This window comes from Gemmiger gallinarum, from assembly GCF_014982805.1.
In the GTDB taxonomy this organism is placed as follows: domain Bacteria; phylum Bacillota; class Clostridia; order Oscillospirales; family Ruminococcaceae; genus Gemmiger; species Gemmiger gallinarum.
Map to the genome: position 1 here is coordinate 457,414 of NZ_JADCKC010000003.1, position 57,671 is coordinate 515,084.

Sequence of the window (57,671 nt, forward strand, 5' to 3'; positions counted from 1 at the left end):
AAGCCCTCCGGCGTATTGGTCAGCAGCTGCAGATTGACCCCGTCCTCCGAATCGCTGGGCAATGCCAGGACCAGGTCCTCGGTCTCGGCGGAGCCGGTCATGTCGGCCACGATCATCTGGGTGTACTGCTGGCTGATGACCGTCTGCAGCGTTTCGCCGTCGTAGAGATAGACTACCAGGTACTTGTCCCCCTGGGCGCTGCCGTACCCCACCAGGATCTGCCGGGACTCGGCGTCCCGCAGATGGGCGTAGGTGACGGCCTCCACCTCTCCGGACAGGCCCTCCATGGTCTGGGTGACCTGCCAGCTGTCATCCCCGGTGGATTCCAGCACCGCCAGCCAGACATTGGTGCTCTCGTCGGAGGTGTAGAGCACGGCGGCCTCGCCGTCTCCGTCGCCGTCCCAGTCGCCGAAAAGAAACGGGGAGAGAAATTCTCCGCTGGCGGGATAGCGCAGGGTGGCGCTGACTCCCAGATAGCTGTTGAGTGCATTCTGCACCGCGGCGGTCTGGCCCGACAGCTGAGGCGCCCGCAGCAATGTTTCAATATCGGAGGAGAGGGGTGCCACCGAACAGCCCGCCAGCATGGCGGCCGCCAGCAGCGCAGCCGAGAGTTTTGTGCCCCGCATGGGCGGCCCTCCTTCCCCGGGTAAAATTTGATATGAGAGCACCGGGAGCGTTTCCCCGGTTCCGCCCTGCCGCAGCCCCCGGCGAAACCGGGATTTTCTGCCCCCGGGCGGGGCTTGAGGCGGCATGGCATATCAGGATTAGTATACCACACTCATGGCAGTGCCGCAATGCCGAGGAGCATGGTCAGACAGCCTGCCGCAGCCCCCGCGGCACCTGCTGCGCCGCCCCGCAAAGCCTGGGGCAGCAGCTGGGCCAGGGACACCCACAGCATGACCCCCGCCACCATCACCACGGTACCGTTGACCAGTCCCGGCGTCAGTACCTCCCGCAGAAGCAGCCAGGCAAGAATTGCCCCCAGAGGTTCGGCCAGTCCGGAGGCAAAGGCTGCCCCGGCGGCCCGTCCCCGCCTGCCGGTGGCGTAGGCCAGAGGAGCCGCCAGAGCAAGACCTTCCGGGATATTGTGCAGCGCCACAGCCAGGGCGGTGCGGGCGCCCAAAGCAGGGTCGGAGGCCCCTGCAAACAGAGTCAGCACCCCCTCGGGCAGATTGTGCAGCACCAGCGCCGCCCCTGTGGCCAGAGCCGCCCGCAGCACCGCCGCCCGGGAGGCATCCCCGCTGCACCGGGCGGCCAGGTCGGCCTCGTCGGGCAGTGCACCGGACAAAAACGCCGCCGCACAGATTCCCGCCAGCAGAATGGATGCCACCGCCGCCCCGCAGGCCAGAGGCGGCAGATAGGCCGAGTAAAAAGCAATGGCCTGGGGTGCCAGATCGGCCAGGCTGACCGTGAGCATGATGCCCCCCGCAAACCCCATGCTGACGGCCAGCAGCCGGGGCGTGGGGCGCAGCAAAACAGCCAGGATTCCTCCCAGCCCGGTGGACTGTCCGGCCAGCAGCGTCATGACAAACGGTGAAGTCAGCATCGCAATCCCTCCCGCCCATAGGTATGCGGGACGGCGGGCGGTTATGGCCGGAGCTGTATTTCTCCGGGCCTTTCTTCCTCCGGGAGGGCTTGGGGCAGCAAAAAGGCCCTTCCCTGCGGGAGGGAAGGGTCGGGGTCTCATTTCTGCCCGGAGGCAGAGGTTTCAGCAGCGGGGGCAGGGCTTTTGCCGGTAGCCAGGGTGGAGCCCACAATGGCGGCAAACATGAGCAGGCAGCCGGTGAGCTCGACGGGGGTAAGTTTCTGTCCCAGCAGAGCCCAGCCCGCCAGCGCGCCGAAGACGCTTTCCAGGCACATGGCCAGGCTGGCGATGGTGGGGTCCAGACCCCGCTGGCCGATGATCTGCAGGGTATAGCCCACACCGCTGGAGAGGATGCCGCAGTACAGGATGGACAGCCCGGCGCCCCGGATCTGCTGCCAGTCGGGGTGCTCGACCAGGAACATGAAGATGGTGGACAGCACCGAGGTGGTCAGAAACTGATAGAAACTGAGCAGAACACCGTCCACCTTGGGGCTGTAATGTCCCACCAGCAGGATCTGTACCGCAAACAACAGGGCGCACAGAAGCAGCTTGAGCTCACTCACCGAGAGGGAGAGGGTATCGTGTCCTGCCATGCAGAGCAGATACAGACCCGCCACGCTGGCTGCCACGCAGATCCAGATGCGCCGGTCAGGGCGTCGGCCCAGAAAGACGCCGCAGACCGGCACCAGCACCACATACAGGGCAGTGAGAAAGCTGGCCTTTGCCGTGGAGACTTCTCCCACAGCCATCTGCTGGGCAGCCGACGCGGCAAACAGAAAAATGCCGCAGAAGATGCCGCCCCGCAGGGCGACGGCGTGGGGCGCCGGGGTCACGGCGGGACGGACATGGCGTGCAGCGGCCAGACGGCGGCGCACCGCCAGCAGCACCACCAGGAAAAGGCAGGCCAGCCAGCTGCGGCAGGCCAGGAAGGCATACGCTTCCACATAGCCGCTGCCCACCGACTGTGCCGCAAAGGCCATGCCCCAGACCAGCGCTCCCAGCACGAGCAGCGCGGTGTTTCGCACCTGTCTCACATTCATCTGTTGTTCTCCTCTCTGTTTTCCCGCCCGGGCAGGCCCGGGCACAAAAAAGCGCCGGCCTCCGGGTGGATGCCCTGTCCGGGCATTCCCCCGCCAAAGCCGGCGGCCACAGTTGTTCCGTTTCCGGGATCAGGTATCGTCGTCCTCTGTCTGGACCAGCGCATCGTCGGTCAGGCCGGAGATGGTCATGCCTCCTGTAACGCGGGCAACGGTCGAGTCAAAGCTGACTCTCGCCTTGTACTTTTTGCCCGGCGTCAGACCGCCGATATCATAGGTGTAGCAGGTCTCGTCGGAAGAGATGGTAAAGTAGATGGTGCTGCCCGCCACATAGCTGGTGGTTGTCCCGTCTTCAGACAATTCCCACAAAGCGACCTTGTAGGCAGTGTAGCTGGTAGTGGCATCGATGGAGCCATAGGAGGTCACCGTCACCGTATCACCGGCAGGGGTGAAAAAGTCGGTGCTGTAGTACTGCATGTCTTTAAACGAGAGATACAGCGTGCCGTCCTGCAGCAGAGCGTTGGTGCCGCTGGCGTCAAATCCTTCCGGGTAGGTGATGGACCCGCCCTCAGTGGCCATGGTTTCGGTGGCTTCATCCTCCTCCTCGTCCGCGGTGGTAAAGCCCAGTGCCTGAACCATACCGATGACCATATCCTGTGCGACTTTTTTGGGGCTGCAGGCCGTCAGGGCAAGAGCCATGACCGCCGCCATTCCAAGCGCCAGTACACGATGATGCAATTTCATATGGAAAAACCTCCAGGGTATCGTTGTTTGCACAGCGGCCGGCGCCAGGCGCCGGTTGTCTGTTCCATTATACCCCATTTGCTCCCCGTCCACAAGCGAAAGTTTTGTAAATCCCGGCGGGCTCCCGCCATGCAAAAAACGCCCCGTCTCCCTTCCAAAGGCGGGAGGCAGGGCGCATGGGTACGGATACCTTACAGCGCAGCGTCGGAGTTTTTGCGCAGGTCCTCCAGCGTAATGCTGTCGGCATAGCGGTTGATGACCTCATTGAGGCCCGCCCAGAATCCCAGTGTCCGGCACTGGCCGCGGCGGGGGCATTCCTCCGCGTCGGAGGCCAGGCAGGGAATGGAGGTCAGCTCCCCCTCAATGGCACGCAGGATCTCCCCTGCCGTATACTCCGACGCCGGGCGCGCCAGACGATAGCCGCCCTGGCTGCCCCGTCCGCTCACCACCAGCCCCGCCCGGGACAGCGGCGTGATAATCTGCTCCAGATATTTCAGGCTGATGTCCTGATGCTCGCTGACAGTCTTGAGGGGTACAAACTCATCCAGGCTGTGGCTGGCCAGCTCCAGCATGAGCCGCAGGGCATAACGGTCCTTGGTCGAAAACTTCATGCAGTAACAACTCCTGTATTGCGGACAAACCGGCATTTGCAGCCGCAGCAGTACGGCGCAGTTTTTTTAATATCATGTCCTGATTGATCGTGTATATATCATAGCAAGATTCTATGGGTTGTGCAAGAGTATCCGTTTAATTTGAACACCGCGTCAAAAATCAACGGTGCCGCATGAATTTTGCGGGGTAAAATTTTCCCAAAAACGGATATTTTAAGACAAATCGCATGTTTTTTGCAAAAAGGCGGTTGACAGACGCGGCGGGGGTTGCTATACTCTAAACCGTGAAAACCGCTCGCTTTGAGCGTCAGGGAAGGAGATGCCGTCGATGTACCGTCGTGATGCCATGATGATGTGCATGTACAGTATGCCGCGGCAGCCTGTGCTTGCTTCCCTGTGTGCCTTTTCGGGTGTATGACGGGAAATTCAAGGGGCAGGACGCCGCAGGCGTCCTGCCCCTTTTCTTTTTGTCCGCATCCGCCGCGTCGGTTTTTGCAAACGATCGAGAGAGGAGGTTTCTGCATGAAAACCGGTCCCGCCTGCAAACAGCCCGGCATCCGAATGTGCCCTGCCGATCTTTTTTCCGCCACCCGATTCTTTTGCAGAAACATACCAAACAGGAGGATTTCATCATGAAAAAGTTTATTTCCGCCGCGCTGGCCGCTGTGCTGGCCCTCAGCCTGGCCGCCTGCGGTCAGGGCAGTTCTTCGTCCGCCGCCAGCAACTCCGCTGCCGATGCATCCCAGAGCAGCCAGGCAGCCGCATCCGATGAGACCGCCGCCGACTTCACCGGCGACGGCTTTGACGAGAGCATCGACTATGCCTCTCTGGACGGCACCACCATCAAGGTGGCCGCCTCCCCCACGCCCCACGCCGAGATTCTGGCCGTGGCCGGGGACATTCTGGCCCAGGCTGGCATCAAGCTGGAAGTCGTCGAGTTCACCGACTACGTCCAGCCCAACATGGTCACCGAGAGCGGCGAGGTGGACGCCAACTACTTCCAGCATCAGGACTATCTGAACAACTTCAATGAGGAAAACGGCACTCATCTGGTCTCGGTGGCTGAGATCCACTACGAGCCTCTGGGACTGTACCCGGGCAAGACCAAGAGCATTGACGAGCTGGCCGACGGCGCCAAGATCTCGGTGCCCAACGACACCAGCAACGAGGCCCGCGCCCTGCAGCTGCTGGCCGCCCAGGGCCTGATCGAGCTGGACCCTGACGCCGGTCTGACCGCCACCAAGAACGACATCACCTCCAACCCCAAGAACCTGGAGATCGTGGAGATGGAGGCTGCTCAGCTGCCCCGCACTCTGGCCGATGTGGACATGGCCGTCATCAACGGCAACTACGCCACCCAGGCAGGCTTCTCCTCCGCCAAGGACGCCCTGGCCGCCGAGAGCGCCGACTCCGAGGCCGCCCAGATCTACCCCAACGTCCTGGTGGTCAAGGAAGGCCGTGAGAACGACCCCGCCATCCTGGCTCTGGCTGCCGCCCTCAAGAGCGAGGCCGTCCGCAGCTTCATCGACGAGACCTACGGCGGTGCGGTGGTCCCCCTGTTCTGAGCGCCTTTCCCATCGCCCCATACCTTATATAATTGACCGGCCCTGTCCGGCACCCCAGGAGGTCCTTTGCAGATGATCGAGATACAAAACCTGACCAAGCGCTTTACCACCCAGAGCGGCACCGTCGTTGCTCTGGAGGACATTTCGCTGACCATCCGGGATGGCGACATCTTCGGCATCATCGGCATGTCCGGCGCGGGCAAATCCACGCTGGTGCGCTGCATCAACATGCTGGAGCGCCCCGACGAGGGTTTGGTGGCCGTCAACGGCCGCGAGATGCAGACTCTCTCCCCCGCCGAGCTCCGTTCCGCCCGGCGTGAGATCGCCATGATCTTCCAGCAGTTCAACCTGCTGATGCAGCGAAACTGCCTGAAAAACGTCTGCTTTCCCCTGGAGCTGGCCGGCCGTCCCAAGGCCGAGGCGGAGGCCCGCGCCCGCCAGCTGCTGGAGCTGGTAGGCCTGCCCGACAAGGCGGAAGCCTACCCGGCCCAGCTTTCGGGCGGACAGAAACAGCGCATTGCCATTGCCCGTGCCCTGGCCACCGATCCCAAGGTGCTTCTGTGCGACGAAGCCACCAGCGCCCTGGACCCCAACACTACCCACTCCATCCTGCAGCTCATCAAGCAGATCAACCGGGAGCTGGGCATCACCGTGGTGGTCATCACCCACCAGATGAGCGTGGTGGAGGAAATCTGCAACCGCGTGGCCATCCTGGACGGCGGCCATGTGGTGGAGCAGGGGGACGTGGGCCAGATCTTCTCCAACCCGCGCACCGCAGCCGCCCGCAAGCTGGTTTTCCCCGCGGGTGCGGCGCAGAGCGAGCTGGTCCCCGGCCGCCGGATGGTCCGGGTGGCCTTCAATGGCACCCAGACCACTGACAAGCCTCTGGTGGCCAGCCTGGCCATCGAGTGCAACGCCCTGGTGTCCATCATCGCGGCGGACACCCGCATCGTCAACGGCCAGACGCTGGGCAGCATGCTGCTGGCCCTGCCCGAGGACCAGGCCGCCGCACAGCGGGCCATCGACTACATTTCCAACTATCCCGGCCTGAGCTTTGAGGAGGTGAAGCAGGTATGAGCGCCTTTTTTGCATCGGATGAATGGCTGACCCTGGTGGACAATCTGCCCAACCTGCCCTTTGCCACCTGGGAGACTTTTTACGCCACTGTACTCTCCACCCTGCTGGCCATGGTCATCGGCCTGCCTTTGGGCGTATTGCTGGTGGTGGGCGAGAAGGACGGCATCCTGCCTCTGCCCCGCTGGCTTATGGCGGTCATCAACACCGTCATCAACCTGCTGCGCAGCGTGCCCTTCCTCATCCTCATGATCGCGGCCATCCCTTTGTCCCGGCTCATCATGGGCACCTCCATCGGCACCCTGGCCTCCATTGTCCCTCTGGTGGTGGCTTCCTTCCCCTTCGTGGCACGTCTGGTGGAAACCAGCCTGCGGGAGGTGGACGGCGGCGTCATTGAGGCCGCCCAGAGCATGGGCGCCACCCCCTTCCAGATCATCTCCCGGGTCATGGTGCCCGAAAGCCTGCCCAGCCTCGTGGCCAACGTCACCATCGCACTGACCACCATTCTGGGTTACTCCGCCATGGCCGGCATCATCGGCGGCGGCGGTCTGGGCCAGATCGCCATCAACTACGGCTACTACAAGTACAAGTACCTCATTATGGTGGTGGCTACCGTACTGCTGGTCATCCTGGTACAGGTTTTCCAGTCGGTGGGCACCTGGCTTTCCGTCCGCTGTGACAAGCGCCTGCGGCGGTAAGCGCCCTTTTTCAAAAGCAAGCCTGTACGGCGGGAACTCGCTCTGAATCAGAGCGGGTCCCCGCCGTACTTTTTTGTCTGAGCTCTTCCGCCATGGGCATTTTCGGCATTTTTGATAATTGCTTTCCAAAGTAAAAATTTGTTCAAGGTTTCTTGCCAAATTCTTCAAATTCCTTTTATAAGTTTTCCATAAGCGTCATATATACTGTAGGCATAGTCAAACAAGACTTACGGCACCAAGCGCCAATGCCGATACATCTACTGGTACTTCCGCCATGCGAGGGCAACAGCCCGGCGGAGGCCAGACAACCAACAATGCCGAAAGGCTTTTTATATAGATCGCATTTCCCCCCAAGCAAGCCCCGAAAGGAGGAGCCGGCTGCGTCATCCGATCCGGCCGCACTCCTCCTTTCGGCAGCATCGTTTTTTCTTTGCCTTCCTTTTTTGGTTTTTGCTTTTCCCATCTGTTCCCATCCAAAGCGAAACGGCAGCCCTCCGTTGCAGAGGGCTGCCGTTTTGTTTTTATTTTTGTATTGCGGCGTATTGCGGCCTTACCGGCCGGAATGCTGCTTCATATGGGCGCGCAGGCAATCCATGGTTTCCTCGCTGACCACATGTTCAATGCGGCAGGCATCCTGGGCCGCGATGTTCTCATCCACCCCCAGCATGGTCAGCACACTGGTGAGCAGCTGATGGCGGTCATAGACATGCTCCGCCACACTGCGGCCCTCCTCGGTGAGGGTGAGCGCGCCGTCGCGGGGGTCCATCCGGATCATACCGGCGGTGCGCAGCAGGCTGATGGCCCGGCTGACGCTGGGCTTGGTCACTCCCAGCCGCTCGGCCACATCGACGCTGCGCACGTATGCCTTCTCCTGGCTGAGGATCAGAATGGTTTCAAGATAGTCTTCGCGGGACTCGGTAGAGCGCATGGGCAAAAGGCCTCCTTCCGGCAGCGGCAGTCTCCGTCATCCGCTGCAAAAAGCGCATCCGGCAGACACCACATTCTGCGGGCTGCTGTTGATTTAGAATATTGTATACTTTTTTGGTGGTTCTGTAAAGCCCGCGCCTTGCTTCTTCCCGCTGGAAAAATACAAAACCACCGCAATCCTGACACGATACTCCATTGCGCAGACAGCCCCCAGCCGTTATGATTAAGCTAGAGATATTTCGTGATTTCTTCCTGCCCGCACGGGCAGGCTACCCAAGGAGGCAGGCTTATGCAATTTTCCGAATCCATGCTGGCCGATCCCAGAGTTTTTGCCCTGGGATGTCTGCCGGCCCATTCCTCCCACCGGTTCTGCTTCGGCAGCGGTGAAAGCTGCGAGCTGTCCCTGAACGGCACCTGGGGCTTTCGCTGGGCGCCCCGCCCCGACGCCGACTTCACCCCCTGGACCACCATCCGGGTCCCCGGCCACATCCAGCTGCAGGGCGGGCCCTCCTATCCCTTCGGCACGCCCCAGTACGTCAACAAGCAGTACCCCTGGGACGGCCACGAGCACATCCATCCGGGGCAGATCCCCCAGCGGTGGAACCCCACCGGCGAGTACCGCCGCACCTTTGTTCTGCCCGAGGGCTGGCAGCGCTGCCGCATCCGCTTTGAGGGCGCCGACAGTGCCCTGGCCCTGTGGTGCAACGGCAGCTTTGCGGGCTATTCCGAGAGCAGCTTCGACACCGCCGAGTTCGACCTGACCGAACTGGTCCACGGCGGGGAGAACGAACTGGTGGCCCGGGTCTACCGGTTCTCCTCCGGCAGCTGGATCGAGGATCAGGACTTCTGGCGGATGAGCGGTCTGTTCCGCCCCGTCACCCTCTTCACCACCCCCGACGCCCATCTGGCGGACATCCGGGTGCAAACAACCCTGGGCGCCGACGGCAGCGCCGCCGTGCAGGCCGACTGCCGCCTGGAGAACGCCCAAAATGCCTCCGCCCTGCGCCTGACGCTGGACGGCCGCACCTGGCAGCTGCCTGCCGGGGAGACGGTCTGCGTCAAGGCCGCCATCGCATCCCCCCGGCTGTGGAGTGCCGAGGCCCCCAACCTCTATCCCCTGTGTGTGGAACTGCTGGACGCCGACGGCGGCGTCATCGAGCGCAGTGATCTGGACATCGGCGTGCGGGAGTTCGGCATTCATGGCGGCGTCATGACCCTCAACGGCAGGCGCATCGTCTTCAAGGGGGTGGACCGCCACGAGTGGAGCGCCGAACACGGCCGGGCCGTCACCTATGAGGAGACCGAGTGGGACATCCTCAACCTCAAGCGGCACAACGTCAACGCCATCCGCACCAGCCACTATCCCAACCGCACCTTCCTCTACGACCTCTGCGACCGGTACGGCCTGTACGTCATCGACGAGGTCAATCTGGAGACCCACGGCAGCTGGGAAAAGCGCAACATCATCCAGCCTGACGAATACACCCTGCCCAACGGCCGCCCCGAATGGCGGGATGCCGTTTTAGCCCGGGCCGAGGCCATGTACCAGCGGGACAAAAACCACGCCTGCGTGCTGATCTGGAGCTGCGGCAACGAGAGCTTCGGCGGTGAGACCCTCAAGGCCATGCACGATTATCTCCATGCCGTGGACCCCGGCCGTGTGGTCCACTACGAGGGCGTGGCCCATGACCGCCGCTTCAACGATACCAGCGACATAGAAAGCCAGATGTATCCCTCTGCCGCCGCAGTCCGGGAATTTCTGGCGGAACACCGGGACAAGCCCATGATCCTGTGCGAGTACGGCCATTCCATGGGCAACTCCTGCGGCGCCCTGGAGGAATACACCGAGCTTGCCTGGCAGGAACCCCTGTATCAGGGCGGATTTTTGTGGGAATACATGGACCACGCCCTGTGGAAGCAGCTGCCGGACGGCCGCCGGGTGCTGGTCTACGGCGGAGACTTCGGGGAAGCCCCTCATGACGGAGAGTTCTGCGTGGATGGTCTGGTCACCGGCGACCGCCGCAACAGTGCCAAGATGCAGGCGGTGCGGGGCGTCTATCAGGACTTTGCCATGGAGGTGGACAAGGATGGCATCCGGCTGCACAACCGGACCCTCTTCACCAACCTGGACCGGTATGATCTCACCATTGCCCTGACCTGCAACGGCGAGGTCCGCCGCACCGTGACGCTGCATCAATCTCTGGCCCCCGGGGAGCGCTGCCCCCTCCCCCTGCCCTTTGCCCTGCCTGAGGCCGACGGCCTGTGGACGGTGGATGCGGCGGTCAGCCTGCGGGAGGATACCTCCTGGGCAAAGGCCGGGTTCGTGATCGCCCGGGGCCAGGGCATCTTCGACCGCCGGGCCGCGGCGGACAGTGTGCCTGCCGACGAAGCCCTCTTTGCCGACTGCGACTTCAACTACGGCGTGACCGACGGGGATTTCGGATTCATGATCAACCGCAATTCCGGCCGCCTGATTTCCCTGCGCCGGGGCGGCGTGGAGCTGCTGGCCGGACCTGCGGAGCTGAACTTCTGGCGGGCCCCCACCTGCAACGACGACGGCGCCGCCATGCCCTTCCATTTTGCCAAATGGGCCCAGGCGGGCCGCTATGCCCAGGCCGACAAAGTGGAGCGGGTGCGGGGCGGCATCCGGGTGCATTACCTTCTGGCCACCGAGGCTCGGGAGGGTGTGGAGGCATTGTGGAAGTTCGACAATGCCGGCCGCTGCACCGTCACCCTGACCTGGGAGGGAGATACGGTGGAGGTGCCGGAGTTCGGCCTGCTGCTGCCCCTGAACGTCGGGCTGGACCGGGTGTCCATTCTGGGACTGGGCCCTGAGGAAACCATGCCCGACCGGGAACGGGGTGCACTGTTCGGCCGGTGGGACTACCCCGTGGGCAAGGACGAGGACATCTACATGGTCCCCCAGGAAAACGGCGCCCGCACCGGTGTGGTGGAGGCTTCGGTCTCGGGGGACGGCATGCCTGCCCTGCGGCTGTCCACCCCGGGCAGCATGGTATTCTCCGCCGGGCACTGGACGCCCAATGAGCTGGAAAACGCCCGCCACTTCTGGCAGCTGCCGCCCGTCACCCGCACCATCGTGCGCTGTGCGGCAGGCGTCCGCGGCGCAGGCGGCGACGACAGCTGGGGCGCCCTGCCGCTGGCACCCTACCGCTATACCCTGCACCGGGGCGACAGCTTTACCCTGACGCTCTGGGTGGAATAAGCCATATACGCCACGAGGCGGGAGGAAATTTCCTCCCGCCTCGCTTTTTAGGGGACACACTTGCCCCCGCACACAACAAAAGCGCCCCGGAGCAGACAAGGCCCCGGGGCGTTCCCGACGGCGGTCACACCGCAGCCGGTATCATAATATACCATTACTGACGAATGGCGCGAACGACACGATTCAGATCGCTGTCGTTTTCGCAGACAATATTCACAGGGCTGCTGTAATCCAGGCTCATCATGCCCAGAATGCTCTTTGCGTCTGCGATGCTTCCCCGCATGTCATGCACGCCGACATCGTTTTCGCACTTGGCGGCGGCAGACACGATCCCCTGGACTTCGGAGAAGCTGGAAACCTTGACTTGTCTCACCATAATTCATTCCTCCATGATATAAGGGCAAGGGGACGGACAACCGTTTGTTGTCTTCCTGTCTTGCAATGTTATTATAGCACAAAACTTTTCCTTGATGATATTAACCAAAAAATCTTCAACAAATTCGTCACCATAACCAAAACCCATTTTTTCCCTCTGACAGGATTTGGATTAGAAGCACAAAATTATTTAAGTATTTTTTGCCATTTTCTCCTTTTTCGGTATTATTAGATTCATTTTATTGTATTATTAGTATTTAAATTTCCGTTTTGCAGCTTCAAGCCAACATTTTATCTAGCTCGGCAGGGTGCACAATGCACGATCCGGCACGCCGGGCCAGCGCACCCCGCACAGGGCGTCAGATTTGTAAAAATGTTGTATGCCGATGCAGGACAGTATTGTGATTCAATTCACGAATTATCGGTCTTGGCACCAAAAAGGCATATTCGCCGGTAAAGTTTGTGTCAACTCCGGGGACATTTTGTGCGGTGTTTTTTTACGGTGATTTGACTGTGGCATGGTTTCGCCGGGCAAAGTGTGAAACTATAATGAACTTGCTGCGAAACGGTACCCCGCCCTCCCGCAGCAAAGCAAACAAACCGAATCTGCTAAAAATCAAGGAGAGAGGATCTACATGAAAGACCTTACCAAACGTGCTGCTGCTCTGCTGGGCGCAGCCTCCCTGACCTTCAGCCTTGCGGCCTGCAGCACGCCCGCAAGCGAGGCTCCCGCCAGCAACAGCACTTCCACTGTCGCCCCCGCCGCTCCCACTGCCGAAACCGCTTCCACCGGCACTCCCAAGTACATTTTCCTGTTCATCGGCGACGGCATGAGCTATCCCCAGATTCAGAGCACCAACTACTATCTGTCCGCCCTGGAAAACGGCACCAGCATGGGCGGCGACGGCGCCGTCCTGCAGCATGAGGATGCCCTGAGCTTCCTGGATTTCCCTGTGGTGGGCAGCGCCCAGACCTATGACAGCACCTCCTTCTGCCCCGACTCCGCCTCCACCGCCACCTCCATCTCCACCGGTCACAAGACCTACAGCGGCACCATCAACATGGACGAGACCGGCACCGTCGCCTACGAGACCATCAGCGAAAAGCTGAAGGACCAGCTGGGCTACAAGATCGGCGTCATCTCCAGCGTCAACATCAACCACGCCACCCCCGCGGCCTTCTACTGCCATCAGGTCAGCCGCAACAACTACTATGACATCGGTCTGGAAATGATCGACAGCGGCTTCGATTACTTCGCAGGCGGCGCCCTGCTCCAGCCTACCGGCAAGGACGAGGACCAGACCGACCTGTACACCCTGGCCCAGCAGGCCGGCTACACCGTGGTCAAGACCCAGGCGGAGGCCGAGGCCGTCACCGCCGACACCGGCAAGGCCATCCTCATTGACGAGCACCTGGCCGACGGCGATGCCATGGCCTACGAGGTCGACCGCACCGACGACATGTGGAGCCTGGCCGACTACGTGGAGAAAGGCATTGAATGCCTGGACAACGACACCGGCTTCTTCATGATGGTGGAGGGCGGCAAGATCGACTGGGCCTGCCACGCCAACGACGCCGCTTCCACCCTGCACGACACCCAGGCCCTGTCCGATGCTGTCCAGAAGGCCATTGACTTCTACAACGAGCATCCCGACGAGACGCTGATCCTGGTCACCGGCGACCACGAGACCGGCGGCATGACCATCGGCTACGCGGGCACCAACTACGACACCTTCCTGCAGAATCTGGCCAACCAGAAGATCAGCTACGCCAAGTTCGACAGCGATTACGTGGCCTCCTACAAGGAGAACAACACCAGCTTTGACGAGGTTCTGGACGACGTGGCCGACCTGTTCGGCCTGGTGACCGAGGAAGCCTCCGGCCAGCAGGGCGAGAGCGGCGTCACCGTGGACAACGCCGACAGCCATCCCACCGGCGTCACCTCCGGCAGCCTGGTCATGACCGACTACGAGCTGGGCCTGCTTAAGGATGCCTACGACCTGACCATGACCAAGACCGACGACACCGAGCTGACCCAGGCCGAGTACGTTCTGTACGGCAGCTATGAGCCCCTGAGCGTCACCATCACCCACATTCTCAACAACAAGTCGGGCATCGACTTCACCAGCTACAGCCACACCGGCCTGCCCGTCGCCGTCTTTGCCATGGGCGAGGGCCAGGACCTGTTTGCCGGCTACTACGACAACACCAACATCTACAACAATCTGGCCCAGCTGACCGGCGTGGCCTGATGGTTTGCGCAGGGCTCCTTTGAGCCTGCACGGTTTCTTCTGCCCGTCTCCGCTTCGGCGTTCCTTCCGCCCGGCGGAGACCTTTTATTGTTCTTATTGTTCCGCCGCGGCCGGCAGCCGCCATCGCCATTGAATAAGGAGAGTACATACAACCTATGCGTGCAAAAATCCTGGGCTTTTTCAAACGGATCTGGGGCGAGCAGCCCTCCGCCTGGCGGGTGCTGGTGCCCGGCCTGATCCTGACCGTGATTCTGATGCTCCTCCCCACCGGCTACGAGGGTGCGCAGATCTATCAGGGCACCGACAAGGTCCGCGCCACCGTGCTGGAAACCGACAACAGCACCATCATCAGCACCGGCCTGATCCAGAACGGCGAGCAGCGCTGCACCCTGCGCATTGAGGAAGGCCGGTTTGCCGGCCAGACAGCCCAGGCCGTCAACCTGCTCACCGGCAGCCTGGAACAGGACAAGATCTTTGCCCCCGGGGACAGCGCCCTGGTGGTGGTCAGCCATGCCGACGGCGCCATCACCTCGGTCACCATGATCGACCACTACCGCATCAGCTGGGAGCTTCTGCTGGCTGCCGTCTTTACCCTGTTCCTCATCCTCTTCGCCGGACCCGGCGGCCTGCGGGCCATCCTCTCCTTCGTCATTACGGTGCTGGCCATCTGGAAGATCATGGTCCCCGCCACCCTGCGCGGCGCCAATCCCATTCTGGTGGGCCTGCTGCTGGTGGCCCTGCTCACCGTGGTCATCATCGTCTTTGTCTACGGCTTTGACCGCCGCAGTCTCACCGCCATTCTGGGCAGCATGCTGGGCGTCTGCACCGCCTGCGTGCTGGGTGTCGCCTTCACCAGCGTGCTGCACATCCACGGCGCCGTCATGGCCAACAGCGAGTCGCTGCTCTACGCGGGATACCAGGACCTCAACCTCACCCGCATCTTTATGGCCAGCATCTTCATCGGGGCCTCCGGCGCCATGATGGACCTGTCGGTGGACATCACCAGCGGCATCTGCGAGGTAGTGCGCAAAAAGCCCGGCGTCCGTCCCTGGGAGGCGGTAGGCAGCGGCATCCGCATTGGTCAGGCCGCCATGGGCACCATGACCACCACCCTGCTGCTGGCCTACTCCGGTGGATACCTGGCCCAGCTCATGGTCTTTATGGCCCAGGGCACACCGCTGGTCAACATCTTCAACTACAAGTATGTGGCCAGTGAGCTGCTCCAGACGCTGGTGGGCAGCTTTGCCCTTGTCACCGTGGCCCCCTTCACGGCTGTGGTAGGCGGCTTCCTGCTGACCCGCCGGGGCGCTGTGCCCGCAGACGCGGGCGCGGCAGCCCGCCCCGAGGATGCCGCCGCGCCGCAGTCCTCCGACGACCCAGCCGCTTCCGCCTCCGTCTGACGGTGTTCTGCCGGTTTCGGACAAATCATACAAAAACGCCCTGCCGGGCTGCAGCAGTCTGCTGTCCGGCAGGGCGTTTTTGACGGTTTCTCCCGGTGGCGGCCGGGTCAGGAGGCCGGAGGCAGCTCAGTCACCGCCCGCAGCACCGCCTTGCGGTGGAGCCGCCGCACCCAGCGGTATTCCAGGTGCATCTGCTCCGAGATCTCGGTGAGGGTCTGCCCCAGCAGATACCGGCGGCGCAGAAGTTCCCGCTGGGTGGGATCGAACACGGTGGAGATGGACCACTGCACCTCCGACCGGATGCGATGGGTGTCTGCGGCAGCCGCCGCACACCGGGTCTCCGCCCGCATCAGACGCTCCGCCGCCCGGCCGGTCCGGTCACTGTGTCCCGAAGCCCGGGGCATTCCGTCCACCGCCGGGGCATGGCAGAGCACCATCCCCCTGGCCTGCTCCAGATCCATGGCCAGCAGCTGCTGGCGCCGCAGCGCCTTGCGGTAACGGCTCAGCCACTGAATCTTTTCCTCCGTCTGTTCTCTCTGTGTTCTGTCCATGGCAGCCCTCCTGCTCCTCTTTTTCCTCGTCCAGCACCTGCGCAAAACAGCGTGGCCAAAGGCAATAACCGGTTCCCTCGCACCGCCACCGACAGCGCGAACATCTCTCACTCCCTGCCCTCATGTGCGCCCCTCCTGTCGGGATGCTCCGCCCTGCACCGCCAGGGGTTCTTCCCATATTTCCAGCGTCAGGGTCAGCCGCCCGGCCAGGCAGAGGTCTCCCTCCCGGCCGCCGCAGCTCTCCCGCAGCGCCTCCGCCAGAAGCGGCTGCAGCTCCCGGCCGCCGATCTCAAAGGTCCCGTACCGGTCGGCACGTACACACCCCGCTCCCCTCATCCGTATCCGCTTGTGCATTGCAGTGTCCCTCCCAAAAACTCTCGATTTCCTCGCCGTACAGGGCCGCAAAAGCCCGCCGAGCTCCCGCATCCCGCAAAATTTCCTCCAAAGTCTCGGCCGGGTCGGGCCGGTTTCGCCCCCGGCTGTACCATCGCACTCCCTTGTCTCTTTCCAGGGCAGCAGCCCTCCCTTCCCGCCTTTTCCAGCGGTTGTGCCAATCAGTCCCATTTATCGTCCTCTCCTGAAGATATAATAAGGATTACAGCTTTCCTTTTGCCGGATGGCGCCCGCGGCGGTGCACTCGTCCGCTGTGCTGTCCGGCTCCCCCGCGGCAGTTTTTTCATAAAATTTGCCGCAGGGACGGGTTTTGTCTTGACTTTTACGCATTTACGTAATATAGTAAACGCAAGACCTGTAAATTACGCGATCACGTTACGATGTTCAGTATAATATGTCTTTGCGTATTTTTCAATAACAAATTTCGCTTTCGTGTAATTTCAGCAAATCCCACAGGGAAAGGGTGTTTTTTGTTGTGAACCTTTATCAGCGCATCGAGGCCCTGTGCAACGCCCGGGGCATCACCATCACCGACCTATGCCGTGAGAGCGGAGTCAGCCGCAGTTCGCTGTCCGACCTGAAGACGGGACGCAAACAGTCGCTGGCAGCGCAGTCGCTGGCAAAGATTGCGGGGTATTTTGGGGTCAGCGTGGACAGTCTGCTGGGCTGCGAAAGCTCGGATGAGATGGGCTTTGACGATTTCACCTATGCGCTCTTCCACGAGACAAAGGAGCTGACCCAGGAGAATAAGGAGAAGCTGCTGGAGATGGCACGGTTTTTCCGGGATCAGCAGCAGAAAGGGAAATAAGGGTATGCAGCTTTGCGAGGTATATGACGACGCCCGGCGTGCGGGCGCCAGGATCTATGCCTATGACATCGGGTTTGCCGACGCCGTCACCGTGGAGGTGAACGGCGCCTACGGTATATTTGTGGATTTCTCCCGGGGGAAGGACTGGCGGCGGCTGAGCTGGCAGCTGGCCCACGAGATCGGTCACTGTGCCACCGGGTGCACACACAAGGTTTCCAGCCGCCACGATCTGATTGCCCGGCACGAGTACAAGGCCGACCGCTGGGCGATCACCCGCTACCTGAGCGTGGAAGCCCTGCGTCGGGCCATGGCCGCCGGCTACACCGAACCCTGGCAGCTGGCGGAATACTTTGACCTGCCGCAGAAAGCCGTGGAGCAGGCGCTGTATTACTGGACCCAGTGCCGGGGTGTCGACTTCAACACCGGCAGAAGCCGGGACCTGTAAGAGAAAATGTGAAATTCAATGGTTGGCAAGCCGGCGCAAACCTGATATAATAAAGAGTAGCTTTGGCGAAACTCCGGTTTTGCCCATGCGGGCCATTAGCTCAGTTGGTCAGAGCTGGCGGCTCATAACCTGTTAGTTTAACCAAAATTTTCTTCCAAAACAACGATTTAACGTCATTTATTTTCACTGTTACTTCTAAAAATGCCGTTTTGGCTACGGATTGGCTACGAGATGGTGTTTTAGGAGTTCTTCAATATAGTTATGTGGGCCAGTAGCTCAGCTGGTCAGAGCTGTCGGCTCATAACCGATTGGTCGCGGGTTCAATCCCTGCCTGGCCCACCAAAAAGAACGTGCCTACGTCAATTTTTAATGACAGGGCACGTTCTTTCTTTAGGTTCCGTACAGTTCACGGCTCAACTGATTACGGATGGATTCTTGCCGCTTTTTGTACTGCTGGGTGTAGATCATCAGGGTTGTACTGGGCTGGGCATGGCCTGCTTCTGCTGCCACCGTAGCGACACCAATATCAGGATTTGACATCAGGATGCTGACAAAGGTATGCCGGAACATATGCGGATGAAGGTGGCGGATACCGGCCTTGTCGCCGATTCTTTTGACGATGGAGGCATAGCTGTCCGGGCTTAGCGGCCAACCATGATCGTCGGAGATCACGAAATTGTTTCCTGCCAGCGCCCTGAGCGAATCTGGGTACTTGCACCGCTTTTTTTCGATGGAGGTTTGCCAGCTGGCTCCCATCAGCTTTCTCTGGCATTTCCAGAAATCATAGTATTTCTTCATGGCTTCCATGAATTCGGGTGCCACATCAATGTACCGGTCATTGGATTCTTTGGTGGTCGTCAGCTGATAGCCATATGTATCAAAGACCAAAAGCGATTTGTAAACATGGACCGTACATTGTTTGAAATCCAGGTCCTCCCATGTCAGGCCAGCCAGTTCTCCGCGCCGCATACCGGTATTGAGGAGAGCCAAAACGATAGCCTGCTCTGTCATATTGCAATTCGGGAGGTAATTCAGCAGCGTTTTGACCTCGTCCTCATGAAGGCAGTCCACGAAGCGGGGACGCGATCTTTTTTCAGGAAGGGCGAAAGCTGGCTGAACGGTGCCGTAATGGTCAGAAGCAAACTGTAAAACCTGTCGTGCAAAAAGAGCATATTCCCGCAGTGTTTTCCCTGCCAATGCTGTTTCTGTCGATTCAAACCGAAACGCCTGATCGACACCGACACCGAGCGCTTTGGAAATTTCCTCAGCCGAATGGCGTGTCACGTTTTTGCCCCGGAAAGCCTCTGCCATGGTATAGGCAGTCACATCACAATCAACTGTGAGTTTATTAAAAGACTTCCTCTTGAAAGCCTTTGCTTCGGGGCGCAGAAATGCTTTCTCTTGAACTTTCGTTCCATCTTCTTCGATCTCGTCAATCAGCTTTTTGTAGTCAACCTTTGTGATTTGAGAAACAGGCTTTTCAGCAAACCACGGAGCAACACTGACAATCCGTTTAAGATAGTTTTCCTTGTTCCGGGTGGTATTCGCCTTGTTTTTGCGGCTGTCAAAATTACCGCGAAGGCGAGCCGAAGGGGCCAGGCGAGCCTTGGTGTCCGAGATGTATTCCTCTGCTACCTCTGCAAAGCTCTTGTTTGCGTCACTGTCTTCCTGATCCACCTTTTCCTGTTCGCTTTTTTCAAATTCAACGGCGGCGGCCATAGCGGCAGCAGTGCGTGATTTCAATGTGCGTAGTTTCTGGGGATCAAAATCGAAGCGCGAATAGCGACGTTCCAGATTCCCGTTCACCATTACATTGGCGGTGATTTTGAAATACTTGGGTTTGTTCTGCGGGGTCATCAATTTTACGGATGCCATCTGTAAAAGACAAGTTATGGGCTAAATCATCCACTGGCACACTAGTAACAGAAATATGCAAAATATACTCTGTCTGAGTTTCGGTATCTTCACTTTCCTCAGATCCATCCCCGCTGTCTGCGGGAACTTCCACTTCCTCCACCTCGCTTTCGATGCGGTGCATCATCCAGAAGGTGCCGATAAGCAAGTCAGCCTTTTCGCGGTCAATGACAATGACATCATCGTCCCCGTTCAGGTTCTGGTTGACCGCAAAGACAGCCAGCACCTCCGGCCAGTAGCTGGCCCAGGTGTGGCCGTCCTCGTATTCATAATGAAATTCCACGTTGCTGCACTCCGGGTGGTTCGCCACCAGATCACTGATGGTTTCACCAAATTCGGTGTTGGCTTCCAGCACAATCTCTTCGATGGGAATGCTGTTGGGATCGCCGCTTTCATCGGCAAAAAGGATGCCCATCGGGCTACCCAAAATAGCGGCAGCTGCACCGATCACCAGTGCGAGTATCAAAACCACGCCACCGGCTCCAACCAGATATATCAAGGCATTCACAACGGCGCTGGCTGCATGGGCCAGCAGTTGTTTCAGCTTCCCCAGTAGATAGTTGGCCAATCGTTGTAGCTGTTCTCTCACCGGTTTGCTGGAAGTGCGGGGCAGCTTGGGTGTGGGCATCGAGTGGGTTGCCGCACGGCGTGCTTCTGTTTCAGCCAGTTTTTTTCGTACCGACTTGACCAGAATCACCCGTTTGCGCAGAACCTGCTTGCGGTCTGGCAAGGACGGTTTACCCTTTGGAACCGGATTCGGTACCTTTTGCGATGCCTTTACTTTGATAGCTTGCTGCTGGATTGCTTTACGACGAAACCGCGTTTTTCTTGTAGCCTGTGTTTCCGTTGGAACAGCGGTGTTGTGGGGTGGCGTCGGTGAAGATGTTTCGCCGGTGGATGCTTTAGCGGCCTGCCGTTTCAGCAAAAGCCTTCGATACATTTTGTACGGTACTTTGGTGGATTGGAAAGTAAAATCCGCCGCATCTCCGACTGTCTCTTTTGCTTTATCTTCGACCTTTTGCTGTGCATAGTTATCGGAAGGTCCTTCCCCAGTCGCACCGTCCCTTATTTCTTGACCGGCTTGTTTGGCGTGGGCCTGTGCCTGATAAGCCGTGCGCAGCGCCGTTTTCTTAGCCAGATTTTTTACTGGGTTCAGTTTCTTCTCTTTTCGCACTGTTATCGTTCTCCTTGCTCACGGGATGGCTTTTTCTTCGGTTTGCCCATCAGGTTATCGTAGACTTTGGGCGTCACACGAAAATAGCCGACGCCCTCAGCCGATTCGATAAAGAAGTGCGGCTCCCGAAAATGCTGTTTCATGTATGCCATTTGATCAGGCGGCAAACTGCACAAGCTCCCGCCATCCTCTGTATCGCACAAACCGCAGAGAAGGAAGTTGCCCGCAATGGCGTCGCCAATTTCCGGCAAAGCACGATTCAAGGGCAAACCCAACAGCTTGCCTTCATCGTGGCAAACCAGCCCCACCGAACGGTCCGGCCACGGGTAGACGATTTCAATGGTGCCGCCGACCTGCTTTTGCAGCTCCTGCAAAGTATGCGGCATGGTAATCTCCACAGGATACTTTCCGGGCTGAACAAGGAGAACCGTCATCATGTCATTGTCCATAGCATTCTTGCTCCTTTTTCCAAAATAAAGAAAAGGCGAAACCCATTTTCCTTACAGGAATAGAGTTTCGCCTTTGTTTTTTTGTTTGTCTTAAAGTTATTGTTCTGTATAAAGGTGGATGCACTCGTCAATAATGGCTTCAACTGTGTGGATCTGTGAAGGTGTGAGCAGGCGCAGTTTATCAGCCAAAATCAGTAAATCCTTATCCACAATGTCACCTGTGAGAAGATAGTCGGCACTGACACATAGCGCAGCTGCCAGTTTACGCAATGAATCGGGACGCATTGCACGCTTGCCTGATTCCGCATATGAAACGGCCTGTGTTGTCATATCGGACTTTTCTGCCAGTTCTTCCTGCGTGAGTCGCAGCTGTTTTCGCCGTTCGCAAATCCGTCGGGCCATTTCTTGTATGCAGAGTTCTTTTTCCTGTGCCAAGTTCGTGTCCTCCCTCGCGCTTTGTTAAATTATATCCACAATGCGCAAAAGAAATAATCGCGCTTTGTTGACATTTATCAACAAGTGGCGATATTATGGACCAAATGGAACAGGAGGCGTTAAAAATGCGTGAAAAAACCGTATGTTTTACAGGGCACAGGATAATAGAACCTGAAAAAAGGGCCTCACTTTTTGCTCAGCTGATAGATGAGATAAAGTCGCTGCTTGAAGCCGGGTATCGTTATTTCGGTGCAGGAGGTGCTTTGGGTTTTGATACGCTTGCCGCGCAGGCAGTATTAAAGTTGCGGGAAGAGTATCCACAGATTCGTTTGATCCTTGTTCTGCCCTGCAAAGAACAGACCAGAGGTTGGCCTGCTGCCGATGTAGATATATATAATGAAATCCTGCATCAGGCAGATAAAGTGGTGTACACAGCGGAACACTATTACCGGGGCTGCATGTTTAAGCGGAACCGCCATCTGGTTGACAACAGCAGCGTCTGCATCTGCTACCTGACATCTGATCACGGAGGCACGGCCTATACTGTGCGGTATGCCCAATCCCAGCAACTGAAGATTGTCAATTTGGCCGACACCATATAGATTATCGTTCCCATTTCGGCGGCTGAGATTCCAGTTCACGGCAATACTCGGGATACCGGAGCCGGATACCTTCCATGAAATAGGGTGCAAACTCGCAGTCAAAAAGATCATACGGCGTTGCGTATCCGTCAGTATTCCACCCATTCCAGAGGTTGAAAGCCAGCCGGGTGATCCGTTCCGTTCCACTGGTCTGCCAGCCGTCATTGATACAATCAGGGCGGATACAATCCTCTTCAAAGCCAAAGATTTTTTGGATGTTGTTCCGGGTATCGCTGCTGATACCCACGACATAGAAAAAGGCTTTGTGGTAGGGATCATCCTTTCTCGTCTGCTTGAGCACCTTATTATAAAATGCCAGATGTTCCCGATCCTTAAAACGAATTTCTGATTTCATTAGATTATCTCCTTATTGTGTGAACCAACAAAGCTGAGCATCCTCATTATGGAATAGTATATCATAATCTGAGAATCTAAGCTCACGATTGAACTTTTCCGTAGCTTTATTGGGTAAGGCTTGCAGGGCAAGCATTTCACGCCACAAATCCGGGTGATGGTCGTAAAGATGACGCAGTTCGGGCAGCTTCGCATTGGGACAAAACCAGCAACCATTGCGGTCCGTAAAGTCGTAGACCGGGGAAAGCAATCCATACCGGCGACACAGTTCCCATGCCTCTGCTTCACTGCACGCATACTGTTCCAACAGAGAAATTTGTTTTTCTTGCAGGCGCATAAGCCGGTCCTGCTCATCGGTGGCAAGGCCAACATACTGCTGCGTTTCTTGTGGCAGACATTTCATATACTTTTGAATGGGCCGCACTTTACAATCCCGTTGGATATTGCATCGTCCACATAGGGGAAAGCCTTTCAGCTTTCCTTTTCCTTTGCCTCGCTGGATGGTTTTGGTAAAGCACTCCTTGTAAGTAGTGTTTGCCCGTAGAATTTTTACATTCAAACCAGCCCGTCGAAGCCACGGAATTGCTGTTTCATAAATAAAGGTACGGTGTTCGGGAACCTCGCCGGAAATTTCTTTGTCAAACATCACCTCACAATAGACGATCTCGTCCAGCGGTTCGTGGTGCATCAAGGCAAGAATCACGGTGGCCAGACTGTCTTTGCCCATACTGCAAGAGCAAATTGTTTTTGGCATAGTTCCTCCAAAAAGATGCGGCCCTGCCAACGCAGGGCCGCTTGCTGTAGGTAGATCAGTTTTCCATTTCGCCGGGTTTGGTGGTCAACAGGCGATAGATTTTGGTATTTGTGGGATGGTCGTTCACAAAGGGGATCAGGTTGTTACCCATTTTCAGAATTCCCTGTCCGGGTTTGGCCAGCTTCAGATAATTCTTCTGTGGGTCTGACAAACCATACAGTTCCACCACACTATCAATGTCCTTGGTCTGGCGCAGCATACACACAAATTCGCTGTTGGCCAACATGGCGTATGCCGTATCGTTGGAAAGGCAGTCCTGCACGTTCTGGGTGATGCCCGTTGCATAGGCGTTGTATTTGCGGAACCGCTTCCAGCTGGTATAGAGGAATTGAGAACTCAGCTTATCCCGCAAAAGCAGGTAAATCTCATCAAAGTACACCCATGTTGCCGCTTTGGGGTCGTTGCGCTCATTGCTCATCACACAGGTGTTGATGTACTCCAACATGGACAGCATGGCCACCGGCTTGAGCTGGTCGCCCAGGCTCTGGATATTGAAGCAGATCAGGCGATTGCTCATATCCACGTTCGTGGGATGTGCAAACATATTCATGCTGCCGGTTGCGAACAATTCCAGCGCCAGCGCAATCTCATGAGCACGTTCATGGGGTTGCTCCTTGAGGTCGTTATAAAGATCGGTCAGTGTGGGGCACGCAATCTTATAGCCGGATTTAATCAACGGCTTGTAGATATGCTTGAGGCTACGGTCAATCAGGCTCTTGTCGCCGGCTTGAATGTTGTCCTTCCCCATGATCTGTTCACACAGGGACAGCACAAACTCTGCCTTAGCAGTATGGGGCTGAATCTTGGTGGAGGGATCATAGGTGAAGTCCAGCGGATTGAAATAGGTGGTGCTGTCCACTGCAATATCCACCACAATGCCCCCAGCTCCCGTACCAGCGGGCCATATTCGTTTTCAGGATCTACGATATAGAATTTGGCCTTCAGGAATCGCAGGAAAAGCTCCAGGATTTCCTGCTTGACGAACAGGCTCTTGCCGCCGCCAGAAGTAGCAATAACCATGGCGTTTCCGTTGATGAGGACGGTGCGCAGGCCGATGATGATGTTGCCGCTGATGGCGTTGACACCATAGTAGATACCGCCCGGAACCAGCACTTCCTGCGTGTTGAAAGGAATCAGGGATGCAACGCCCTTGGTGGTCATGGCCCGGAGATTGGCAATGCGGCGCAAGCCATAGGGCATTGCGGTGTTAAAGGCGTTTTCCTGCTGCCACCGCATCTCGGTAAAGCGGCAGTTATAATTGCCTGCCGCCGTTTTCAGTGCATCGGTTTCCTGACGCAGTTCCTCCAGATCATCGGCAAAATAAGCCACTGTCAGAAGCGTCAAAAACATCTGCTGGTCATTGTCGGTCATATCCCGCTGCCACTGGTTCAGCGTATTTTCCTCTTCCTGCGTGCGCTGCGGAACATTGGCGGTGAAGTCCAGATTATCCACGCTTTTCCGATTGAACCGGACCTTGTCGGCATCCACCTTCATCCGATAATCCGCCAAGGTTTTGTAGGCGTCCTCGGTTTCAATGGGCACAAAATCCATGGTAAGGATGATATAGGGTACCTGCTGCAAAAGAGTGGTGACCAACTTATCGTCAATGCGCTGCGGGAAATAGGACATGGACATACATTTTGCCACCCGGTTGTCAATGTCGATGTGATCACGCTTGAACTCAATAACATCGGGCGCAACGAAGTCCCGAAAATCTTCGCCCAGCTTGGTGCAGCGATCCAGATCAAATTCAAAGCGTGATTCTTCACCCACACGGAAAAAATTGTGGAGAATCCGAAGGCGTTCGGAATTGTCCACGCTCCGTACAGTGCTGCCCAGTTCGGAAAGGATGTTGACCAGATGCCCCTGCACCTGGCGCAGCCGATCCCGTGCATCTTCGACACGGTTTTTCTGTGTGGAAACAATCACATATTTGCTTTGCAGCACATTGCCGACCAGCGAGGCGCAGGCGGCCAGCTGGCGGTTCTTCTCGGCACGCAGATCGTCATGGCCATCGTTTGCACGATGGTACAGTACATCCCGCCGGAACACCAGATCGTCCATACGCTGGCTGACAATACACATCTTGATCGTGCAGTCCGAAGGAACACCGGCATAGAGTTTGCCGTACACCTGCTGGATCTCGTCTTTTTTGCCGTCAGACACCATCGCATAGTTGATGTCTGACACGCTCCACATCTGGCTGTACACATTACCGGAACGCCACATTCCATCGTCGTAAATGCGGTCAACCGGGATGCTTTTCTGCACCGATTTCGGTGTGTTTACCCCACCCCAGGTGTTCCGGGTGGAGGCATACTCATTCAGTTTCAAGGCTTTCGCTTCTCCTTTCTCTTCCAAAACTGTCTTTTCTTCTTTTGAGGATGCAGGACTGCTTCAAACCGATTTTCGGCCACCCATACTCTCGGGCCGGAACGGAGGAACTCGGTTACAAAAGCAGCTTTCAGAAATTGCCAGATGGTCATCTGGTCATATTGAAAAAAGCCCGCCATAGCAAAAGGAGCCGCAGCTACGATACAGATCCAGCTGACTGTTTCCTGACCAAGAACAGGCTGTAGACCAAAGTATACCGTGATGGCAATGGCAACGGAGGCTCCAGACCAGAGAAGCTGCCGCAGGGATAGTCCCATAAAGACATCTTCCTCATAGCGCTGGAAGTCCTTGTTAATATTAACTTGCAAAATCTCACTCCCTGTAATAATAAAATAACGTCCGGATGAGATGGATTCATCCGGACGCTATAAAGTTAAGTGTGTTTGTTATTGTAATTATAATAGAATTGCTAGAAAAATATCGTATTTGAGTTTCAAGTTGAACTCGTTTTAGAAAACAGCTGTATAACAACCATTTCGGATTTTGTGTTCAACTTTTTGTACATAAAAAGTCGAACTTGATTATTGTAGGAATATGTTCTCCAGCAAATATAGAGGGACAATGTTACTTTGAATAATTTTGTCTAAATCCAAATGTTCAATCAGTGCTCTTGCACGTTCACCTTTATGATAATAGACTGTGGTTTTTCCCTCGTTTCTCAATCGAATAAGAAGCTGCTTTAATTTGGCCGATCCCTTTTTTCCTGTAGGAATATCAGCAGGAGTAATATCCTCTAATAACCCTAGATATGAACTAATCCCATGAAGATCTTGTAAAAAAATATCTTCGATATCGGCGTTCGCAGCCAAATCAATAATTTGCTTCGCTCTCCTCGCTGTCAATTTTTGCCGAAAATCTTTCCAATCACCTTTGTAGAACTTGGTTACGTCAGCGTTGTAGTTATCTGTATCATAGCAAAGGAACACAGTCCACGGCACGCCCTTTTTGGTAAGTGCGGCTTTGTTATTAAACCAACTGGCGGAGTTATGAATCTGGGTTATTGTACCGACAGCATTCATACGAATAATGCGTTTTCCAAAAGGCCCCTGAACCACATAATAGTCTTCATATGTATCGTTATCTTTTAATTTTTGAATTGTGCATTCCGGATGCTTTTTTGCAAAATGCAATAATAGTGCTTCATAAAACTGATATTCTGTTGCAGCTTCCATAATAAGGGCAAAACCTTGTTCAAAATCCTTTTCCACTTAAAAACCCTCCAAATAATTTCGCAGAGTTTCTAAGGATGTCTCTCCACCGGACATCAATTCAAATAGATATTCGCCAACAGTTAAGTCGTAGCTACGAGCCGCCGCGAGTAATTTTTTTACTTTTGATGTTGATACACGATAGAATTGAGCAACGCCTCGATGAATAGATGCGCCTGCATACAGTTGCTCCGGCTTTAAATATTGAACAAGGTACGGTGAATGACTTGAAACGATAATTCGGGTACTTTCGAGGGTATCAGTGATGATTTCGAGAAGATTTTTGAGCATTTTCGGGTGGATGCTGGTCTCTAGTTCCTCTACTCCGATACACGAAACATTGTTGCAACTGGCAACGAAAATATTAGTCAACAACCAAAAAATACGTTTGGTACCAGTAGACATAGTTACCAGATTGACGGGTTGGTTGAGATACTCACTTTTAATAGTAACTCGGTACACCTTGTCTTTCAGATGGAAGGGGATTTCTTCATCAATCGGTTGATCTGGAGTATTTTCATCACCATCCTTTTTGGCATAAAAATGTGTTACTTGGTTTCTCGTAGCAGTTAATTCGTGTGCATGGATAGTGATTTCAGAGAACTCCGGAAAAAGAGAGTGAATGGCATCCTCGAATTGCCAATATCTTTCAGGAAACATTTCTTTTAATTGAAACAGCGCTCTTGGAATGTCTTCATCGTCAAAACGAATATGACTATCATCCTCGTCAGCAATTCGAAATGGAGTAAATTGAAATTGTTCTTTTACGTCCAATGTATCACAAACACGGTATTCAAAGGAACGAATAGCCTGAATTGCTTCCTTATACTCCAAATCTTCAATAGAGGGCAAGACATCAATTGCCAAGACCATATTATCCAAAGAGATATTTCTATATGCGTTGGTAGATTTTCCTTTTCGGTACTGACAAGTGTCTCTTTTTAAGTAGGAAGAATATCGCACACTTTCAGAAGGACGCATTTCCAGTGTTTCATCAATAATTCGTTGCCCGGTTTTATCATCACGATACCAAGAAAAAGAAAAACCATAACGGACAAAACAGTATTCACCCAGTTTTTCGTCCTCGAATTCCATTTGGAATTCGAACGGCGTTTTTGCTAATAGAGGGGTTAATGGAATTGCTTCTGTCCAAGCCATCATATTGATGCGTTGTTTTGGGCTTGCACTAATAAAGCCAGTAGCAAAACGTAGTGCTTCCAATAAATTGCTTTTTCCATAATTGTTGGGCGAGATTACAGCTACTGTATTATGATCAAAACTGATCTTGGTTAGGCTTAAATTTTTAAACCCTCCAACAGCAAGCGATTTCAATATCATAACGGCCACCTCCTACAATTAGCATAAACAAGTCAAGTTGCTCTGTCAAGAGAATTTGATGCAAAAAACAGGCCGTTTTAGATCAAAAATTGGAATGAAAGTGGGAAAAAACAGCAAAACGTTCCTTTATTACAGCCCCATCATCTCGTGAATGATACGGTCGGAACCCTTGATGAGACCTACCAGAACCAACATATTGAATACAGTCTCTGCAAGATAGCTCCACACCATTGTGGTGGCTTCGCCGGTAGCCACCACAGGGGTACCCACAAAGCCCGCATAAATGATGCAGGCCAGCACAATGACCGCACCTTCCATGCAGACTCCTACATAGGTTTTCAGAAATGCCACACCCACCGATTGGGTACTGTCTCCGGCAAAGGTTGCCAATGGAATCGGTGCCAGGGCCGTGTACATATACAGGCGGAAAAAGCGCCCGTACACAGTGAGAATCATAATGAAGGAAAGCACCGTGATAAACAGGCTGCCTAAGATGGTAACCAACCAAAGCGGAATACTGGCCAGAAAGCCTACATTTTCAATAGCCGTCTGTACCTCACCGGGCAGTGAAACCATTGCCTGAGAAATACCACCCATACTGGTAGCCATCTCGCTGACAATGCCGTTGCACACTTCAAAGACCTTAAGCATGATCTCCATTCCGTATCCCACCGCTGTTTTGGCTGCCACGAATCGGATCAAGTAGTGCAGAGCCGCTTCGGGCCTCTTCAATTCGTGGAAGTTTGCGGTGTTTTTGAACAGACTCATGGCGAAAAACAGAATAACCAGAGCATAGCCGATGGCCAGCATTGCTCCGTGGATGGTCTGCATGATGCCCCAGACAGCACCACCTTTGAAGGTAGCTGGGCTGGTGGTAACAAGGCCCCACAGTTCACTCAGCTTCTCGTTCCATGTAGTAAAGGCATTGTTCAGATTTTCGACGATCCAGTTCTGGTCCAAGGATAATCACCTCCTTTGGAGCTACATGGATCAGGCTAGAATCAGGTCGAGAATATCCTTGGCAAAGTAGATCACGATGCCGCCGAAGAAGGTCATAAACCCCTGTGCCCGCTGTCCGGCGTCGTGGCTCTTGAGGGCAAGACCGATCTGAACCAGGCCAAAGCCCAGCAAAATAGCGCCGATGGCCTTGATGGCGCTGAACACAAAGTCGCTGAGATTGTTGATGGTGGTCAAAGGGTCGCTGGCGGCAAAGGCCGGAGTAGCTACCAGAACACACAGTGCTGCCGAGACCGCCCAGGTCAGGTAAGTACGTTTGATCTTGTTCGCACGGGTGCGGGCCAGACGAGTTTCATTTTCATTATGCTGCATTTTCGATTTCCTCCAAATCAATGAGTTCATATTTGTCGAGAGTTTCTGCCGGTATCTTATCCGGCTCAATGGTTGCCAGTTCCTTCTGGGATATGGACACTGCCATCTGCATGAAGTCATAGGGCATCACATAGGGAGCTGCACCACCATCGGTGGTCATTTTAATATTGGGGTGCTTCAATAGATCGTACTTTCTGTCCACTACCGGGTCCTCAGATCGAAGCAGCAGCAAGGCATCGTCGTTGCTCATGCGGCGAATCTCATCCGGGGTAGCCAAATCACGAGCGGCTTTCTGCTGGGATTCGCTGGATGAGCCGTGGTTGCCTCGACCGATACTGTGTGAAACGGTCCGTTCGGTTTCTTTACCCAGAATTTTGGATAGATACTCAAAGGTTCCGTATTCGTTACCGCCGAGATACAGCAGCGAGTCACAGTTACCCACAATGCCTTCCCAATCGTCCTTGAACAGGCTCTTAAGCTGCGCGATGCTCTGCAGAATAATATCGCAGCTGATATTGCGGCTGCGGCATACCGAAAGAATCTTTTTGAAATCCTTTGGTAGTGCCACATTGGCAAATTCGTCCATCATCAGGCGAACATGAACCGGCAAAGCGCCCTTATATTCGGGATTAGAATCAGCCAACCGGAACAGCTGATCAAAAATCTGAGTATAGAGCATAGTAATGAGGAAGTTATACGTTTCGTCATTATCCGGGATAACACAGAAAATCACCCGCTTTTGCAGGCCCAGTTCCGGCAGGAAGGTTTCATCTCGTCCAGTCATATACGCAAACTGTTCGGAATTGAACATATGCAGATTGGATGCTGCAGTAACCAGAACAGACTGTAGTGTCTTGGTGCTGCCTAGCAGAAAACTTTTATACTGCAAAACGGCAGGATGGTCCGGCTCTCTATCTTCCAAGTCATTGAAAAGCATGGCGAGCGGTGCGGGATAACTTTCATCCTCCGACACCTGTCCATTTAAGATCATATACATGACCGTTGATAAATTTTGCTCCTCAGCAGGCGCTTCATATAGCAGATAGAGGATGATGGCTGAGATCAACATGATGCTGGAATTGTCCCAGAATTGATCCGCACTCCCCACAGCATCTTTGGGTTTGGTATTGTGAACGATGGCATGAGCCAGCTTCATGGCATCTTCGTCTGTTTCGAGATACACCAACGGGTTATAGTGTCCCTTGAAGTGCACCAGATCGATCACGGTGACGGCAATGCCTTGCGCCTCAAACATTCCGCCGAGGTCCCGCAGGATTTCGCCCTTTGGGTCCAGCACAATATAGGAGCAGATACTCTGCATCAGATTGGGCTTTACATAGAACCGGGTTTTGCCTGCACCAGACCCACCAATGACCATGACATTCAGATTGTGACGATGCTTATGGGAATCCATCCCCATTCTCACATTTTGGGTGAACAGGTAATTGCTGCGTGGGTGGCGTCGATCCCGATACTTTCGGTTCAGGCTTTTTGCATTGCCCCAACGCGCCGTACCATATTCGCCTCCGGGCCGGAGATCCGCCTGTTCCGTGACATAGTAGATTACACACATCGGGTACAGGATACTGACGATAAGTACCAGTTTCGGTGCATTTTCTGTCCATCGCACTGAAAATGGCGCATTTGCAAGAGCGCTAAGGATTTCCAGCATTTGAGCTAGATTTCCTGCTTCGCTTCTTGCCTGTGCCAGTGCAACGGCCAGCCACAACAGCGGAACAAAGAAAACAACCCACAGAAGGTAATCTGTGGGTTTTCTGCTTCGGGGATTCATAACACATCACCCGCGTTCAGGCTGGCAACGGGTATCCCGGGCATGGTACTGCAATTTGGGCAAGCTATGCTCGATTTGGTCGCCCATCGTCCGGGCAAAATCACGGGCGTTGTCAAAATGTTCCCGAACATTCTTTTGAGAGAGAATGTGTCTGCACTGTTCCATCCGCGTATCGCTGGCAGCAGGCGCAGGAATGCCAAGGCGACCGCAGACCTCCAGTGCCACCGCATCAGACAGAAAGCGCGCTTCTGCCGCATGGGTGTCCGGCGCATCCAGAGCCAAGCAGGATTGTACCAGTAGGGCAGGCAGTTCCTGCAGCAGCTGGAGGTCGGTAGCTTCCCGGCTTACCACGATCCTTTTCTCATGGGGAACATACTCGGCAACACCGGTTACCGGTTCTCCAATCTCCACCGGGACACGGGCCAATTCTACAAGGCTCTGCACTGCCATGTGCTGTAGTTTGGGGGCGTCCTGAAGGGTCCGCTGTGGGCAGGGCGTATTGCCGTTCGTCTGAGAAACATCGAACACTGTTTCGGGGGTCAGATAGTACCCTTTTCCGTTGCCCTTACGGGACAGAACAGTGATTCCTTTTGCCCCCTTATTCACATACCGACCATTTTGATTCCAAGTTCGCATGGGGTAAACCGCTCTGGCCAGTGGAATTTGATGAAGAACTAGTGCGGCATTGCCGGAGGACAACCGAGAACCCAACCGGCCACGACCATACAGGTAAACAGAAAGAGCCTTCCCGCTTTCGCAGAAACTCTCCATCGCAGCAAGTTGTTTCTGACCCAGGGCTTCTCGCTCGGCCTGCTTTTTGGCCTTCCATTCTTCCAAAGGAATACGCTCGTTCATAATTCATCTCTCCTTATCTTGGTCTTTTTGCGCCTTTTCCAAAGCTGCCCTCTTACCAATTTCAATTGCCTGTGCTCGAAAATTCCGAATGGCGAGCCGTACAGAGGGTTTATCCATCGAAGTAACCCTCTGATTGGTTTTTTCTGCACCAACCCGCTGAATCGGAGAGGCGCTTTCGGACCGATAGCGGGTTGATGCGTTTTTTCTTTCAAATTTCTTTTCCTTGGGAATTGCATATCCCATGCGCTCAAAGACACGGTTCAGTTTGGAAACATCTTCCGAGCGAACCAGAATATCCACCAGTTCGCCTTCACCGTTCTTTTCCTTGATTGCAGTAAAAAGAATCCCATACTGCTTTGCCTGCTGGTTGAACTCTCGCAGATCGGATATTTTCAGGGGAAAAACCTGCAGTTCTTTTCCATCCTTCAGAAGGCGATCCAGATTGGTTTTCCCCCGCAGTTTGGGATTTTCTTTGGCCAGTGCGATAGCGATAGCTGCCAGATTCTTGGCTCCCAGCGCACTGAGCTTTACAGAACTCTCGACAATTTCGATGCCGTCACGGACCATCTGGTCTGCGGCATCACCGCCGGTACTCATGATGTTCTCTCTCCCTTCTATGTTTCTGTTGCTTCTGCTGTTCGGCTTCCTGTTCTGCGCAGCGAATGGTTTCCACCTGCTGGCGCAGGTGTTCCGCGTCCTGCTCGATGGTATCACAGTAACGCAGTTCTTTTCGCAGCCCACGCAGTTCTTCCGTCAGGGCTTGGATCTGCTGACCGAGATCTGCTTTGTTCAATCCGTTGGCGGTATTGGAGCGCAGCTTGTACAGCGCCTGCCTTCTGGCGGCCAACCCGTCCATCTTTGCGGTGACCTCATGCCGTTTTTGGTGGAGATCATCCGTGGTCTGGATACCGTGTTGCCAAAGGAACTGTGCCTGCTGCTTATACCGCTCAAAGGTCCGAAAATCCTCCCATAGCAGAAAATGAGTTTTGCGGGAAGATATACGATGTTTTTGTACCTTGCCAAACAAATAAAGATAGTGATAATACAGGGCCATAAACCCTGTAATCTTTTTATGGTCCTGTTTTCGATAGGAGCCACGAAAGCGTACCTTCTTATACACCAAGGGCACGGCCTGTTCCCGTTGTCCCATCCGACTGGTTGTATCGCTTTTCGGTTGCTCCAGCCTTTCCCGCAGCTCCTGTTCGCTGTATCCCAGCCCCAGTGACTTGAAGCGGATCGCACGGGGAGAACCCTTGGGACGTAATTTCGCATACTTGATGTTTCGCCCGTAGGCAACTTCATATCCCATCTGGTTCAGGGTGAGCACAAAGGTAGACCAGTTGACGGCACGCTCCATAGCACGATCCACATCCCATAGAACTCGCCACGCATGGGGAAATCACAGGTGAAGGTGGTATGGCCGTTTTCATCCGTGGGGGCCGAAGTAGCGATGAGATCACCGGCCCGGAACAAGAGGTCACCGGTTGCGCTGTAGATGTCATCCACCGTAATGAGGTTATAGACGGCACCGGCAACCAGAGCGCCCGTTTTGCTGTCCCGTTTATAAATGTCCAGCTGGGGCTTCACTCGTTCATTGTGGAACTTCAGGACTTGGGCTTCGATCTGCGCATCGCTCGTATCCTTCACGTTGACGATTTCATAGTTCTCGGTTTCCGATGCGGAACCATCGCCGGGATTGCTGGTAATGGTCTTTGCCAGAACCACATCGTTAGTCTGCTTATCCCACTCAAAGGTCACATCATAACTCTGCTTAGTACCAACAAATCCATAAGGAGCACCGGTTTCTTCGATATGGTAACTGCCAAGCGGGAGGGTGACGATTACTTCGCCCACCGTGCCATCATGGATGACCGAAAGGAAATCATAGGTGGAATTGGTACGCCCAGGGGCAAAGGCAGCAATATCGCTGGTGCCATCGCCGGTGCGGACAACTGCTACCACATCACCTTTGGCGTACCAAAGAGTTCTGTTCCCGTTGGCATCCGTCTGGCGGTCCTGGGTGTAGATGTTTTCCGCTGCGGTAATGGTGTACTCGGCATACGGGATGGGCCGTTCCTCATACACAAAGTGGCCGGGGCGGGCTTCGCCGGAAAATTCCGGGTCAAAGGTTCCGCCCTCATCCTCCTGCCAGCCGGTCAGGACTTCGCCGGTCTTGCGGATTTTCAGAACACCCAGTGTTTCGTTATTCTGGTAGTCCTCATCGATCACCAGAATGTCTTGGCTGTCCTCGCTGTCATCCCCGTTGGCCTTATACACACGGTCGGTAGTAACAGAGAAGTCCACATAGAAACTGCCGTCCTCAAAATTGCCGGTATCGTCAATCTGCAGGTGGCCGTCCTCATACACTGCGGAGGCTGCCCACTCATTGTAGAAACCATTGGGGCCGTTTACCTCTACCAGACGGTAGTGGCCCAGCGGCAGTTTTTCGGGCAACACCAGCATACCGGTGTCATCGGTGTAGAAGGTATCTACATCCTTGGGCAGCAGCGGGTTGGTAGTATCGGTCATGGTGACCAGCTTGGCGTTGCCGTTCTCATCGTAGATGTGGTTGCCCTGCTCATCCATCCAATAAATCTGGAACGCGGTATCCTTGAGCAGAACTGCCTTGCCGCTCTCCTCGTCGATCTTGGTGACCCGCAGATAGACTTCGATTTCCTCATCCAGCACCGTATACTTCTGGTAGCTGTCGGACGGGATCTGCACGGCATCCTTGGGATTGGCCATGGCGGACTGGGGATTGGATTCGTCCGTGGGGTCAATGGTCACGATAAAGGGTTCTGCCTGGAACACATCCTTGGGCGTGGTAGTTTCTACAACGAGGTACTGCCCATAGGGCAGGCCCTGCACCCGGATGGTTCCGGTATCATTGGAGAAAATCTCTGCCAACTGATATTCGTTGGGGCGGCCCGTCGCAACCCAGCCGTCACCGCTGCCGTTCTTGAAGTCACCGGCGGCAGTGAGAGTGTCATTGTACTCAGCAATCTGGTCAGCGTCGACCTCATAGGTTTTGGCAATGGCCTGAGCCTCACCGCTGAAATCGTACTTGGGATGGCTTTCATCATATTCCGGGTTGATATAGGCATCCAGAATAGATTTGATCAGGTATTTGCCGCTGCGGCTCTGGGCAAACTGGTCCTCCTTGGACAGGTCGGAAATCAAGTAGAAGGTAAAACCGGCCCCCTCCAGGTCGATACCATCCGAACTGCCGGTGCTGGAAACGTGCTTGGAAAGTTCTACGTTGCCTTTCATCACTTGATCCTGAGATTCTGCCAGCTCATTATCCCGGTGCAAGTGGTAATTGGCACTGTAGGTCGTTTTGTCGAGATCCTCACCTTTGGCCTGCCGATCATCCTCAAAGGCAATCTTTTCGATGTACCAGCCTTCGTCGGCGTAGCTCGGCGTAATGTAGTAGTTGTGCTCGTCACAGAGATAGCCCGTGGCATAGCTCTCATAATAACCATCATAGGTCTTGGTACCGTCCAGTGCCTTGCTCTGGCCGATGTACGACCACTGGTGTTTATACACATAGTCTGTGTACTGACCTGCAATGTTGGTGGCCAGCTGGGAAGTAGTCCCGGTCGGCTCCTTGGTTTTGGAATCCACATCGGGGTAGGTACCCGACAGTTTGTAAGCGCCGTCCTCTACAGGGATAACGACACCGGTACCACGCTCCACAATGTAGTATTTGCCCAGATACAAGTTGCTGAAGGTCAGCCAGCCGTCCTCGATCACCGCACTGGCTACAAGATGGTCTTTGGCCAACACCGGCAGGTAGTCATCCACCCACTGGCCGGAGTTGTCCCGGATGGTGGTATGCCAAATAGGGGTGCCGTCTGCATAGGTGATCTTGCTGTAGTCCACTGTGCCAGTGACACCGTCCGGGTGCTGAATATCTTCTGCGGCATACAGGTCATACACTGCACCATCCAGTCGGGCATCGGCATGGGCCTGACCGCTGGCCATGGCATCGCCATCGGTATCACGGCCTCCGACATAACGCACGGCATCCAGATCTACTTTACTGAGGGAAATTTCTCCCAGTACCCTGTCATTCTGCATGACACCAGAAATCGGGGTCATGGTGTAAGAATCCTCATTGGCTGCAGTCTTAGAGTTGTCGGTATTGTAGGCACGGCCCGCATCCTGGTACTGGTCATAGATGGTGACGGTGGCTTCCACCCCTTCCGCCGTGAGCAGCTTGGTGCCTCCGGTATACTCCATAGCCACATCTGCGTTGTAGTGGCTGTTGTCCAGGGTAATCACACTGCCATCATTGTCTTTCGTAATTTCAATGTAATAGGCCCGCTTCCCCAGGGGGGTACCAGCGGTGCCGGGATGCTCTACATCGGTCCAGTCGCCGTAGTAACCGGAAGGCGCACGAGTTTCTACAATGATAAACTTGCCCTCGTTCCGCTGGGTATAATACATCTTCCGGCTGGTGTCGAACTCGGTGCCGTAGTTGGTACCATTGGCTACGGAGTAGTTGCCGTTCTCATTTCGGACCACCGTGTACTGGTTATACCCGCCGAAGGGGATATACTGCTCCGTCACCACATCCCACTCAAAGACCTGGAACTCTGTTTCCGCTGCGATCTGCTGCCCGGTCTCACTGTCTACCTTTTCCAGAGTGACCTGCAGGCTCCACTCGTCGTTCTTCATCACATAATGATTGTTGCTGTCAGCAGGCACTGTGATGGTTTGATGACTGCCCAATGCTCCAGAAAATTCCTCAAACCCATAGGGTACATCAATCTCGTCATACTGGAAAACAATGGAGGCCAGTTCGGCACGGGCGGCTGCAATAGCTGCATCTACCATGCCTTGTGCTTCGTTCTGCAGCTGGGAAATGGCAGCGTTTTTGGCTGCTTCTGCCGCCGCATCCGCTTCGGCCTGGCTGCTGTAGGGGCCTTCCTGACCGCTGAGCGTTGTGGTGCTGGTCTTGCTGACCTCATAATGCACTGTCCAGCTGACCGTGCCGTCGCCGCCGTTGTTCTGGTAGTTGTCATCGTTGGTATGGCCGGTGGTGGTAATGGTCTGCGCACCGGCAGGGCTCATCTGCCAGCTGCCGCCGTCGATGCTGCCGCTGGTTTTGGAGGGCGTAATGGTAATGGTTGCCCCGTCAATCTTTTCTGCGGTTTCCAGCTGCTGCTTATCGGTATTGACTGTAAAAGTCAGGTCAAAACTACCGCTGGCGCTCTGAGCCGGAGCGGTCCAGTTGGCGGAGTAATACTCGGCATCGGGGATGTCGGGAATATCGGTACCGCCTTCCTCATCGGTAATTTCAGGACCGATCAAAGCAATAATCTGCCATGCATATCCGGCAGGAGGGCTATAAATGTAGGTGTAATAGCCCTTGCCAGAGGCAAACGTACTAACTCCATTATCTGCCCCCAAAAGCTGTGCAGCCGCAGACAGATAGGCTTTGGCCGCAGCACTGTCAGGATAATTCTTGATGATCCACAACTGGGTATCATCGTAATACTGATATGCTGCTTTCAGCATATCGTTTTCGGTGGCAGAATAGGTGGCTACGGTATCGGCAGCAAAATCGCTGCTCCCGTAATCGGTGGGATCATGTTTTTCAGTCAGTAGTCCCAGCGAAAGCTGGCCAAGTCCGCCCCAAATATTAATCTGATTCAGATAGTGTGCGCCGGGGGTGTATTGTCCTGGCTCCAGCTTGGAAACATAGCTGAAAGAGTATGTGGGGCAACCGTTGGGCTGGCCACTGAGGCCGTGACTGCAACAGTACGCTTCGACGCCATTGAACCAGACCAGCCAGGTGCCACCTTCGTAGGTAATCGACGTGATTTTACCGGTGGTCCACGGCGGCGTAGGCGTTGCGGCATAGGTGGTGATACCATTGGACTGAATACTTGCTTTGTTCGCCGTGTTTTCGCCCAATTTTACCTGTAAAGTTTTGTGCAGCTTGCTGCCGTCCGGCGCAGTATAAGAAAACTCTGCAACGAAATCATCTTCGGCTTTCACATAAAGGCCGGTGGCAGCCGCAGAGGTTTCCACATAGGTGCCCGAAAGGATCTGGCTGGTTTCGTCGGCATCTGCTTCCGTGCCGTCATAATCGAGCACGGTCACATTATCCGGCAGAATCACTTGAGAAGTGCTGTTGTTGGCGGGGTATTCCACCTCTACCATGATCGGCACCACGGCATAGGATTCACCTTCCTGACGAGGTACCACAATGGTCATGGCATCGGAGTTGAGCGCCTGAGCATCCAGCCTGCCCTGATTGTCCGCCGAGAGCAGTTCGTTCCCCCAATACCCGATACCAATTTTGGTATCGCCGGTGGCGATGGGCAAGCCATAGCTGCCCATGTAGCTGCCGGTCGGGGCATCGGGCAGCTCACCATACAATACGGTGGCAATTTCCTCCTCGTCCGGAGGGTTCCCGCCGCCCTCTTCAGGAGCAGTGGGATTTTCCATCGTAAGCTGCATGGTGACGAACAAAGCGGCCAGTGCGCTGTAAGCAGTCTGAACGGCTTCCTGCGCCCTGTCCTCATCGGTAAGTGCAATGTACAGATCTTCGGCTGCATAAACCGGTGCCGCAGCTTCATCCGATGCCGCCGTTGCAGTTTCCAGCGCAGCCGTCAGATCAGGATTGTCTTTTTCAGCCTGCCATGCTTGGCTGGCCAAGGCCCAGGTGTTCACGGCGCTCAGAATGCTGTCCCGGTCCAAAGCATTGACAGAATCCACGAATTTCTGAGCAGCTTCGCTGAGCGATGTGTCACCTTCGGATGTTTCATCCTCAACTACGTTGCTCTCAGGGTCCGACGTTTCCGGGGTTGCTTCGTTTTCGTGAGAGGGCAAATCGTTTTCTGCAGCGGATGCCGTTACGGCAGCGTCATCCTCTGCGAAGGCAGGCAAAGGCGGCAGCCAGGACAGGCTCATCAGAGCCGCCAAAAGGAATGCTGCCAGCCGCTGCCTTACGGTATGTCGTTTCATATAAAAACCTCCTGCAATAAAAAAAGCGCCTGCGTAAGCAGACGCCTTAGAACCTATGGTGATTATCGGATTTGTTCAAGCAAATTAATTCAAAATTTAATTGTAATTTGCTATTAGTTGCGTTATACTAAAAACAGAAAGGGGGCCTTGCGTATGGCTATTGATATTCGACCTGCTTCGGCGCTTCGCACGGAATACAACGAATTGGCTGCTCGATCCCGTACCACCGGTCAACCCATCTATATCACCCGCAACGGCGAAGGCGATACTGTCCTGATGGACTTGAACGCCTTTACTCGGCGGGAAGAAGAACTGGACCGACGGGAAGCCGTTCTGGAACATCGCGCAATGGTACTGGAGGCGGAGATGGGCCGTTTGGCCGGTAAGCCGACCTATACACCCGATCAAGTACGCGCCAAAATCCAGCAGCATTTAGGCGAGAGGCAGAGGCAGAAAAATGGCTGAGTTTTCCGTTATTTATACTGAAGAAGCCTTACAGGATATGTTGAACATATCCGATTACCACTTTGAGAAAGTGGGTGAGGATTCTGCGCTCCGTGCCGTCGCTGAATTACAGGACCACATCGAAAAGCTATCCCTGTTTCCGCGCATGGGAGAGGAACACCCCGACACCTACTTGAATGCCCTGGGATTCCGAAAGTTGGTTCATGACAACCACATTGTGATTTACCGGATTGACCAATCCCAGGTTGTCATCGAGCGTATTGTCTGGGCGTCCAGCAATTACCCTGAGCTTTTTCGGTAAAGCGAACCGATAAAAAGCCGATCAGAATGAGAAAGCACCTGCTGAATGTCGCTGAAATGCGGCACAAGGCAGGTGCTTTTCTTCTCGATATTCTTTCAGCTGAAGGTGACCACCCAATAGGTATACCGGCCCTGGTCTGTATCACAGAACCAACAGCCAACCCCCATACTGGTAAAGCTGGCGTTCATAATGTTGGCATAGTGGGTGGGACTATTCTGCCAGGCTGTGCAGACAGCAGAAGCAGATTCCAGCGGACCGCTGGCGCAGATCTCACTGGTGGTGGTCATGCCGCTGTGGTCAAAGGGACCACCGGCCACAAAGCTCTCACACCGCGCATCTGCCGCAGCACTCAGGCTGCTGTCCATGGACAGATCGGGCAGGCCACCGGCTTCCCGCATAGCATTGATGTTGTCCTGTACGGCCCAGTAGGCGGCGTCGCTGCTGTCAATGCCCCACCACTCCTGAGTTCCTGCCGCCAAATCAAAAGGTAATGCGCCGTAGCTCATCTCCGCTGTAGAGGTTGCCGCTTCTTCGACAACGATTTCCGAATTGGCTGCTTCAACCTGGTCGGCTTCGGGCAATTCGGTGGGAGCAGGGGAAGGCGTTGCCGATGCCGTCATCTCTTTCTTTTCCCCCGCGTCGGTTGTCGTGGTGTCAACCACGGAAGATTCAGGCATCGTGGGAGCCTCCGATGCCGCGGTGTCGGGGGTGGCCGCGACTGCCGACTCAGGCGTTGCTGTCACCGTAGGTTCGGTACGGGTAGTGGTACACCCTGTCAGCATGATCAGGGACAGCATAGACATAGAGCTCATCTGGTGCGCAAAGGGACGATTATCGCTGTTGTGAAGCATATAGAGGTCATCCAGTGTGGTGTCCTTGGCCAGCATTCCGGAATAGACATGGCGATAGTCGGTGGCCTTCATCTTGTCTTTCGCATACCCATAGTCAGCAAAGCGATAGTCAGCTGCACTGTACCGGCTCACCTGATAAATCTCATAGGTATCGGCACGCTCCCCCTCATGGGAAGTCTGCGGCATATAGATAGTACCGTTTGCCCTGCTTATCTCCGCAAACTGGCAGATATGAAACAGCTGATTTGCGCCGAGGTAAAAGTGGTATCCATCCGAACAGGCAAAGCAAGGGGTGGTTTTGGTGGTACCATCCATATAGCGCATTTTCAGAGATTCACCATCCTGCAAGGCAAACAGGTCCTTGTACTCCGGGGTAATAAAGCGAATGGTGCGACGCTGCGCAACGGGAAGAAGTTCCCGCAGCTCGATCCATGTTTTCTGTATTTCTGCATTACGCCAGGCATGAAGGCGCAGGCAATCGCTCAGCAGGGTGTCTTTCCCATTCAGGTTCTGCACAAAATCCAGTGTTCCGGGCCTGGGCAGCGTGTTCTGTACACCCAGGGCTTTCACCTTATCACCGGAGAGCGTCTGGTAGGCAGTTACCGCCTCCTGCAGCGTGTCAAAACGCTGAATGTCCAAAGGTCCCAGTTTGCTCAGATCCTCGCACACATAGAAGTGGTCAATAAAGGACTCCATCACCGCGCCTCCTCGTGCTGCTGTTTTGCTTTTTCCTTATGGTAGGTCGGACGCCCCTGGTCGTCATAGTTCCGGGGATCGGCTGCCGGACAGTGCCAACCGAACAGGGACCCGGCCTTCATGGCGGCGGCCTGGGCCTTGGAAACGCCAGCTTTTTTATTCAGCGCGTCCACGATCTCCGTGGGGGTCATAGCAACGAAGCCTTCGGGCTCCCACTTGTGGTATCCGCTTTCGCCGTAGCAGACGGCCACAACCTCATGGCTGGAATCCAGTTCCGCCCAGGCCACGCGGGGCAGCTGCTTTTGCTGGCGCAGCACCTCCATGAGCATGGTCTTGTTGTATCCGTAGCAATAAAAATTGTATTCTCCCTTGTTGGGATTGCACCGCAGGTAGAACAGGTGTTCCTGGGTTTCGATTCGGAACGCCATGGTATTGCGGCCCTCGCCAGGGATGATGGCCGTGCGGAACCGCATGGACCGGGCCAGCATGGTCTTACGGTCTTTCAGTAGGCCATTCCGCCGCAGCCCAGTCATCACATCCTCCAGTTCCCTCTTGAACGTCGGTGTTACCAGCTGCTGGTTGTGCGGCCACCAGGAATGATAGAACGCGGTGCCGGTATCGCCAAAATCGCCCCGCAGATGCCCGATGCAGGCTTCGTCTACTGCGGACTTCTCATGGGAAAAGCAAAAGCCCTGCTCCTCGGGGGTAGCAGGGCTCAGCTCGAACTTGGTCTTGTAAATTGTGTATTGCTGCTTTTCAGCCATGTTTTTCCTCCTTCTTGATATTACCGTTCACAGTTAGGCGCTTTATGCTCTTGCCGCTCCTTCTGCACTACGTCACGGATAAGATTCGCACTCACCTCGGCCCAGTGCGGTACACACTGTTGTGAAATAATGCCCAGCACGTCGTAGCCACGGATGTAGAACTTCTCACCATCGCTTAAACTCTGGCAGAGGATTCTTTGAGCCCTTCTGCCAGGTGCGCAGCCGAAGCCGCTGATGGCCAGAACCAGTTGATCTTCTTTTGTGCGGTATTCCGGTGACAGATAAGCGGGGTTAAGAATCAGAATCTGATTCTCATAGTTCTGCTTGCTGCTATCTTCACGGCAAGCCTCGGGCCCAAAAGGTATACCGTCAGAGCCTCTTTCCGAGTGGATGTCGCGCAACACTTCAACCTCATCCTGAATACGAAGGGCAAATTCGTTTACAATTTCGAGGTAGTCGTTGGATACAACCGCCTCCCTATATTCATATCCGAAAGCGGTCGCCTGACGTTCAGCCAACAGATACTTTTCCGCGGCATTTTCATCAATACCTATCACAAAGTGGTGCCTTCCAAAAGTGAAGGATTGTTCGATCCGGTAATCACCTGCGTATTCTTTTTCTTCCATCTATATCACCTCTCCAAAAATGTGGGTTTTCGGCCAACCCGCTCATCGCGGGGTTTGACCCGTGGCTGCTGGGGGATCATCCTCAGACCGGTTTCTTCATCCACCAGTTTCTCCGGGTAGAGATAGCGCCGGTAATAGCGGTCCGCCTGTTTGCGGGACAGCTCCCGCAGTTTTTCCCCGTCCCAGCCACAGATCAGGGCGCGGCCATTGATGTAGGTGGACTCATCAATGGTGCGGTTGAAGGGCAAAGAATCCTGTTCCTCGCTGCTGACCAGTGCGATCACCTCGTTGCCAAAGGGCAGCGCTACATTTTTCTCTCCCTGAATGATTTTTTTGACGGCTTCTTCTGCGCTGTCAAAGAACGCAATATAAGGGCAGTAGCCCGGTTCCAACACAAGCACTCTCATATTGATCCCTCACCGCTCCATATCACGATTCTTCTTTCGGTACTGGGCTTCCAGTATTCGCAGAATCTGGTTGACGATTTGCTCCTGCGTGAAGCCCTTGGGGAAATACTTGCTGACACGTTCCATCGAAATGGAGATTTGCGCCTCGCGGGGCTTTACGCTGGGCGGCTGGGCGGTCATTATCTTTTCCAGCCTGTCCGGCGTGAGGTTGCCTTCCCGGCTGGCCACTTTCAGTTTTTGCGCCTGGGACAGGGACGGGGAGCAATCCTGGCCGTCAATAAACTGGAAAAAATCCTCCTGTTCCTCGGGTGTCAGGTAACTGATCTCCACAGCCGGGTTGAACTTCAGCTTGTTTTCGTCCACCAGTTCCATCAGTTCCGGGATGAGGTTATTCAGGCGGATATATCGCTGGACTGTTCGAGCACTTTCCGTCGTATTTTCTGCGAGAGCTTCATCAGATCGAGTAAAAGCCAACTTCGTGCCAACTTGGCACGAAGTTAAATCAGTTCGTTGCCCTTGCCGTTTGATGGCCTCCAGTTTCATCTTGTAGGCTTTTGCCTTCTCAGAGGGCAAAACGTGTTCTCGCTGGACGTTAGAATCCACCATCAGGATAGTGGCGGTATCATCGTCCATTTCTCTGACCAATACCGGCATTTCCTGCAGGCCCGCCAGCTCACACGCCCGTTTGCGCCGGTGACCCGCCACCAATTCATAGCTTCCATCAGGGCGAGTTCTGGCAATGGCGGGCATCAGAACCCCGTGGACTCGGATACTGTCAACCAGCTTTTCCATTTCCTCATCATCCCGGACTTCAAAGGGATGATCGGGGAAAGGGTTTAACTCGCCAAGCGGCAGCATCTGTACCTTTTCCAGTTTGGCCTCATCCCGATCCTCCTGAGTGGTGAACAGGTCAGCGAAGGAAGGGTTGATCTCGTACCTGCGGCGCTCGCTCATGGTCCACCACCTCCTTTGCCAGTGCCAGATATGCCTGGCTCGCTTTGCCGTTGGGGTCGTATTGCAGGGCGCTGTGCCCGCTGGCCGTGCTTTCGGCTGCACGGGTGCAGACCGGTATCTCGCTCTTGTAGATACACAGCTTTTGCCCGTAGGTGCGGCGCAGGGCAGCGCACACATCCTTGGACAGATTGGTGCGGTTGTCCACCATGGTCATAACAATGCCATTGATGGACAGCTTGGGATTGATGCGCCGGCGCACCATCTGGATGTTTTTGACCAGGGCAATTAGGCCCTTGAGGGGGAAATGCTGGGCCTGCACCGGGATCAGCACACTGTCCGAGGCGGCCAGCGCCCCGATGGTCAGCATCCCCAGGCTGGGCATACAGTCGATCAGGCAGTAGTCGTAGCGCTTTTGCAGCGGCTCCAGCACATTGCGGAGAACCGCCTCGCGGCCCACCACGTTGGTCAGACGAACATCCATGCCCGCCAGTTCGATGTCGGAGGGGATGTAGTCCACCCCTTCCTCCTGGTGCAGGATGCCGGTGGAATAGGAAATCGGCTGGTCGGCGATGGCCTCTTCCATCATGGTGCCGATGGTGGTTTCCAGGTGATCGGCGTTCTGACAACCCAGATAGGCGGTCAGGTCTCCCTGTGGGTCCGCATCTACCAGCAAGACGCGGTGTCCTTGCCGGGCCAGTGCAACGCCCAAATTGACGGCGGTGGTGGTTTTCCCTACACCACCCTTCTGGTTGGCGATAGCGATTGTTTTCATGGTTACCTCCTGTATTCTATCGGCTTCTGCCGATGGATTGTAAATTGGCGTGGCAGGCAAGCAGATAGTCGTTGTAATCCTTGCCGCGACGGGGTGGGACCGACTTCACCGTATATCCCTGGGCCTCATATCGCTCCTGTAACCGCAGGGCGAAATCTCGTCCGCGCTCATCGTTGTCCAGGCGCAGCCGCAGTTTTTTGATTTTCGGGTGGTCTTTGAGGTACTGATCCAGTGCAACATAGTTCAGCCCGCCAAGCGAAATATGGTGTACGCTCCGCCAATCGTGACCGTAAAGCAACTGCAACGTCGCACCGGAGAGCGCGTCAATGGGGGCCTCGTAGACCTCCACGATGTCCGCAGTTTCATTGCCTGCTGGAATACAAAAGCCGTACTGCTTTTCACTGCCTGCGCACTCGCCGCGAAACGTTCCCTGGCACCCGCGCACGCAGGCAGAGCGCGGCTGACCTTCGGTGTCTCTGCCAACAAACACGCAGTTCTTGTAGCCGCCGCGGGTGGTCTGGTAAAGAATTCCCTGGTCAATGCAGTATTTCAGGATTTTGCTGTCTATCCCTCTGCGTTTGAGATATTGCAGGGCCGTTTCAGCGTTCTTATCGGGCACCGGCAGCGTAAACGGCCTGCGTTCATGCTGCGGGGGCGGTCCGCTCTGGCTTTGCTGAAAAGGAACAGGCGTCAGGTGTTCCAGTTCGCACAGGTGCCGCACAGCGCTGACGAAATCCATCCCCTTTACCTGGATGAGATAGTTCAGCGCCCCTCTTCCGCCTACGCCATGGGAAAACCAGTGCCACAACCCGTTGTCGCTGATGCACAAGCTGCTGTGCGTGGTGGTTTTGTAGTCGTGCGGGCCGGTGCGGATCAGTTCCTGCGGTTCGTATTGCTTCATGTAGCTTATCAGATCTACACTTTTTGCCAATCTGATTTGCTCTTCGGTTACTCTCTGGCGCATGATGATTCCTCCTTTTCAGCCAGTAGTGTTTCAGCCAGTAGGGGGGTGTGGGGGGAATACGGCTGCGGAACATTTCCCCAAATAGGCACACTTCCCCCCTTTGTGCTTTTAGAATAAAAAAGCAGCCGTCATGTTGACAGCTGCTAAAAGACCTATATAATATGTATTTAGATTGGTTGGTGTTGCAAGATATAAGCCACCTACTAACTCTGGTAGCCAAAACGTGAGTAAATTGGTTTAACCGGTCGATTTTCGTAGCCAATTTTTATTTTGGCTACGGATTGGCTACAAGGAACTCAATAGGGCAGAAAAAGACACCAAATGATTCGTCAAATTATTGCAATTAAATCGGTTTTTTCTGTTCGTATATTGTAAATATTGCACGAAAATTACGATATTTCGATGAGTTTTTGTAACTCATAACCGCTTGGTCCCGGGTTCAAGTCCTGGATGGCCCACCATAAAAAATGTACCCCCATTTTTCGGTGGTACTTTTTTATTCAAAAGGCCATCCAGGACTTGAAAGCCCGGCGATGGAAAAGCCAGCGCGAAAAACAGTCCTGCGGACTGTTTTTCAGGGCGTGGGCCAGGTCAGAGGATGGCCCACCATAAAAATGTGTCCCAATTTTTCGGTGGTACTTTTTTTATTCAAAAGGCCGTCCAGGACTTGAAAGCCCGGCACCAAGTGCTATGATAATAGGTGCGATTGCGGCTCGGCTGGTTCGTTTTTCTTTTCAGCCGAAACAATGAATGAAATGAGGTAAGAATCATGAAACGCAAAACATATCTGGCAGTCTGCCTCGGCCTGGCTCTGGCTCTCTCTCTTTCCGCCTGCGGCAATTCCGCCCGTCACTATGAGGAAGACATGGAGGAGCAGGATACCGAAACCATGGACGAAGAATCCACCGACGATCCGTATTACGATCCGGATGAACAAGCCTACGAAACCGGCTGGTGCGGCCACGACTTTGATTTGTACGTCCAGGAATGCATGGATGCTTCCATCAATGATGATATCCAGTGGTACCAGTGTCTCCAGACCGGAGAAATGGGCAGCGACAGCCGGCTCGCCTTGTATGAAGCGCTGGTAGACAGGACCACCAGCGATGCGGCACAGGCAGACAAAGATGACGGCTGCGAGAATCCTTATATTGACGGCTTTATTGAGTTTGCAGCCGAATGGGAGCGGGCGTTAAAACTTGCGGATGCCGGGGAAAAATATGAGTCCCGCAACATCATTTTTGATCTGTATGACCGTGAATGGTAATCCTTTTTCTGCCTGCACAGATCATGGTTGAATTGCGGCAGATACAAAAAAGCCGGTGGGAGGCTTGACCTCCCACCGGCTTTTGTTGTAATCATGCATTGGCATCTCGCAACAGTTCCGGACGCTTTTCCTTCAGCAGTGCCAGAGAGGCTGCCACTGCGGCTTCGGTATCGCTGCTTTCCAGCAGAGTTTCCAGCTTCTGGGTCTGGGTCATCTGCTTCTGATGCTTTTCCTCCTCACAGCGTCGGGCAAAATCTTCTGCCAGCTGCTCCACATCCTGGCGGTTGTGAGGCAGTTTTCGGGTCTGCAGAAACTCCTCATAGGCGTCACAGTACAGCGTCACTTCATCTGTGAATCCGATCTGCGCACCATGATCCAGCCACAGGATCTTATTGCACAGTTCCCGCACCTGGCTGATAGAGTGGGAAACCAGAATCCCCGTCACGCCGCTGGCCAGAATCTCCTTCATCTTGTTGCCGCTCTTTTTGCGGAAGGCACCGTCGCCGACGCTCAAAACCTCATCCAAAATCAGGATATCCGGGCTGACCAGACAGGCAATGGAGAAAGCCAGGCGGCTTTTCATGCCGCTGGACAGTTGCTTGAAGGGCCGCTCCTGAAAATCTTTCAGCTCGGCAAAGGCAATGATCTCGTCGTATTTTTCATCCATGAATTTGCGGGTATACCCCAGCATAGCACCGCGCAGATAGGTATTTTCCCGCACGGTCAGCTCGCCGTCAAAGCCGCTGGCCAGTTCCAGCAGCGCCGCCACCGAGCCGTTGATCTCCATGTTTCCCTTGGTGGGGACCATAATGCCGGACACCGCCTTGAGTAAGGTGGATTTACCGGCGCCGTTGGTGCCGATAATGCCCAGCATATCGCCCCGTTCCAGTGCAAAGGTGACATTTTTATCCGCCCAGAACTCCTTGACCTGATACTTGCCCTGAAGGCGCCGTACCACATATTCTTTCAGGCCGATATCCTTGAAATCTCCGGTAATATACCGGATGGAAACGCCGTTTGCCTTTATAATTGCCATACTGCGCCTCCTCACATATAGTACAAGAACTTGTGATTGTTCTTTTTATAGATCCAGCCGCCGATCAGGACCATCACAACGGCATAGAACAGGCACAGCAAATGGTATGGCAGCGACGGGATGTCTCCGTCCAAAACGATGATGCGGAAGTACTTGATGTAACAGTATACCGGATTGCAGAGCAGTGCGGTCTGCACCCAGCCCGGGAAACGGTCCACCGTGTAGAAGATGGCTGAGCAGTAGTTCAGCAGGAGTGTAAAGACATCGTACAGGTAGTTGATGTCACGGAAAAAGACAAACAATGCCGACAGCACCAGACCCACACCGATGTTGAACACAATCAGGCAGGCGATGGGATACAGAAGCATGAGGAACCGCGGCGAAAACGCAATGCCGTCGATGGCGACGAAGAGGAAAAAGACGCAGAGCGTCAGGCCAAAATTGATCAGTGCTGAAACGTTTTTGGACAGCAGGAACATATATTTGGGCACGTTGATCTTGGAAATAATGCCGCGGTTATCCATCAGGGAGCGCATGCCGGTAGCGGTAGAGTCCTTGTAATAGCTGAATACCAGGTTGCCGCAGAACAGATAGATGGTGTAGTGCGGCTGATCGTGGGCAAAGAACTGGCCGAATACCAGCGACATTACCAGCAGCTGCAGCAAAGGAGAAAGCACACTCCAGCCCATGCCGAGCACGGTACGCTTGTACTTGATTTTGAAATCTCGGGAAACCAGTTCTTCAAACAAGAACTGATATCTTTTCATCAGTTTCAGCATAGCTCCTGCCTTTCAGTGATACACAAAAAATTATTGTTTTCGGTTCCATAGCCTATATTCTTCCGCAGATGCCACTTGTACATAATCTTCATCCAAAATATCTTGTATAACGGTTGTGCTACCATCTTTGGTCAAAATCCACTGCGCGTCGCCATTGGCGTATATGTCGTGGATGTTTTGTCTCACAGAATCACTAAATTGGGCATGCCAATCTTGTATTACGAAATACTTATAGCAAGGCATCAAATCCTCAATAAGATAAAGGTCTTTGAAGTCATTTCCTCCATAGGCTACAAAACTGCTTTTTTCGTTTTCTGGTATCATATCAATCAAAGGCTGGTATTCTCTAACCTCCGCCTTTTTGCTCTTCTGATAGATATCAAGCGCAACTGGAAAATATTGTAAAACAGAATTATAGCAGAAAATAGAAACCATACACACCGCGATAACTTTACTCAAGCTCAAATGCTCACTATTGTCAAGAAGCATTATCTCATTCAGCAACAACACAACCTGCGGTATTGTGATGGTTGCATACTGAACAAACGATTGTCCACTGCCGAACAAATACCCCTCCGACAAAAACCATAGTATATACAATACAGTCAAGGTATACTTTCTACGTCGGAAAGTAAGAGGAATAGAAAAAGCACATGCAAAAAAGGCCCCATATTCTTTAAAAAATGATACCACTTTATCGCTCGTTGCGCTTCGCAGCCATGAACTCATTGCAGCAGAATACTCTATATTAAAACCAATTGCCGCATACAGGAAATCGAAAGCTGCACCATGAACTGCAAAGTAGATCAAGAACGGCAGAAACAAGACAAAAAAACCGGCCAAAAATCCCGCTATGTTTTGCAGCAGATTCTGAAACTGTTTATGCAAAATCAATAATACAGTGATTTCAAGCACCCCCAAACATATGGGCAGCACATTGGTCAATCTGGTCAAAAATCCCACAGCAAACGTCAATCCATAAAAGAAAGCGATCCAAGGATTATGGGTTATTTGTTTTTTTGAGCCGGACGAATATTGAGATAAAAATTCAACTTGAAAATATACACTTACGGTAATGAACGGTAAACAGTATTCCTCCACAGAGTTACCGTTACAATAACTTGCTTTTAATACAATCAAACTAACCACAATTGCTATAATACCATATTGCGGCGATTTTTTCCCGCTAAGCATAGCAATCTTATAAAGGAAAATGCATGTGGCAAAAATAAATACTATTTGAAAAATCATAATGCCGGATTTACTGCCAAAAAAGAGAAATCCTAGCATATCAATAAAGAAAATGATTGGTCCTTTGTGGTCAAACATTTCTTTGTAGGGGATCTTACCCTCCGCCCATGCTTTTCCTATAGTAAGAAACTGTGCAGCATCCCCACCATAAGAGGAGCCATAGTAATTCGGGTAAAAAATAGACGTACTGTACGAAAACAACATTACAAATGCAGCAGATATAAGAAAGATCAAAAGAAGAACCTTATTTTTATGTAACCATATAGTCTGTGGGTTATCCATTATTTTCTCCTTTATCAGAAGCTTTGCGCTCTTCTATACTTTCACCACATCATTAATAGGACTTAACCTTCCTCCATCCCCAGATACTTCTTCCAGAACTCCAGGCTCTGCAGCTCACCATGGCGCTGGCGATAGCTTTCCCGGGCCGCATCAAACTTGGTATCAATTTCCCGCATGCAGGCCTTCATCTCGCGTACGCAGCGGCGGTATTCGGTCGGGTCACGATCGGTCACAAAAGCCGTCTGATTGTTGGGATTGTAGTTCAAAACTTTCTGGACACGGTATGCATTGTAGGCCGTCATATACATGGCTGACACCACTGTGTTCCCACGAGTGGACGGCAGACTGTGTCCGTTGTGCGTCAAACGCATCAAAACCTTCTTTTTGGTGCTTGGTTTTTCTTCCTTTGTTGCATACAGATACCGGGACAGATCAAAGGGGACTTCGGCATTGGTCTGCTCAATGGGCACAGACCTGTACCCTGCCGCCATGATCTCCTGATGTAAAGCCTCGGCATCGGTATTTTCCAGCCAGTCGATTCCTTTGAGGAAATCCCGCACACCGCGGATCAGAAGATCGGCATTTTTGTAGCGGTAACGATTGATTTCTCCCAACACCTGGTCGTGAAGATCGGCCTTTAACGCTTCCTTGCCATATCCTGGGCAGTGCAGCGCATTGTCGATGCACTGGTTACGCAAAATATAATAGTAGGTGCTGGAAGAATATTTGCTTTCAAAAGGCTCATGCCAGACGCAGATACCGTTGAGTGTCATCAGTTGACGGCAGTTGCGCAGTCCATACTCCACATCATCCCCCCGGATGAACAGAGGTAGCGGCAAATTATCCGGCCGGATCACCGTTATTGGAATACAGCAATACCACCAGGCATTGTACTCGTGATATTCCAGCAACTCATTAGCAGCGCAGGATACCAGCGTCCGCAAATCAAAATTAGTCTTATGAGAAATCAGATGCCCAGCATTCCAGCAGGCGCCGCTCTCTACCTGGTGCCAGGGCCGGTCAAGGCGTAGCATAGCACCGCCCACAAAGGCATCCGCATACTTTTCTTTGCGCAGGCACAAAAGCAGATAGGTGCGGTACAGCACATCCATACCAAATACAATGTCATCGTCCATGATCAGTACATGAGTGATGTTGCTGCCCTGATCATTGGCTTTCATAATCTCGATCATGCCACGGGTAAAGCCGCCCGCTCCCCCCACATTGCGATTGGGTACAATATGCACAATATCATTGTTGAGGGCATTTGCATCCAGTGTCCGCCCATTGTCCGAAATGAAAACTTCCAAGTGGCCGTGCAGCGGTGACGAGACATCCTCAACCACTTCTTTGCGAATACGCTCGAGGTTATTTTGAATAAAAGTTTCTCTCCGAAAAGTGCAGATGTTAATACCAATTTTGGTATAGCGGAACAGATTTTCCGGAATATCAGTAATATAAGCTCCGCCGAAACAGGTGCCTTCCCCCAAAGACAGAATCGAAAAGGTCAGCAATCCTCTTGTCCCCGCCGGATATGGCAACTCAATGGTGTTTTTTTCTGCAAAATTCACCTCTCTATCCAGCAGGACATCCTCTGTGATTTTATCGTTAATCAGATTTTCCGAGAGAAGAGAAATCCGAAAGTGCCCCTTCAGTTCAAGCCGCAGCACAATATCAGTCACAACGGTGTATTCACGCCATTTATCTGCACTGAAGCAATTAAAATAGGTAGAGAAATCGGCCGTGCCCCCATGATGAAACTCAATCTGGTCACCATTTTGAAACGAATCTTTAAGTCTAAAATACAGGGGTTTCTGTGTACATACGCCGATTGTCGGCCATAAAAGCTTTTGCAATATCAGATTCATATTTGCCTCCGGTGTTTGGTTTTGACTTTGGCGTAGATATTCAACAGTCCATACAGACAATATCTGCTATTTCGCAACATTTTTGTATTTTTGTTATACATTTTGGCGGAAATTTGCGGATGCTTCTTTCGCAAAGAACGGTCATAGGCTTCCAGGCGCTCCCGCACTTTCTTATCCGGCGCAAAGCGAAGCAATAACTCGATTCCATACTGTGCAATGTCCCGGGCACGGCCACGCAGTATTTCTCCCTTGTTGCCGCCAGGCAGCAAATCCGCCGCATCCAAAATCTGCTCCGTTACCTTGACGTAATCCTCAAAGTGCTTCTGGTAGCTCTCGATGCTGACGCTCTGCCCGTCCCTTCCCAACCGGTAATGGTACAGGTCCACCGGGCAGAAGGAAATCGTCTGCACCGCTGCCATGCTCAGAAACGTATACGCCATATCCGTATAGCTGCAGTGCGGCAACAGCTGTATTTTGGCCGCCCGCAGCATTTGCGTACGGCAGTTCAGGGCGTGTATCTCCATATTCAACACCGGCTGTTCCAGTGTATCATATGTATAGACGTAGCCTTCTTTGTGGCCTTCACAGACAGAAAACACGTCCTGAATCTGATTGTTGCGCACCGTACAATAATTTGTGAAAACGGCATCGGTGCTGCAGGTTTCCAGATACCGCAGCAGTTTGGTCAATGCATCGGGGTCAAACCAGTCATCGCTGTCCAACGTACGGAAATAGGTCCCTTGCGCCTGGGCAAGAGCTGTCATCTGCACACTGCCGTATCCGCCATTGGGCTGGCGGATCACACGGAAAATCTCCGGCCAGCGCGCGGCATACTCCTCCGCCACATGGGCAGTGTCATCGGTGGAGCCGTCGTCCACTACGATCACTTCCAGCCGTTCCGCCCCCGACACCAGGCAGGAATCCAGTGCCTTGGGCAAAGTGGCTTTTGCATTGTAGGCAGCGATCGAAACCGTCAGCACTTTGTCCCGTCTGTTTCCGTTTTTGATTTGCGGTATCATCTCAGATGTCACCCCTGCGTTGTTGTAACCCGTGCGCATCCGCAAATCTCGACGCGCCGTTGCGGTAAAATACACATCTCTCCATAGTATGCAAGAAATTCTATCACAAATAATGTACCATTGCAATGACAAATATTCTCGGAAATGCTCGCTTTTTGCAGATCCGTATTTCGGACTTTGGCAAGCCGTTTGAGCATAAAAAACGGCACACCCCACATGAAGCAGGATGTGCCGGCAAGGCACAAAAAACAATCTTCAAAAGGTTGCGCCATCAGAGCGGCAACAGCGCACCGCTCACTGCTTGAGCAGCCGCTTGAGAGGGACCGTCACCGCGGTGCCGACAATGCAGCAGATGACGGCTTCCAGCACGCCCTGCACGCCCACCGACAGAATGACGTAAATAAACGGATTGGCCGCCCCCAGCTCCGCCACTTTTTCCTGGACCGCGGGCATATCGTAGAAGAACGCCACCAAAGCTCCCATGAACAGCACAGTGTTGAGCAGCGGAGCGCTCAGTGCGCCGATGAAGGCACAGGTCTTGTCCCGGGCGGGCATCAGTTTGCCGACGCCGCGGTAGATCAGTCCGCACAGCAGACCGCACAGCACCCGGGCGCCCACGCACATGACAACGCACAGGGCCGGGCTGTACTGGAAGGCAAAAAAGGTCAGGCCGCCGGCGCCGCTGATGGCATTTGCCAGACTGGTAAGGCCGAAGATCAGACCCAGCCAGGCACCAGCCAGGGGTCCGCACAGCATGGCGCCGATGGCCACCGGGATGGTGAGCAGACTCATGGTCAGGGGCCCCACCCGGATATAGCCCAGAAAGGTGTTTGCCATCAGCAGCACCAGCGCTGTCAAAAGCGCCAGCTGTGTCAGGTAACGGACGTTCTTGCTTGTTTTCATATTCAGTTTCCTCCTGCTGCCGTCTCTTCTTCGGAGTACAGCGCATATTCGCGGTTTTTCCGCGTTACTTAGTATATCGCGCCCCGCGGGAGTTTTCAAGGGAAAGAAGGCTGCCGGAACCTTCCCGGTCAAAAACGTCGTTTTGAACAAAAAAACAGAAAATTGAAAAAAGTTTTTCAAAACCCGCTACCCAAAAATTGGACTGCGTGTTATAATAGTGATAATTCGGGTTTTATTCGTTCCATCCGGCCGTTTCCGGAAGAGAACGACACAATAAGGAGGAACCGTCATGGATCATGTTTTGCTGCTGCCCGCCGGTGGTCTGACGATTTTCGACGCCTCTCTGGTGTCGACGAGCCTTGTGCTTGTGTTCGGACTTCTGATTCTTCTGTGCCTGATCATCACGCTGGAAGGCAAGATCTTCGACTCGATCAACGCCAAAAAGCGCGCCCAGGCCAAGGACGCCCTGCATGTGGGCGACAAACCCGCCCCGGCAGTTGTCTCCGCCCCGGCACAGGCTGCTCCGGCTCCTGCTCCGGCGCCCGCTGTGGAGGGCGGTATCTCCGGTGAGATCGTGGCTGCCATCTCGGCCGCTGTGTATTACACCGAGGGCGCAAACGTGACGGTGCGCGGTATCCGCCGTCTGCCGCAGCCCGGTGCATCCCGCCGGGGTGTCTGGGGCGATGCGGGTGTCCTGCAGAACACCCGCCCCTTTATCTAATGGACAGCTCAGGGAAGGAAGGATGACAAAATGGGCGCAATTATAACCAACCTGCAGCAGATCTTTGCCAACTCCGGTTACGCACAGATCTTATTTGCAGAAGGCGGCTACCGCTACGCGATCATGCTTGCGATCGCCTGTGTACTGATTTATCTGGCAATCGTTCACCAGTTTGAACCTCTTCTGCTGTTGCCCATCGGCTTCGGCATGCTGATGGCCAACCTGCCGCTGGACGGCATCATCCACATGGAGATCTTTATCAACGAGACCCAGCACATCAACTGGGAACTTCTGGGTACGTCCGGCGGTTTGGCCGACTATCTGTACTTAGGCGTCAAGCTAGGCATCTATCCCCCGCTGATCTTCCTGGGCATCGGCACCATGACCGACTTTGAGCCGCTGATCGCCCGTCCCTCCAGCCTGCTGCTGGGCGCTGCCGCTCAGCTGGGCATCTTCGTCGCCTACGCCGGCGCCCGTCTGCTGGGCTTCACCCCGCCGGAAGCTGCTTCCATCGGCATCATCGGCGGCGCCGACGGCCCCACCGCCATTCTGACCACCTCCATCCTGGCTCCTGCTCTGCTGGGCTCCATCGCCGTGGCGGCCTACTGCTACATGGCTCTGGTCCCTGTCATTCAGCCCCCCATCATGCGGCTGCTGACCACTGAGAAGGAACGCCAGATCATCATGGAGGCCCCCCGCAAGGTCAGCCACACCGAGAAGGTCCTCTTCCCCATCATCGTTACCATTCTGGTCAGCCTGCTGCTGCCCGATGCCGCCATCCTGGTCGGCTGCCTGATGATGGGCAACCTGATGAAAGAATGCGGCGTTGTGGAGCGTATCACCAAGACCGCCGGCAACGAGCTGATGAACATCATCACCATCTTCCTGGGCTTCTCCGTCGGCTGCACCACCAACGCCGAGACCTTCCTGAACATGCGCACCGTCATGGTCATCTTCCTGGGCGTCTTCGCCTTCGCCTTCGGCACCGCCGGCGGCGTTCTGCTGGGCAAGGTCATGTGCCTGGTCACCCACGGCAAGATCAACCCCCTCATCGGCTCCGCCGGTGTTTCCGCCGTTCCCATGGCCGCCCGTGTTTCTCAGAAGGTTGGCCAGGAGTACAACCCCCGCAACTATCTGCTGATGCACGCCATGGGCCCCAACGTGGCCGGCGTTATCGGCAGCGCTGTGGCGGCCGGTATCCTCATCAACATGTGCCGCGGTATGTGATCTCCTTTTTCGCAGCCGCTTTCCGGACAGCCGGGCCTTCGGGTCCGGCTGTCTTGCTGTGTGCCTCCCTTTTTGCTGCAATTGGCTGAAATTTTCTGCCAGGACTTGACCCGGAGTTCTTTCCCGCACATAATAGGAATATGTGAAATTTTCCGGCAGGTTCCGCCCGCCGGTCCCCATCTGCCAACAGGAGGTTTTTGTATGGATCATCGCGATGCGCCCCGCGCACAGCGTTCTTCGTCCGGTTCCCCCGCCAGCCGTCCCTCCGGTCAGGGCTCCCGCCCCGTTCCGTCGGACAGCGCCAAGGCCCGCGCCCGTGCCCGCCGCAAGGCCCGCCAGCGCCGCGCCCGCAACCGCATGCTGGTCTGTCTGTGTGCCCTTGTGCTCTGTGTGGTGGGTGCACTGGGCATCGCCTACGGTCTGCCCAGCGGTACTCCCGCCACGGTCGATCCCTCCTCCGACAGCAGCGCAGTACAGGCCGGGGCCGGAGCCTCGGATGTGACTGAGGCCACCCCCACCCCGGAGCCCACCCCCGATCCGGCGGAGGAGCGCATTGCCCAGGTCACCGAGCGCAACATTGCCAACGCCACCAAGGATGCCCCGGAAGTCAAAGACCCGGATACCTGGCAGCAGAACGCCGTCGCCCTGCTGGAAGGTTTGCAGGCCGACCCTGAGTACAGCGATCTGGACCTGACCGTGCGGGAGGACTTTCCCTATCTCATCGCCGTCAACCGGGCCGCCTCGGTGGTAACGGTCTATGCCGCCGACGGCGATGGCGACGATGCCCGCTACACCAGGCCCTATATGGCCATGATCTGCAGCGGCGGCCCCGACACCCCCACCGGTGTGTTCGAGACGCCCGTCAGCTATTCCTGGCGGCTGCTGTCCGGCCCCTGCTATGGTCAGTACGCCACCCGCATCTGGGACGCCTACCTCTTCCACAGCGTCCCCTACTACACCCAGCACAAGGACGACCTGGAATACGTGGAGTACAACAAGCTGGGCACCCAGGCTTCTCTGGGCTGCATCCGTCTGATGGTGGTGGATGTGAAGTGGATCTATGACAACTGCCCCATCGGCACCACGGTGGTCATCTACGACGATGAGAACGATCCCGGTCCCATGGGCCGCCCGGGCACCATCTACACCGACCCC

At 54.5% G+C, this 57,671-nt stretch carries 52 protein-coding genes, 1 tRNA gene and 2 pseudogenes (2 of these 55 only partly in view); 16 read left to right on the forward strand and 39 right to left on the reverse strand.

The window, feature by feature from the left end; all coding sequences use genetic code 11:
* The 5 genes from INF35_RS11315 to INF35_RS11335 form a co-directional block, all read right to left on the reverse strand.
* Window positions 1–626, reverse strand: partial view of a hypothetical protein gene (locus tag INF35_RS11315; protein ID WP_193502510.1) — the start only. The gene continues 673 nt to the left of window position 1, outside the view; 626 of the gene's 1,299 nt are visible here — the first part of the coding sequence; the start codon lies at window positions 624–626; its stop codon lies off the left edge, out of view.
* 152 nt (window positions 627–778) lie between these two features.
* Window positions 779–1,546: a ZIP family metal transporter gene (locus INF35_RS11320; RefSeq protein ID WP_193502512.1), complete on the reverse strand. Its 768-nt coding sequence runs from the start codon at window positions 1,544–1,546 to the stop codon at window positions 779–781.
* A gap of 137 nt (window positions 1,547–1,683) precedes the next feature.
* Complete coding sequence (locus tag INF35_RS11325) at window positions 1,684–2,625, reverse strand: DMT family transporter (RefSeq protein ID WP_193502514.1); 942 nt, start codon at window positions 2,623–2,625, stop codon at window positions 1,684–1,686.
* Window positions 2,626–2,754: 129 nt separating this feature from the next.
* Entirely contained in the window at window positions 2,755–3,366 is a 612-nt protein-coding gene (locus tag INF35_RS11330; protein ID WP_193502516.1) for a hypothetical protein, read from the reverse strand.
* Between the two features lie 191 nt (window positions 3,367–3,557).
* Complete coding sequence (locus INF35_RS11335) at window positions 3,558–3,977, reverse strand: RrF2 family transcriptional regulator (RefSeq protein WP_193502518.1); 420 nt, start codon at window positions 3,975–3,977, stop codon at window positions 3,558–3,560.
* Window positions 3,978–4,609: 632 nt separating this feature from the next.
* On the opposite strand from INF35_RS11335, the gene INF35_RS11340 reads away from it, so the two are divergent.
* From INF35_RS11340 to INF35_RS11350, 3 genes are all read left to right on the forward strand, one after another.
* Window positions 4,610–5,542: a MetQ/NlpA family ABC transporter substrate-binding protein gene (locus tag INF35_RS11340; RefSeq protein ID WP_193502520.1), complete on the forward strand. Its 933-nt coding sequence runs from the start codon at window positions 4,610–4,612 to the stop codon at window positions 5,540–5,542.
* A gap of 72 nt (window positions 5,543–5,614) precedes the next feature.
* Window positions 5,615–6,619 carry a methionine ABC transporter ATP-binding protein gene (locus INF35_RS11345; protein WP_193502522.1) on the forward strand — a complete coding sequence of 335 codons (1,005 nt, stop codon included), beginning with the start codon at window positions 5,615–5,617 and terminating at the stop codon, window positions 6,617–6,619.
* Complete coding sequence (locus tag INF35_RS11350) at window positions 6,616–7,314, forward strand: methionine ABC transporter permease (RefSeq protein WP_193502524.1); 699 nt, start codon at window positions 6,616–6,618, stop codon at window positions 7,312–7,314. Before INF35_RS11345 ends, INF35_RS11350 begins: the two co-directional genes overlap by 4 nt.
* 550 nt (window positions 7,315–7,864) lie before the next feature.
* Here INF35_RS11350 and INF35_RS11355 read toward each other — a convergent pair.
* A complete protein-coding gene (locus INF35_RS11355; RefSeq protein WP_193502526.1) occupies window positions 7,865–8,242 on the reverse strand; it encodes a metal-dependent transcriptional regulator in 378 nt (125 codons plus the stop codon).
* A gap of 288 nt (window positions 8,243–8,530) precedes the next feature.
* Here INF35_RS11355 and INF35_RS11360 point away from each other — a divergent pair, with 288 nt between their 5' ends.
* Window positions 8,531–11,464 carry a glycoside hydrolase family 2 TIM barrel-domain containing protein gene (locus tag INF35_RS11360; protein WP_193502528.1) on the forward strand — a complete coding sequence of 978 codons (2,934 nt, stop codon included), beginning with the start codon at window positions 8,531–8,533 and terminating at the stop codon, window positions 11,462–11,464.
* Window positions 11,465–11,618: 154 nt separating this feature from the next.
* Here the strand turns inward: INF35_RS11360 and INF35_RS11365 are convergent, their stop codons facing one another.
* On the reverse strand, window positions 11,619–11,840 hold the full coding sequence (locus tag INF35_RS11365) for an HPr family phosphocarrier protein (protein WP_193502530.1): 222 nt from the start codon (window positions 11,838–11,840) through the stop codon (window positions 11,619–11,621).
* Between the two features lie 634 nt (window positions 11,841–12,474).
* Between INF35_RS11365 and INF35_RS11370 the strand changes: the two genes are divergently transcribed.
* Window positions 12,475–14,091, forward strand: coding sequence for an alkaline phosphatase (locus INF35_RS11370; RefSeq protein WP_193502532.1), 1,617 nt, complete (start codon window positions 12,475–12,477; stop codon window positions 14,089–14,091).
* 155 nt (window positions 14,092–14,246) lie between these two features.
* On the forward strand, window positions 14,247–15,491 hold the full coding sequence (locus tag INF35_RS11375) for a YibE/F family protein (RefSeq protein WP_193502534.1): 1,245 nt from the start codon (window positions 14,247–14,249) through the stop codon (window positions 15,489–15,491).
* Between the two features lie 107 nt (window positions 15,492–15,598).
* Here the strand turns inward: INF35_RS11375 and INF35_RS11380 are convergent, their stop codons facing one another.
* Both INF35_RS11380 and INF35_RS11385 read right to left on the reverse strand, forming a co-directional pair.
* A complete protein-coding gene (locus tag INF35_RS11380; protein ID WP_193502536.1) occupies window positions 15,599–16,042 on the reverse strand; it encodes a sigma factor-like helix-turn-helix DNA-binding protein in 444 nt (147 codons plus the stop codon).
* A 120-nt stretch (window positions 16,043–16,162) separates the two neighbouring features.
* Window positions 16,163–16,396: a hypothetical protein gene (locus tag INF35_RS11385; protein ID WP_193502538.1), complete on the reverse strand. Its 234-nt coding sequence runs from the start codon at window positions 16,394–16,396 to the stop codon at window positions 16,163–16,165.
* Window positions 16,397–16,910: 514 nt separating this feature from the next.
* Between INF35_RS11385 and INF35_RS11390 the strand changes: the two genes are divergently transcribed.
* From INF35_RS11390 to INF35_RS11400, 3 genes are all read left to right on the forward strand, one after another.
* Window positions 16,911–17,243, forward strand: a complete 333-nt coding sequence (locus INF35_RS11390) for a helix-turn-helix domain-containing protein (RefSeq protein WP_193502540.1) — start codon at window positions 16,911–16,913, stop codon at window positions 17,241–17,243.
* Window positions 17,244–17,247: 4 nt separating this feature from the next.
* On the forward strand, window positions 17,248–17,688 hold the full coding sequence (locus INF35_RS11395) for an ImmA/IrrE family metallo-endopeptidase (protein WP_193502542.1): 441 nt from the start codon (window positions 17,248–17,250) through the stop codon (window positions 17,686–17,688).
* Between the two features lie 265 nt (window positions 17,689–17,953).
* A tRNA-Ile gene (locus tag INF35_RS11400) sits at window positions 17,954–18,030 on the forward strand.
* 48 nt (window positions 18,031–18,078) lie between these two features.
* Here the strand turns inward: INF35_RS11400 and INF35_RS11405 are convergent.
* From INF35_RS11405 to INF35_RS11420, 4 genes are all read right to left on the reverse strand, one after another.
* Window positions 18,079–19,545, reverse strand: coding sequence for a site-specific integrase (locus INF35_RS11405; RefSeq protein ID WP_235983236.1), 1,467 nt, complete (start codon window positions 19,543–19,545; stop codon window positions 18,079–18,081).
* Complete coding sequence (locus INF35_RS11410; protein WP_193502544.1) at window positions 19,451–20,776, reverse strand: hypothetical protein; 1,326 nt, start codon at window positions 20,774–20,776, stop codon at window positions 19,451–19,453. Before INF35_RS11410 ends, INF35_RS11405 begins: the two co-directional genes overlap by 95 nt.
* 2 nt (window positions 20,777–20,778) lie before the next feature.
* Window positions 20,779–21,225 carry a DUF3846 domain-containing protein gene (locus tag INF35_RS11415; RefSeq protein WP_193502546.1) on the reverse strand — a complete coding sequence of 149 codons (447 nt, stop codon included), beginning with the start codon at window positions 21,223–21,225 and terminating at the stop codon, window positions 20,779–20,781.
* A gap of 96 nt (window positions 21,226–21,321) precedes the next feature.
* Window positions 21,322–21,660: a helix-turn-helix domain-containing protein gene (locus INF35_RS11420; RefSeq protein ID WP_193502548.1), complete on the reverse strand. Its 339-nt coding sequence runs from the start codon at window positions 21,658–21,660 to the stop codon at window positions 21,322–21,324.
* A 125-nt stretch (window positions 21,661–21,785) separates the two neighbouring features.
* Here INF35_RS11420 and INF35_RS11425 point away from each other — a divergent pair, with 125 nt between their 5' ends.
* Complete coding sequence (locus tag INF35_RS11425) at window positions 21,786–22,262, forward strand: SLOG family protein (RefSeq protein WP_040918721.1); 477 nt, start codon at window positions 21,786–21,788, stop codon at window positions 22,260–22,262.
* Window position 22,263: 1 nt separating this feature from the next.
* Here the strand turns inward: INF35_RS11425 and INF35_RS11430 are convergent, their stop codons facing one another.
* From INF35_RS11430 to INF35_RS11490, 13 genes and pseudogenes are all read right to left on the reverse strand, one after another.
* On the reverse strand, window positions 22,264–22,656 hold the full coding sequence (locus tag INF35_RS11430; RefSeq protein WP_193502550.1) for a DUF6075 family protein: 393 nt from the start codon (window positions 22,654–22,656) through the stop codon (window positions 22,264–22,266).
* 12 nt (window positions 22,657–22,668) lie between these two features.
* Complete coding sequence (locus tag INF35_RS11435; protein ID WP_040918723.1) at window positions 22,669–23,409, reverse strand: adenine nucleotide alpha hydrolase family protein; 741 nt, start codon at window positions 23,407–23,409, stop codon at window positions 22,669–22,671.
* Window positions 23,410–23,464: 55 nt separating this feature from the next.
* Window positions 23,465–25,698: pseudogene (locus tag INF35_RS14140) on the reverse strand (VirB4-like conjugal transfer ATPase, CD1110 family).
* A 101-nt stretch (window positions 25,699–25,799) separates the two neighbouring features.
* Window positions 25,800–26,171 carry a PrgI family protein gene (locus INF35_RS11445; protein ID WP_193502554.1) on the reverse strand — a complete coding sequence of 124 codons (372 nt, stop codon included), beginning with the start codon at window positions 26,169–26,171 and terminating at the stop codon, window positions 25,800–25,802.
* Between the two features lie 213 nt (window positions 26,172–26,384).
* On the reverse strand, window positions 26,385–27,071 hold the full coding sequence (locus tag INF35_RS11450) for a hypothetical protein (protein ID WP_193502557.1): 687 nt from the start codon (window positions 27,069–27,071) through the stop codon (window positions 26,385–26,387).
* On the reverse strand, window positions 27,072–28,409 hold the full coding sequence (locus INF35_RS11455) for an AAA family ATPase (protein ID WP_193502558.1): 1,338 nt from the start codon (window positions 28,407–28,409) through the stop codon (window positions 27,072–27,074).
* 129 nt (window positions 28,410–28,538) lie between these two features.
* Window positions 28,539–29,369, reverse strand: a complete 831-nt coding sequence (locus tag INF35_RS11460; RefSeq protein ID WP_193502560.1) for a hypothetical protein — start codon at window positions 29,367–29,369, stop codon at window positions 28,539–28,541.
* A 30-nt stretch (window positions 29,370–29,399) separates the two neighbouring features.
* Complete coding sequence (locus INF35_RS11465) at window positions 29,400–29,738, reverse strand: TrbC/VirB2 family protein (protein ID WP_235983209.1); 339 nt, start codon at window positions 29,736–29,738, stop codon at window positions 29,400–29,402.
* On the reverse strand, window positions 29,728–31,530 hold the full coding sequence (locus tag INF35_RS11470) for a VirD4-like conjugal transfer protein, CD1115 family (RefSeq protein ID WP_193502564.1): 1,803 nt from the start codon (window positions 31,528–31,530) through the stop codon (window positions 29,728–29,730). Before INF35_RS11470 ends, INF35_RS11465 begins: the two co-directional genes overlap by 11 nt.
* Before the next feature lie 6 nt (window positions 31,531–31,536).
* Window positions 31,537–32,385 carry a hypothetical protein gene (locus tag INF35_RS11475; RefSeq protein WP_193502566.1) on the reverse strand — a complete coding sequence of 283 codons (849 nt, stop codon included), beginning with the start codon at window positions 32,383–32,385 and terminating at the stop codon, window positions 31,537–31,539.
* 3 nt (window positions 32,386–32,388) lie between these two features.
* Window positions 32,389–32,982, reverse strand: coding sequence for a PcfB family protein (locus tag INF35_RS11480; protein ID WP_193502567.1), 594 nt, complete (start codon window positions 32,980–32,982; stop codon window positions 32,389–32,391).
* Window positions 32,966–33,742: a hypothetical protein gene (locus INF35_RS11485; RefSeq protein ID WP_193502568.1), complete on the reverse strand. Its 777-nt coding sequence runs from the start codon at window positions 33,740–33,742 to the stop codon at window positions 32,966–32,968. The genes INF35_RS11480 and INF35_RS11485 overlap by 17 nt, the downstream gene beginning before the upstream one ends.
* Window positions 33,700–39,363, reverse strand: a complete 5,664-nt coding sequence (locus INF35_RS11490; RefSeq protein WP_193502569.1) for a prealbumin-like fold domain-containing protein — start codon at window positions 39,361–39,363, stop codon at window positions 33,700–33,702. Before INF35_RS11490 ends, INF35_RS11485 begins: the two co-directional genes overlap by 43 nt.
* A 153-nt stretch (window positions 39,364–39,516) precedes the next feature.
* On the opposite strand from INF35_RS11490, the gene INF35_RS11495 reads away from it, so the two are divergent.
* Window positions 39,517–39,828: a type II toxin-antitoxin system prevent-host-death family antitoxin gene (locus INF35_RS11495; RefSeq protein WP_193502570.1), complete on the forward strand. Its 312-nt coding sequence runs from the start codon at window positions 39,517–39,519 to the stop codon at window positions 39,826–39,828.
* Window positions 39,821–40,129, forward strand: coding sequence for a type II toxin-antitoxin system RelE/ParE family toxin (locus INF35_RS11500; protein ID WP_007048448.1), 309 nt, complete (start codon window positions 39,821–39,823; stop codon window positions 40,127–40,129). Before INF35_RS11495 ends, INF35_RS11500 begins: the two co-directional genes overlap by 8 nt.
* Before the next feature lie 95 nt (window positions 40,130–40,224).
* On the opposite strand, the gene INF35_RS11505 is transcribed toward INF35_RS11500, so the two are convergent.
* Genes INF35_RS11505 through INF35_RS11535 form a run of 7 tightly spaced genes read right to left on the reverse strand, consistent with a single transcriptional unit; the run spans window position 40,225 to window position 46,163 of the window.
* Window positions 40,225–41,676 carry a CAP domain-containing protein gene (locus tag INF35_RS11505; protein ID WP_193502571.1) on the reverse strand — a complete coding sequence of 484 codons (1,452 nt, stop codon included), beginning with the start codon at window positions 41,674–41,676 and terminating at the stop codon, window positions 40,225–40,227.
* Window positions 41,676–42,440, reverse strand: a complete 765-nt coding sequence (locus INF35_RS11510; protein WP_193502572.1) for a hypothetical protein — start codon at window positions 42,438–42,440, stop codon at window positions 41,676–41,678. The genes INF35_RS11505 and INF35_RS11510 overlap by 1 nt, the downstream gene beginning before the upstream one ends.
* Window positions 42,441–42,460: 20 nt before the next feature.
* The gene (locus INF35_RS11515; protein ID WP_193502574.1) at window positions 42,461–43,066 is read right to left on the reverse strand and encodes a hypothetical protein; all 606 of its coding nucleotides are present in this window, start codon (window positions 43,064–43,066) and stop codon (window positions 42,461–42,463) included.
* Between the two features lie 5 nt (window positions 43,067–43,071).
* Window positions 43,072–43,473, reverse strand: a complete 402-nt coding sequence (locus tag INF35_RS11520) for a DUF3846 domain-containing protein (RefSeq protein WP_193502576.1) — start codon at window positions 43,471–43,473, stop codon at window positions 43,072–43,074.
* Window positions 43,474–43,482: 9 nt separating this feature from the next.
* The gene (locus INF35_RS11525) at window positions 43,483–44,427 is read right to left on the reverse strand and encodes a ParB/RepB/Spo0J family partition protein (protein WP_193502578.1); all 945 of its coding nucleotides are present in this window, start codon (window positions 44,425–44,427) and stop codon (window positions 43,483–43,485) included.
* Complete coding sequence (locus INF35_RS11530; protein WP_193502580.1) at window positions 44,384–45,199, reverse strand: ParA family protein; 816 nt, start codon at window positions 45,197–45,199, stop codon at window positions 44,384–44,386. Before INF35_RS11530 ends, INF35_RS11525 begins: the two co-directional genes overlap by 44 nt.
* Window positions 45,200–45,215: 16 nt before the next feature.
* Entirely contained in the window at window positions 45,216–46,163 is a 948-nt protein-coding gene (locus tag INF35_RS11535; protein WP_193502582.1) for a DUF3991 and toprim domain-containing protein, read from the reverse strand.
* Window positions 46,164–46,932: 769 nt separating this feature from the next.
* Here INF35_RS11535 and INF35_RS11540 point away from each other — a divergent pair.
* Window positions 46,933–47,430, forward strand: a complete 498-nt coding sequence (locus tag INF35_RS11540; RefSeq protein WP_193502584.1) for a hypothetical protein — start codon at window positions 46,933–46,935, stop codon at window positions 47,428–47,430.
* 301 nt (window positions 47,431–47,731) lie between these two features.
* On the opposite strand, the pseudogene INF35_RS11545 reads toward INF35_RS11540, so the two are convergent.
* The 6 genes and pseudogenes from INF35_RS11545 to INF35_RS11570 all read right to left on the reverse strand — a co-directional run.
* Window positions 47,732–48,466, reverse strand: a pseudogene (locus INF35_RS11545) (ABC transporter ATP-binding protein); the annotation flags it as partial.
* 11 nt (window positions 48,467–48,477) lie between these two features.
* Complete coding sequence (locus INF35_RS11550; protein WP_235983211.1) at window positions 48,478–49,233, reverse strand: ABC transporter permease; 756 nt, start codon at window positions 49,231–49,233, stop codon at window positions 48,478–48,480.
* A gap of 42 nt (window positions 49,234–49,275) precedes the next feature.
* Entirely contained in the window at window positions 49,276–50,778 is a 1,503-nt protein-coding gene (locus INF35_RS11555; protein WP_193502590.1) for a hypothetical protein, read from the reverse strand.
* A gap of 62 nt (window positions 50,779–50,840) precedes the next feature.
* Window positions 50,841–52,646, reverse strand: coding sequence for a glycosyltransferase (locus tag INF35_RS11560; protein ID WP_193502592.1), 1,806 nt, complete (start codon window positions 52,644–52,646; stop codon window positions 50,841–50,843).
* Window positions 52,643–53,791: a glycosyltransferase family 2 protein gene (locus INF35_RS11565; protein ID WP_193502594.1), complete on the reverse strand. Its 1,149-nt coding sequence runs from the start codon at window positions 53,789–53,791 to the stop codon at window positions 52,643–52,645. The genes INF35_RS11560 and INF35_RS11565 overlap by 4 nt, the downstream gene beginning before the upstream one ends.
* A 168-nt stretch (window positions 53,792–53,959) precedes the next feature.
* Entirely contained in the window at window positions 53,960–54,568 is a 609-nt protein-coding gene (locus INF35_RS11570) for an ECF transporter S component (protein WP_193502596.1), read from the reverse strand.
* 289 nt (window positions 54,569–54,857) lie between these two features.
* Between INF35_RS11570 and INF35_RS11575 the strand changes: the two genes are divergently transcribed.
* The 3 genes from INF35_RS11575 to INF35_RS11585 form a co-directional block, all read left to right on the forward strand.
* The gene (locus tag INF35_RS11575; protein ID WP_193502598.1) at window positions 54,858–55,289 is read left to right on the forward strand and encodes an OadG family transporter subunit; all 432 of its coding nucleotides are present in this window, start codon (window positions 54,858–54,860) and stop codon (window positions 55,287–55,289) included.
* A 30-nt stretch (window positions 55,290–55,319) separates the two neighbouring features.
* Entirely contained in the window at window positions 55,320–56,516 is a 1,197-nt protein-coding gene (locus INF35_RS11580; protein WP_193502600.1) for a sodium ion-translocating decarboxylase subunit beta, read from the forward strand.
* Window positions 56,517–56,717: 201 nt separating this feature from the next.
* Window positions 56,718–57,671: the 5' portion of a L,D-transpeptidase gene (locus tag INF35_RS11585; RefSeq protein WP_193502602.1), read on the forward strand. The gene runs 213 nt beyond the window's last position; the window shows 954 of its 1,167 coding nt (coding positions 1–954); it begins with the start codon at window positions 56,718–56,720; its stop codon lies off the right edge, out of view.

What these genes read in the sequence shown, in the direction of transcription:
- INF35_RS11525 (WP_193502578.1), bottom strand. Translation starts at nt 44,427, where the DNA reads ATGAGCGAGCGCCGCAGGTACGAGATCAACCCTTCCTTCGCTGACCTG.
- INF35_RS11345 (WP_193502522.1), top strand. Translation starts at nt 5,615, where the DNA reads ATGATCGAGATACAAAACCTGACCAAGCGCTTTACCACCCAGAGCGGC.
- INF35_RS11575 (WP_193502598.1), top strand. Translation starts at nt 54,858, where the DNA reads ATGGATCATGTTTTGCTGCTGCCCGCCGGTGGTCTGACGATTTTCGAC.
- INF35_RS11370 (WP_193502532.1), top strand. Translation starts at nt 12,475, where the DNA reads ATGAAAGACCTTACCAAACGTGCTGCTGCTCTGCTGGGCGCAGCCTCC.
- INF35_RS11510 (WP_193502572.1), bottom strand. Translation starts at nt 42,440, where the DNA reads ATGGCTGAAAAGCAGCAATACACAATTTACAAGACCAAGTTCGAGCTG.
- INF35_RS11475 (WP_193502566.1), bottom strand. Translation starts at nt 32,385, where the DNA reads ATGAACGAGCGTATTCCTTTGGAAGAATGGAAGGCCAAAAAGCAGGCC.
- INF35_RS11325 (WP_193502514.1), bottom strand. Translation starts at nt 2,625, where the DNA reads ATGAATGTGAGACAGGTGCGAAACACCGCGCTGCTCGTGCTGGGAGCG.
- INF35_RS11375 (WP_193502534.1), top strand. Translation starts at nt 14,247, where the DNA reads ATGCGTGCAAAAATCCTGGGCTTTTTCAAACGGATCTGGGGCGAGCAG.
- INF35_RS11335 (WP_193502518.1), bottom strand. Translation starts at nt 3,977, where the DNA reads ATGAAGTTTTCGACCAAGGACCGTTATGCCCTGCGGCTCATGCTGGAG.
- INF35_RS11360 (WP_193502528.1), top strand. Translation starts at nt 8,531, where the DNA reads ATGCAATTTTCCGAATCCATGCTGGCCGATCCCAGAGTTTTTGCCCTG.
- INF35_RS11355 (WP_193502526.1), bottom strand. Translation starts at nt 8,242, where the DNA reads ATGCGCTCTACCGAGTCCCGCGAAGACTATCTTGAAACCATTCTGATC.
- INF35_RS11470 (WP_193502564.1), bottom strand. Translation starts at nt 31,530, where the DNA reads ATGAATCCCCGAAGCAGAAAACCCACAGATTACCTTCTGTGGGTTGTT.
- INF35_RS11580 (WP_193502600.1), top strand. Translation starts at nt 55,320, where the DNA reads ATGGGCGCAATTATAACCAACCTGCAGCAGATCTTTGCCAACTCCGGT.
- INF35_RS11515 (WP_193502574.1), bottom strand. Translation starts at nt 43,066, where the DNA reads ATGGAAGAAAAAGAATACGCAGGTGATTACCGGATCGAACAATCCTTC.
- INF35_RS11365 (WP_193502530.1), bottom strand. Translation starts at nt 11,840, where the DNA reads ATGGTGAGACAAGTCAAGGTTTCCAGCTTCTCCGAAGTCCAGGGGATC.
- INF35_RS11425 (WP_040918721.1), top strand. Translation starts at nt 21,786, where the DNA reads ATGCGTGAAAAAACCGTATGTTTTACAGGGCACAGGATAATAGAACCT.
- INF35_RS11430 (WP_193502550.1), bottom strand. Translation starts at nt 22,656, where the DNA reads ATGAAATCAGAAATTCGTTTTAAGGATCGGGAACATCTGGCATTTTAT.
- INF35_RS11535 (WP_193502582.1), bottom strand. Translation starts at nt 46,163, where the DNA reads ATGCGCCAGAGAGTAACCGAAGAGCAAATCAGATTGGCAAAAAGTGTA.
- INF35_RS11560 (WP_193502592.1), bottom strand. Translation starts at nt 52,646, where the DNA reads ATGAATCTGATATTGCAAAAGCTTTTATGGCCGACAATCGGCGTATGT.
- INF35_RS11415 (WP_193502546.1), bottom strand. Translation starts at nt 21,225, where the DNA reads ATGGACAATGACATGATGACGGTTCTCCTTGTTCAGCCCGGAAAGTAT.
- INF35_RS11385 (WP_193502538.1), bottom strand. Translation starts at nt 16,396, where the DNA reads ATGCACAAGCGGATACGGATGAGGGGAGCGGGGTGTGTACGTGCCGAC.
- INF35_RS11490 (WP_193502569.1), bottom strand. Translation starts at nt 39,363, where the DNA reads ATGAAACGACATACCGTAAGGCAGCGGCTGGCAGCATTCCTTTTGGCG.
- INF35_RS11495 (WP_193502570.1), top strand. Translation starts at nt 39,517, where the DNA reads ATGGCTATTGATATTCGACCTGCTTCGGCGCTTCGCACGGAATACAAC.
- INF35_RS11405 (WP_235983236.1), bottom strand. Translation starts at nt 19,545, where the DNA reads ATGACCCCGCAGAACAAACCCAAGTATTTCAAAATCACCGCCAATGTA.
- INF35_RS11380 (WP_193502536.1), bottom strand. Translation starts at nt 16,042, where the DNA reads ATGGACAGAACACAGAGAGAACAGACGGAGGAAAAGATTCAGTGGCTG.
- INF35_RS11485 (WP_193502568.1), bottom strand. Translation starts at nt 33,742, where the DNA reads ATGGAGCGTGCCGTCAACTGGTCTACCTTTGTGCTCACCCTGAACCAG.
- INF35_RS11320 (WP_193502512.1), bottom strand. Translation starts at nt 1,546, where the DNA reads ATGCTGACTTCACCGTTTGTCATGACGCTGCTGGCCGGACAGTCCACC.
- INF35_RS11455 (WP_193502558.1), bottom strand. Translation starts at nt 28,409, where the DNA reads ATGATATTGAAATCGCTTGCTGTTGGAGGGTTTAAAAATTTAAGCCTA.
- INF35_RS11555 (WP_193502590.1), bottom strand. Translation starts at nt 50,778, where the DNA reads ATGGATAACCCACAGACTATATGGTTACATAAAAATAAGGTTCTTCTT.
- INF35_RS11505 (WP_193502571.1), bottom strand. Translation starts at nt 41,676, where the DNA reads ATGGAGTCCTTTATTGACCACTTCTATGTGTGCGAGGATCTGAGCAAA.
- INF35_RS11350 (WP_193502524.1), top strand. Translation starts at nt 6,616, where the DNA reads ATGAGCGCCTTTTTTGCATCGGATGAATGGCTGACCCTGGTGGACAAT.
- INF35_RS11520 (WP_193502576.1), bottom strand. Translation starts at nt 43,473, where the DNA reads ATGAGAGTGCTTGTGTTGGAACCGGGCTACTGCCCTTATATTGCGTTC.
- INF35_RS11530 (WP_193502580.1), bottom strand. Translation starts at nt 45,199, where the DNA reads ATGAAAACAATCGCTATCGCCAACCAGAAGGGTGGTGTAGGGAAAACC.
- INF35_RS11550 (WP_235983211.1), bottom strand. Translation starts at nt 49,233, where the DNA reads ATGAAAAGATATCAGTTCTTGTTTGAAGAACTGGTTTCCCGAGATTTC.
- INF35_RS11570 (WP_193502596.1), bottom strand. Translation starts at nt 54,568, where the DNA reads ATGAAAACAAGCAAGAACGTCCGTTACCTGACACAGCTGGCGCTTTTG.
- INF35_RS11330 (WP_193502516.1), bottom strand. Translation starts at nt 3,366, where the DNA reads ATGAAATTGCATCATCGTGTACTGGCGCTTGGAATGGCGGCGGTCATG.
- INF35_RS11500 (WP_007048448.1), top strand. Translation starts at nt 39,821, where the DNA reads ATGGCTGAGTTTTCCGTTATTTATACTGAAGAAGCCTTACAGGATATG.
- INF35_RS11435 (WP_040918723.1), bottom strand. Translation starts at nt 23,409, where the DNA reads ATGCCAAAAACAATTTGCTCTTGCAGTATGGGCAAAGACAGTCTGGCC.
- INF35_RS11480 (WP_193502567.1), bottom strand. Translation starts at nt 32,982, where the DNA reads ATGAGTACCGGCGGTGATGCCGCAGACCAGATGGTCCGTGACGGCATC.
- INF35_RS11465 (WP_235983209.1), bottom strand. Translation starts at nt 29,738, where the DNA reads ATGCAGCATAATGAAAATGAAACTCGTCTGGCCCGCACCCGTGCGAAC.
- INF35_RS11340 (WP_193502520.1), top strand. Translation starts at nt 4,610, where the DNA reads ATGAAAAAGTTTATTTCCGCCGCGCTGGCCGCTGTGCTGGCCCTCAGC.
- INF35_RS11395 (WP_193502542.1), top strand. Translation starts at nt 17,248, where the DNA reads ATGCAGCTTTGCGAGGTATATGACGACGCCCGGCGTGCGGGCGCCAGG.
- INF35_RS11540 (WP_193502584.1), top strand. Translation starts at nt 46,933, where the DNA reads ATGAAACGCAAAACATATCTGGCAGTCTGCCTCGGCCTGGCTCTGGCT.